The following is a 55,469-nucleotide window of genomic DNA, read 5'->3' as shown; positions in this document are numbered from 1 at the left end:
ACGCCGGCACCCGCACGCCCCCCGCGCTATTGAGCGCGAACTCATACCGCTCCGAACGTATGGAAAACAGCGTGTGCTCGCAAACCGCGCCATCCGCGAGGAACGACGTGCGCTCCAGTTCCAGCAGCGGATGCGTGCGCGAGGTCTGCAGCACGGCAGCCAGGTGCTGGCCCGCCGAGCGGGCGCGGATGACGAGGTCGGCCCGGTCGACCTGCATGCCCAGCAACTGGCCGATCAAGGTGTAGGACGGATTGCGCTCGGCATCTTCCCAGCCAGGCGTGGCATCACACGCGATGTGGGTCTCGGCGAGCGCAATCGGCTCGCCATCGAGACGATGCAGGCGCTGCAAGGCGATGCAGTGGCCGAGCGCGGCGGGAAAGATACCGCGCAGCCGGGCCGGCACGGCGATCCGCTCCAGCGCGACCAGCTGCATCTCTGGCGCGTGTCCCTGCAGCACCAGCGAGTCGTAGAAGCCGCGCAGTGTATCCAGGCCATGGCGCAGGCGCTTGTCGACCACGAAGGTGCCTTTGCCTTGTTTGCGCTCGACCAGGCCAGCGTCAACCAGCCGCGTGATCGCCAGGCGCACCGTGACCCGGCTCACCCCGAAACGCTCGCCCAGCTCGGCCTCGGAAGGCAGCTTTCCGGACGGGTCGAAGCGCCGCTTCTGGATTTCTTCGCGCAACAAATCTGCGATCTGTTCGTACAGTGAAATGGCGTTCTCACGCGCAACACTCATGTAAAACCCTGTTGTATCAAAGGCTTGTGAAAAACAGCATAACAATATGCCAATGCCTTCGTTGGACATCTTGTATTAAAACGTATTATTGCCTTCCAAGGCCGGACTGACCAGTGCGGCGTCTTACGTGCGTATCGGGAAACCGCCAAGGAGCCGCAGTGAACTCTCCCCTCAACCCGCCATCGGCGCATTCGCGAGCCGGTTGGCAAGCATACCTGTACAAGCCGCCGGCCTGGTTCCGGCTGGGGCCATTGCGCAAAGCGCAGCTGGGCTTCGTGGCCGCGTGGATCGCCTTCTTCGTCATCCTGTTCGTGCTCCCGCAGCCGCAGGGCTTGCCGCCCGCGGGCCGTGCCACGCTGGCCGTGGTGGCCTGGGCCAGCCTGGTCTGGATGAGCGAGGCCGTGCCGGTCGGCGTGAGCGGCATGCTGATCCCCGCGCTGCTGGTGCTGGCGCATGCGGTGACGCCGTTCTCCAAGGCGGCCAGCGGCTTTGCCACGCCGGTGGTGTTCCTGTGCCTGGCGGCGTTCATCTTCTCGGCCATCATGCAGGCGGCCGGGCTGGACCGGCGGATCGCCTTGTTCCTGCTCGACAAGCTGAAGACGCGTACCGCCAACGGCGTGATCTGGGTGATGTTCGTGGTCAACTTCGTGCTGGGCTTTCTCGTGCCGGCGGCCAATGCCCGCGCGGCCACCTTGCTGCCGGTCGTCAACGGCATCGTGGGCCTGTTCGGCGACTCGCCGCGTGAGCGCAGCGCGAAGAAGGCCATCGTGATTCAGTCGCTGGTGTATGGCTCGATGATCAGCGGCATGTGCATTCTCACCGCGCACCTGCCCAATATGGTGATCGTCGGCCTGCTGCAGAAGAACCTCGGCCTGCACATTTCCTATCTCGACTGGTTCAAGCTGCAATGGCCGTACCTGGGCATGTTCGTGCTGACCCAGCTGTGGGTGCAGTCCTACTTCAGGTCGCGCGCGGTCCGGCTGCCTGGCGGCCAGGCTGCGATTGCCGCCGAGCGTGCCGCGTTGCCGCCGGCAGGTGTGCAATCCAAGACGATCCTGGCGGTGTTTGCCGTGGTGGCCGTGCTGTGGGCGACCGAGTCGTGGCATGGCCTGCCTTCCGAAATCGTGGCCTTGCTCGGGCTGGCGGCGCTGTTCGTGCCCGGGTGGACGGGACTGGGCTGGAAAGATATCCAGGCCCGCACGATCTGGGGCACGTTCTTCCTGCTGGCTGGCGCGCTGAGCCTGTCCTCCGCGATTGGCGAGACCGGCCTGGCGCCGTGGGTGGCCGACTGGCTGTACCGCTTCGCCGCGGGCCATCCGTGGTGGCTGGCGTTGCTGATCGTCATGCTCGGCACGCACGTGGCGCGCCTGGCCATGCTGTCCAACGTGGCCGCGGTGACGATGATCGCGCCGATCATGCTGGCGCTGGCACCCAAGCTCGGGCTGCATCCCGCCGCGTTCACCTTGCTGGTGTGCGACAGCGACAGCTTTGCCTACATCTTGCCCACGCAGATCACCGCGGCCGTGGTGGCCTATAGCAGCGGCACCTTCACCACGTCGGACTATGCCCGCGTGGGCGTGGTGTCGGTGCTGATCGGTATTGCCTACGGCCTGCTGGTCATGGCGCCCTGGTACGCCTACCTGGGCATCCCGGTGTGGGATGCCAGCGCGCCGTGGCCATTTCATTGACATCGGAGTTCCCCCCCCAATGACCGACAAGACAACACTGGCCGCGCGCTACGCCGCGCTGCGCGAGCGCCTGGGCACGCATCACGCGCCCGCCGGCCTGTACGAGAAGAACAAGGCGCTGCCGTTCGCCGGCCGGGTGAGCTGCTCCGTGAGCCGGCTGGAAGCGGGCGAATGGGCCGAGATCATCCTCGACTACGAGGTCGGTGCCTCCGGCGTGGCGGATGGCGCGTGGCTCAAGGCGACCTTCAAGTTCTACTCCGACTGGGCGCTGTTCCAGACCACCGACCCGGGCGGCGCCAACTACATCAGCGCCGAATACCAGGCCGCGCCGCTTGTGCCCGGCCAGAGCCCAGCGAGCGTGCAATCGCTCAACGTGCGCTTCGAGCAGAAGGGGCATGAGCGTCCGTTCCAGAAGGCGATCATCGTCGACGTTGTCGATGGCTACCTCAATGCCGGCGATCACATCCTGATCCGCCTTGGCGACCGGCGCCGCGGTGGGCCCGGCACGCGCGTACAGACCTTTATCGAAGACAGCTTTCGCTTCCGGCTCTATGTGGACCCGCTCGGCACTTCGCGCTTCGTCGCGGTGCCGGGCGATGCGGTGATCGATATCCATGCCGGGCAGCCGGCGCAGGTCCTGCTGCAGGCGCCGCGCTTTGCCCGGCCGGGCACGCCGTTGCCGCTCAGGGCTTCGCTGATGGACAGGTGGGGCAATATCTGCGCCGCGGCGGGCGGCTCGATCCGCCTTGCCGCGTGGCAAGGCAACGAGCTTATCCTCCAGCGCGACTATCCCATGCCCCAGGCGGGCTGGGCATCGGTGGGCATCGACGACCTGCCCGCCAGCACTGGCACGCTGCGCCTGGAAGCCACCTTGACGGATGCGCCCCGCGTCGCCAAGGGCTCGGCTTGGCTATCGGTCTTCGACGCAGCCGGTGCGCCGCGCGCCTTTTACGCCGACTTGCATGTGCATGCGCACGACACGGTCGGCACCAATAGCCCGGCCTACAACGCGGCCTATGCGCGCGACGTGGGCGGCATCGATGTGTTTGGCTACACGGTCAACGATTTCCAGATTACCGATGCCAACTGGCAGCTTGGGCTGGAAGCCGTGGAAACCTTCAACGAGCCCGGCCGCTTTGTCGCATACCCGGTGCAGGAGTGGTGCGGCAGCTCCACGGCCGGGGGGGATCACAACGTCGTGTTCCTTGGCGACGGCGCGCCGGATTTTCCCTACAACGCCCGCGGCGAACACAATCGCACGCTGGTCTGGAACGAGGACATGAAGGGCACCGCGGCCGAGCTGGGGCGCTGGCCGGTCGAGGAACTATGGGACGCCTATGTCGGCGCGCCCGAGCAGCACCTGATCATGCCGCACGTGGGCGGGCGGCGCTACATCCCGGACTGGCATCATCCCGAGCTGGAACGACTGGTGGAAATCGCTTCCAGCTGGGGGCATTTCGACTGGTTGTACCGCGATGTGATGGCGCGCGGCTACCAGCTGGGCGTGGCAGCCAGCGGCGACGAGCACCGCGGCCGCCCCGGCGGCGGCCCGCCCGGCGTGCAGGTGTTCGGCGTGCGCGGCGGCCTGACCGGCGTGCTGGCCGAGCGGCTGGACCGGCAGGCGATTGGCCGTGCCCTGCGCGCGCGCCACACCTGGGCTAGTACCGGCGAGCATACGGCGCTGCTGGTGCGCTGCGGCGATTTCGTGCAGGGCGATGCGTTCTCGCTGCCGGCCTCGCATCGCGGCCCGGCCCGGCTCGACTATCGCTTCCTCGGCCAGACTGGCTGGGAGTACCTGGCGGCCTATGATCACAATGGCTTGATCTGGGAGCGCAACCTGCATCGGGAGGCCGGCTTCTCCGAGCGCCTGATCCGCGTGCGCTGGGGCGGCGCGCGGATCCGCGACCGCTATCGCTGGGCCGCCTGGCAAGGCCGCATCCGCATTCTCAATGGCACGATCCACCGCTTCGGCGGGCACGGCTTCGAGCATCAGGAAGAAGCCTGCTGGCGCGAAGGCGCGACCGACATCGGTTTTCGCAGCGATACCTATGGCGATGCGGACAGCGTGGAAATCGACGTGAGCAACCTCGCTGCCGCGCGCATCGTGATCGAAGGGCACATCGACAGCTTCATCAAGGTGGGAGATCCGCTGCAGCGCAATCCCTTTGCCCATGCGCCGGATTTTCGCTGGGAGGTCAGCGGCGCCGAACTGCTTGCCAATGACGGCCTGCGGCTGGAGCTGGGTGGCACGGAACTGTTTATCGCGCTGGAGCGGCTCACCGACAAGGCATTGCCGGTGGACGTGAGCGGCGTGGTCGACGTCGAGCCGGTGAACGGACCCCATGGCCACCGCCCGGTGTACTTCCATGGCCGGGAACGAGACGACGGCAAGGTGTGGTCGTCGGCTCAGTTCATCACCTTCGCGTGAGGCATGGCGCGCGGCGAGGGCGTGACCGGCGCGCTGGTGCGCCGGTCATCGGGGTCGCGCGCTAGCGGTCAGGAGCCTTTGCTGATGGCGAATGCGTAGGTGCGCTCATCCTGGCGCGGCACCACCTTGTACCCCTTCTTCGCTGCCCATACGTTGATCTGGAAATACAGCGGGATCACGCCGTCATCCTTGATCCCGATCTCGGTCGCGTCCTGCAGCAGCTTCTCGCGCGCGCGATCGTCGATGGTGGTCAGCGCCGTGGCCAGCTTGGCATCCAGCGCAGGGTTGCTGTAGCGGCCGCGATTGGATGCGCCCCAGCCCTTGGCCGGATCGTAGGTGGCCAGCAGCGACTTCAGCGACGAGCCAGCCTCGCCCGTGTCCGCGCCCCAGCCGGCCAGCATGAAGGAGAACTCCAGCTTGTTGGCGCGCGTGAAGAAGGTGGCGGACGGCATGGCTTCGACCCGGGTCTGGATGCCGACGCGCGCCAGCATGGAGGCAATCGCCTGCGCGACTTGTTCGTCGTTGACGTAGCGGTTGTTGGGCGCGTGCAGCGTGAGCGCGAAGCCGTCGGGATAGCCCGCTTCCGCCAGCAGTTTCCTGGCGCCTGCGGCGTCGAAGGTGTCGGGCTTGAGGCCTGGCACATGGCCGAACAAGGTGGAGTTCACGAGCTGCCCGGTGGGCTCGGCGGCGCCTTCCATCACGCGGTCGACGATGGCCTGGCGCGAGATGGCGTGCGAGATGGCGGCGCGCACGCGCGCGTCCTTGAGCGGGTTCCTGGCGAGCGGCTTGCCGGTCTTGTCGGTGACGAAGGGCGTGACGTCGCGGTTGCTGTCCAGGTGCAGGTACATCATGCGGAAGGTCGGCACCTTGAACACGCTCACGCCGGGATCGGCGGAGAGCTTGCGGATATCCGAGGTGGGCACGTTCTCGATGACCTGCACGTCGCCGGCAAGCAGCGCGGCCACGCGCGGCGCGTCGTTGGTGAGGATGCGCAGCGATACAGTGTCCCACTCCGGCTTGTTGCCCCAGTAGCTGTCGTTGCGCGTCAGCTCGATGCGGTCGCCCTTGCGGAAGCTGACGAACTTGTACGGGCCGGTGCCGACCATGGCGCGGCCGCTGTTGAAGTCGTCGCCGCTGGCGTTCTCCGCGACCTTCTTCGACAGCATGTAGATGGTGGAGAGGTCATTGGGCACCAGCGGGTAAGGGCCGTGGGTGGTGATGCGCACGGTCAGCTTGTCGACCGCGGTGATGTCCTTGAAGCCCTTGGTGTAGATGGTGTACGGCGACGGGCTGTTCTTGACCGTGGCGGGGCGGTTCAGCGAGTAGACCACGTCGGCCGAGGTGAACTCGCTGCCGTCGTGGAACTTCACGCCGGGGCGCAGCTTGATTTCCCAGGTGGTGTCATCGACCGGCTTCCACGAGAGCGCCAGCGCGGGCTTGAAGCGCATCGTCTCGTCCTTGGCGATCAGGGCCTCGAACATGTGCTCGGCCACGTTCGCGTTGGGCGTGACGTTGTGATAGTGCGGGTCCAGCGAGGTGATGTCCCCCGACATGCCGATGGTGAGGCTGGCAGCAACCGCGGTTGGGGAGAGCGCGGCGCAGGCGAGGCTCGTGGCAAGTGCTGCGGCGCCAAGGGCGCGGCGGATGATCGTCATCGATGGGTCCCTGGTAGGCAAGATGCGGTGCAGGCATTGTCAGGAGATGCAGACATCCATGTCAAGGCGGGCAGACCCGCAGCGCCGGATGCACCGGGGCGAGGCGGCCGTGCACAGCGGGCGTGCGGTTTTGCGGGGTGTTTGCCCTGCGGCGTGGCACAAACTTCGGACTGTTCAATTGCAATTGTCAACGGTCAAATGCCAACTGTCAGGCCGCAAACCGGCGCAACTGTGCCTGTGCGACCTGACAGCCCGGCTTTATATTGGAAGCCATTCTCTTTGCGCCACGCGCGCCTCCCCGCCCATGCTCAAGATCCTTGGAAAGGCCTCCTCCATCAACGTCCGCAAGGTGCTCTGGTGCTGCGACGAACTCGGCTTGCCGTTCGTGCGCGAGGACTGGGGCTCGGGCTACCGCCCCACCGATACGGCGGAATTCCTCGCGCTGAATCCGAACGCGATGGTGCCGGTGCTCGACGACGAGGGCTTTGTGCTTTGGGAGTCGAACACCATCATCCGCTACCTGGCGTCGCGCTATGGCGATGGCGCCATCTACCCGGCTGCCGCGCAGCAGCGCGCGCGGGTGGACCAATGGATGGACTGGCAGGCGACGGAGCTGAACAACACGTGGCGCTACGCGTTCATGGCGCTGGTCAGGCAATCGCCTTTGCACCGGGACGAGCGGGAGATCGCGGCTTCCATTGCCAGCTGGTCACGGCATATCGGCATCCTCGAGCGTCAACTCGCGGTGTCGGGCGGCTATGTCGCGGGCGAGCGCTTCACACTCGCCGATATTCCGATCGGCTTGTCGGTAAACCGGTGGTACGCCACGCCGTTGCCGCATCCGGACTATCCGGCGGTGGCGGAATACTTCGAGCGGCTTGGCGAGCGGGAAGGGTTTGCGCGCCACGGGTGCAACGGCATTGCCTGAGTGAAGAAACGGGGCGCAATACAACGGGGCGCAATACGCGCCCCGTTTCTTGCCAGTTGCGCAGAGGCTTAGAACGTCGTGCGCACGCCCAGCTTGACGCTGCGCCCTGCCAGCGGCGCGACGTCGCGCAGGATCGAGGTGGCGCTGCGGGCGTCCTGGTTGGTCAGGTTGTCGCCGCGCAGGTAGACCAGCGTCTGGGTGCCTGCCATCTTGAACTTGTACGTGATGGACACGCCAAGCAAGGTGTATGCATCGGTGGGCGTGTCATTGGATGGCACGCGCGTCTGGCGGGCGGCGTAGGTCACGTCCGCGCGCGCCCCCCACGGGCCGGCGCCGTACACCACCGCGCCACCCAGGCGCAACGGGGACAGGCGCGGCAGCGGCTGGCCGGTGTTGCGGTTCTCGCCGCGCACGTAGTCCGCGCGGGCCTCCAGGTCCACCGTGTCGCTGCTGGTCAGCAGCTTCTGCCACACACGTGTCTTGCCTTCGGCCTCGAAGCCGTACAGCGTGGCGGGCACGCCCATGTATTGCATCACGGGCAATGCGCCGGCGCTGCCGGGCGTGACGGAATCGCCCTCCGCGTCGCGCGCGGTGCCCGTGTTGGTGAGCGCCAGGTAGTTCGCGAAGCGGCTGTAATAGCCCGACAGGCCGGCGCTGTGCGGGCCCGACTTGAAGCGCACGCCCAGGTCCAGCGAGGTTGCGCGTTCCTTGTTGGCGTTGGGGTCGCCTTGCTCCCACGAGCCGGTAGCCACGTGGGGGCCATTGGCGTACAGCTCGTAGAAGGTCGGGGCGCGCTCCGTGTAGGCCAGGTTGCTGGTCAGCGACCAGGCCGGCGCCAGCTTGTAGAGCAGGCCGGCCGAGGCGCTGCCGGCGTTGAAGCTGCGGCTGGCGTCGGAGAAGCGGTCGTTGCCGTTGGCCTGCGCCTTCACGCTGGTGTGGTCCATGCGCCCGCCCAGGTTGAGCTTGAGGTCGCCGCTAGCGGTCAGCGGCATTTCCTCGAAGATGAACAGGGCCGCGTTGTCGGTGTCGGTGCTCGGCACGAAGGCTTCCTCGCCAAGCGCCGAGAAGCGGGTCGAGCCGAACTGGGTGCCGATCACACCCATCATGTTGCCGATGCGCGCGTGCTTGGCCTCGAAGCGTGCGTCCCAGCCGTTGTTCTTGAAGATGGTGCCGGTCTGCCCGGAGTCGACCTCCTTGTGTTCGTAGTCGGTGTAGCTGAACTTGCCCTTGACCGATTCGATGAAGCCACCGGTATTGCCGGCCAGGTTGCGCGCCTCGCCTTCGAGCGCGAAGCGTTGCTGGCGCATCTGCAGCCGCACGGTGTCTTCGGCGGGGGTGCCGTATTCGTTGTGGTACTCGCTGTAGTTGGCGCCGACGAAGCCGTCGGCCCAGGTGTAAGCGCCACCCAGCGAGCCGCCCGACTGCTGCGCGTTGCTGTTGGGCAGGCGGCCGTAGGCCTCGTTTTCGCCTTCCGGCAGCGGCTGGCTGTTGCGCAGGCTGGCGCTGCGCGCGTAGCCGGGGATGCGCAGGTCGCTGGTCTTGCGGGCGAAGGCGTCGGCATGGATGGCGATCTGGCCATTGCCGGCCTCGAGCAGGCCGCTGGCGTTGCGCGCGCTGTCGCCGCCGGCGGTGGCGCTGGCGTCCACCGCGCCGCCGATGCCCTGGATCGGCTCCTTCGGGATGCGGTTGTCGATCACGTTGACCACGCCGCCGATGGCGTTGCCGCCGTACATCAGCGCGGCCGGGCCGCGCACCACTTCAATGCGCTCGGCCACCAGCGGATCAACTGGCACGGCGTGGTCGTTGGACAGGGTGGAGGCGTCGACGGTGGTGCCGCCGTTCTGCAGCACCTTGATGCGGTCGCCGTCCAGGCCTCGGATGATCGGGCGGCTGGCGTTCGGGCCGAAGTAGCTTGAGGACACGCCCGGCAGCTTGTCCAGGGTGTCGCCCAGCGTGCTGCCCTGGCGCACGGCAAGGGCATCGCCGCTGAGGGTGGAGACTGGCGCCACCAGGTCGGTGAGCTCGCTGCCCAGCGGGTTAGCTGTGATGAGCGCAAAATGCGCGGCACGGCGGCGGGCAGCAAGGTTCAGGAGCGCGGCGCGATGCGGCAGGCGGCGGGCGGCGGCTTGGCAGCCGCGGCCCGGGTTTCAGGCGAGAGCGTGAACGGCCGGAGGGGCGCGCGAGCGGAAAGGCTGGGGATGTTGCAGGTCGGGCCGGCGCCAGCCCACGCTGAACGGCACCGGCGACTGCAGGTGCGTGAGCGCCGGCATGACCGGCGTGCCGCAATGGCTGGCGGCCACCGTGGCGCCGTCGAACAAGACGCAGAAGTGCCCCGCCAGCTTGAGCGAGAGCGGCAGGCCGGGATCGGCCCGGGCGCTATCGGTGACATGGATCTCGTTGTCGTCGGCGCCGGTAACAGGCAGGGCAGCCTCGCGGTTGCTGGCGGCGGCCTGCAGCGCCGGGCTGAACAGCCCGCCGTGATGAATGCGGTGCGTCAGCCCGGCATGCTGGGCCAGCAGCAGGCACAGCGCCAGCCAGAGCGCCGGCCATAGGCCGAGGCCGCGCTCGCGCCAGCGCTGCAGGCGCTGCCAGGGCCGAACGGCGTCAGTGGCCATGCCCGCCGTGATTGTGGCCGTGATCGTGGCCGTGGTCATCGCAACCGCAGTCGTCGCCATGCTCGTGGCCGTCATCGTCCAGGCCGTCGTCCCAGCTCGGGAACGGGTCGGCGTACTGCGCCCAGGCATCCGGGCCGGCAGCCATTTCCGCGTCGGTCAGCAGGCAGGCGTCCAGCAGCGCTTCGAGCGCGGGGCGGTCAAGGTCCTGGCCGATCAGCACCAGTTCCTGGCGCCGGTCGCCGAAGGGCGCGGGTTTGCCATCCACGGTCATATCGGCTTCGAGCTCGGCGCGGCCTGCTTCGTCGTCCGGCCATTCGGACGAATCCAGCGCGGCCCACCAGGCGCCAGCACCGCCGTGGCGGCACACGCCGCCTGCCTGGCCCCAGGTGCCGGCTGCGTGCATGCGCGTGGCCAGCCAGAAGAAGCCCTTGGAGCGCAGCACATTGCCATGCTCGCGCAGCCATTCGGTGTGGATCAGGTCGGCGAAGCGCTGCGGATGGAAGGGGCGGCGGCGGCGGTAGACGAAGCTGCCGATGCCGTAGGCTTCGCTCTCCGGTACGTGTTCGCCGCGCAGTTCCGCCAGCCAGCCCGGGGCGGCGGCGGCGGCGTCGAAGTCGAAGCGGCCGGTGTCGAGGATGCTGTCCAGCGGTACCTTGCCGAAGCTGGCCGGCACGATGGCCGCGCGCGGGTTGAGCGAATGCAGGATGCCGGCGAGGCGCTCGCGCTCGGCCTCGCTGACGAGGTCGAGCTTGTTGAGCACGATCACGTCGCAGAATTCGACCTGCTCGATCAGCAGGTCGACCACCGTGCGGTCGTCGTCCTCGTCGCGCGCCTGGCCACGGTCCTGGAGGAAGTCGGCTTCGTTGAAGTCTTGCAGGAAGTGCGCGGCATCGACTACCGTCACCATGGTATCCAGGCGGGCAACGGTGTCCAGTGCCACGCCTTGCTCATCCTCGAAGGTGAAGGTCTCCGCGATGGGCAGCGGCTCGGCGACCCCGGTCGACTCGACTAGCAGGTAATCGAAGCGGCCCTCGCGTGCCAGCTTGCCGATCTCGGTCAGCAGGTCCTCGCGCAGCGTGCAGCAGATGCAGCCATTGGTCAGCTCGATCAGGCGCTCGCCAGCCTGCGCCAGCATGCCGTCGCCAAGCAGGCGGGCGTCGATGTTGACGTCGGCCAGGTCGTTGACGATCACTGCCACCCGCTTGCCTTCGCGGTTGGCCAGAACATGATTGAGCAGGGTTGTCTTGCCGGCACCGAGGAATCCGGACAGCACGGTGACGGGCAGGCGATCGGCCATGGCATCGAGTCGCGCCGGGGTTGGGGCGCGTGTTATTGCAACAAAGTTGCGACTGTATCAGAAAGCAAGGGGGAAAGCAGGCAATTCGGGGAGCGCGATGGCCGCACGAATCCCGCCGTTCCTAATGATAGGCCCGTGCCTGTGACACCACAAAGGCGAATGATGAATGGCAGGCGATGCCTGCAGGTGTCGTGCCGCTCAAACAAAACGGCCCGGAGAACCGGGCCGTCTGGCGCGCGGGGCGACAGCCCCGGGCAGTCGCCGAATCAGTCGCCGAACAGCTTCTGGCGCAGTTCGCGGCGTTGCTGGGCTTCCAGCGACAGCGTGGCGGTGGGCCGGGCCAGCAGGCGCGGCACGCCGATCGGCTCGCCGGTTTCCTCGCACCAGCCGTAGTCGCCGGACTCGATGCGGGCCAGCGATTGCTCGACTTTCTTGAGCAGCTTGCGCTCGCGGTCGCGCGTGCGCAGTTCCAGCGCGTGCTCTTCTTCGATGGTGGCGCGGTCGGCGGGATCCGGCACGATGACCGTTTCGCGCAGGTGCTCGGTGGTCTGGTCGGCGTTTTTCAGGATATCGTCGCGCAGCTGCTCAAGGCGATGTTTGAAGAAGCCGAGCTGCGCTTCGTTCATGTAATCCTTGTCGCCCATCTTCAGGATTTCAGCTTCAGTCAGAAGTTTATTGCTGCTCATGGTTGCTGCTGATTCTCTTGTTGGTGCGACCGGCGGCGTCTTGGTCCGCTCGGGTGCAGTGTCCGGCCGCTTGCGCGGCGCGGAGGTTTCGCTCTGGCTGGCTGCAGACTGGCTGCTGTGCGTGCCTCCCTTGGCCTCGCCCGCACCGGCGTGCGCCGTACTGCCGCGGGGAGCAGGCGCAGCCTCCATGGACTGCGCCTTCAGCGTCTCGGCCGCAGCGCTGCTGCTTTTGCTGCGGCTTTGTTTCGTTTTCGTTGCGGCTACCATGGGACACCTCTCTCTCGCGTCGATCGATGACGGCGCGTGACGGGTGCCCCGAGCGGAGGGCGGTCTCCGCATAAAGCACTGCGACCGCACCTGCCGGCAGCCCGCCTCATGCTGACGACGACCGCCGCCCTGCATTGCGGGCACCATCGCCAAATGACCAAATGGCCAAAAGACAAAAGGCTACGTTCCCCGCACTAAATCCAGCCTATTGTACTTGAACAAAAATTTTGGAGATATGGGAGAAAAGCGGGGAGTTTTCCCTGATATCCCAGCCCCCCTCCGACGAGGGGGGGCGGCAGGGCGGGCGGCGCAGCCTGCCGGCTTCAGGCCAGGCAGGTGGCCAGGCCCTTCAGGATGGCGTCCTTGGGCAGGTCCAGGCCAATGAAGACCATCTTGGTGCCGGGGGTTTCTTCGCCCCATTTTGCACCGATATCGCTGCCCATCAGCTGATGCACGCCCTGGAAGACCACTTTCCGGTCCACCGCGTCCATATAGAGTACGCCTTTGTAGCGCAGCAGGTTTTCCCCATAGACCGACAGGATGCCAGACAGGAATTCCTCCAGCTTGGCGTAATTGAAGGGTTTTTCGCTGCGGAAGACGAAGGAGCCGATGCGGTCGGTGTGGTGGTGGTGATGGTGATGGTCGTGCTTGTGATCATGACCGTGATCGTGGTGGTCATGATGGTCATGGCCGCAGTCATCGGCGCAATGGTCGCCATGCGCGTGCTCGTGCGCATGGTCGTGATCGTGCTCTTCGGCCTCGGCACGCAGGAAATCCGGGTCGATTTCCAGCTTTTCGTTCAGATTGAAGCCCCGAAGGTCAAAGATTGTGTCGATCGGCGCCTCGCCGAAATGCGCCGTGCGCACGGGCGCGCGCGGGTTCATGTGCAGCAGGCGGTGGCGCAGGTCGGCGATCTCGCCTTCCGCCACGAGGTCGGCCTTGGTGACGAAGATGGCGTCGGCAAAGCCAACCTGGCGCTGGGCTTCTTCCTGCTTGTCGAGCTGATGGTGGGCGTGCTTGGCATCCACCAGGGTGATCACGGCGTCCAGCAGGTAGCGCTGGGCGATCTCGTCGTCCATGAAGAAGGTCTGGGCCACCGGGCCCGGATTGGCCACGCCCGTGGTTTCGATCACGACGCGGTCGAAATCGATCTCGCCGGCGTCGCGGCGGGTCATCAGTTGCGACAGCGCTGCCACCAGGTCGCCGCGGATGGTGCAGCAGATGCAGCCGTTGCTCATCTGCACGATCTGCTCGCGGCCATCCTGCACCAGGATCTCGTTGTCGATGTTCTCTTCGCCGAACTCGTTTTCGATCACGGCGATCTTCATGCCGTGCTGCTCGCTCAGGATGCGCTTGAGCAGGGTGGTCTTGCCGCTGCCGAGGAAGCCGGTCAGGATCGTGACCGGGATCAGTTTAGACATTGTTTTCTCCGGGAAGGGATGCCGCTTTGGCCTGTCGTGCGCGGGGTAAGTCGGGTTTGGATAACTTGTTCGTTCGTCTAGCGAGCGGGCGGTGACGCCGCTCAGCCATGCTTGCCAGGGGTGCGTGCGCCGCATTCGGCGCAAACGCCGTTCACGGTCAGCTCCACATGCTCCACGGCAAAGCCGCTCGGCACCTTGGGCGCGGCTTGCGCCGGCGCGCTGACGCCGTCCAGGCAGAAAGTGCGGTCACAGCGGTTGCAATGGAAGTGGCTGTGCTGCCGGTGCACCTGTGCGCGCGCGGCCTCATGCTCGACCAGGCTGAAGCGGAAGACCCGGTCGTGGCCGGCCCGCTTCTGGGCCAGCCCTTGCTCGACCAGCCAGTCGAGCACGCGGTACACGGTCACGCGGTCGATCGCTTCGCCATCGGCCGGCATGCGGTCGATCACGGCCTGGTGGGTCAGCGGCTCATGGCTTTCCATCAGGCATGCCAGGATGCCAAGGCGCGGCTGGGTCACACGCGCGCCCAGCTCGCGCAGGCGTTCGTGGGCGGCGTCCAGGATGGCCGGCGCGGGGGGCATGGCGGGTCCAGGCATGGCCTGGGTGGGGGAGGGGCTGCTGCTCATGGGCCGATTTAACCATAGTGCCCCGGGTGATGCAATTCAGTTGCGTCAACTCGGCGCCCTGGCGGCCGTCAGCAGCGTGCGCCCCATCGCGCCCGCGGTTTGCGTCTATCATCGCCAGCAGGCCCCCGAGACCCGAGGAGACACCGCATGCAGAACGACGCCAGCGCCCTGCTGTTCCCCAATTTCGAGCCCTTTCGCCTGCACATCGGCGACGTGGGGATCGCCGGCGTGCGCGGCGGCTCCGGGCCGCCGCTGTTGCTGCTGCATGGCCATCCCCAGAGCCACCTGATCTGGCACAAGGTGGCACCCGCGCTGGCCGACCACTTCACCGTGATCGCCACCGACCTGCGCGGCTATGGGAGCAGCAGCGCGCCGCCGGGCACGGCCGGCTTCGAGACCTACAGCAAGCGCGCGATGGCGCAGGACCAGGTGGCGGTGATGGCGCAGCTGGGTTTCGACCGCTTCGCACTATGCGCCCATGACCGCGGCGCGCGCGTGGCGCACCGGCTGATCGCGGACCATCCCAGCCGGGTCACGCGCGCCATGCTGCTGGACATCGCTCCCACGCTGGCCATGTACGAGCGCACCAGCATGGCATTTGCCGCCGCCTATTGGCACTGGTTCTTCCTGATCCAGCCGGCGCCGTTCCCGGAAACGCTGATCAACGCGGAGCCGGAGTTCTACCTCAACAAGCTGATGGGCCTGCGCCACGCCGGGCTGAGCCCGTTCGCGCCCGAGGCGATGGCCGCCTACACCGCCGCCATGCGCGATCCGGCCCACGTGCACGCCATGTGCGAGGACTACCGCGCGGCAGCCACCATCGACCTGGACCATGACCGGGCGGACCGCACGGATGGCCGCCGGCTGGATTGCCCGCTGCGCGTGCTGTGGGGCGAGCATGGCGTGGTGGCGCGTTGCTTCGAGCCGTTGGCGCTGTGGCAGGAGGTGGCGAGCGACGTCAGCGGCCGCGCGGTGCCCTGCGGGCATTACATCCCGGAGGAGGCGCCCGGGGTGCTGCAGGAGGAAATGCTCGGCTTCTTCTGTTGATCTTTCGTTGGCCTCCCGTGGTTCTCCTGTTGAGCACCGATTCCCGCAGGCTGCGTCGAGTTCGATACATTTAGCGTACCTTTGCGAAGAAATGTCTTAGCGGGTTATTCCGGATATTTGCCACTTTTCGACATTGATAGCATTGCGCTCCGGTCGCGCGGCCCAAGCCGCGGCGGCCGTATGCGCTGTGCCCGCGTCATGGTCGGCGCTGCCGCCCGGATCGGGCCGGCAGCGCAGGAATGGCAGCACCCGACAGGGCGCGCCACTCCGGCCGGGGCAGTGTCGGGACGGGAATAGAAGGGTATCCAGGAGATAGCATGAAACGAGTTGCACAGTTTGTGGCTGCCGCGCTGACGGTCGGCGTAATGGGAGTGCATGCGGGCGCGCAGGCAGAGGAATTCCCTGGCAGCAAGCCGGTATCGGTGGTGGTGCCTTTTGCCGCGGGCGGCCCTACCGACAAGGTCTCGCGCGAGCTGGTCATGATCATGTCCAAGCACCTGGGTACCACGATGGTGATCGAGAACCTGGGCGGCGCCGGCGGCACCATCGGCGCCAAGAAGGTCGCGCAGGCCAAGGGAGACGGCTACACCATCCTGATCCACCATATCGGCATGTCCACCGCGCCGGCGCTGTACCGCAACCTCGGCTTCGATCCGCTCAAGGACTTCGAAACCGTGGGCGAGATCGCCGACGTGCCGATGGTGATGATTGGCAACAAGAACCTGCCGCCCGCCAACTTCAAGGAATTGCTGCCCTATATCAAAGCCAATGCCAGCAAGCTGTCGCTGGCCAACGCGGGCATCGGCTCGGCCTCGCACCTGTGCGGCCTGCTCTTCCTGAGCGCGATCCAGACCGACCTGACCACGGTGCCCTACAAGGGCACGGCGCCGGCGCTGACCGATATCCTGGGCGGCCAGGTCAACCTGATGTGCGACCAGACCACCAATATCGCTGGCCAGCTCAAGGCGGGGGCGCTCAAGCCGTACGCCGCCATGCAGAGCCGCCGCGTGGAAGCCTTCAAGGACATCCCGACGGCCGCCGAGCAAGGCCTGCCGGGCGTCGAAGTGAAGATCTGGCACGCCATGTACGCGCCCAAGGGCACGCCCAAGCCGGTGGTGGACAAGCTCTCGGCAGCGCTGCAAAAGGCGGTCACGGACCCCAACTTCCGCGCCAAGATGGCGGAGCTGGGCGCCGAAGCCGTGCCCGCGCAGCGCGCCACGCCGGAATCGCTGAAGGTCTTCCTGGCCGGGGAAATCGGCAAGTGGAGCCCGGTGATCAAGAAGCGCGCGCGCCCAACGCCGCCTCGTCTATATTGTTCTGGTTGCCTTCGGTGCGGCAACGGATGCGCACGGAGGGCCGCTTGCGGCGGCCCTTGAATTCACCGCAGCCGTCGCCACCTACCTCCCTGACACATTCTCGCGAAGCCATCATGGAACAGTATCACGGCACTACCATCGTCAGCGTCCGGCGCGGCAACCAGGTTGCAGTTGGCGGTGACGGCCAGGTCACACTTGGCAATATTGTGATGAAGGGCACTGCCCGCAAGGTCCGCCGCATCTACAACGGCAAGGTACTGGTTGGCTTCGCCGGCAGCACCGCCGATGCCTTCTCGCTGCTCGACCGCTTCGAGGCCAAGCTGGAGAAGTACCAGGGCAACCTGACCCGCGCCGCCGTCGACCTCGCCAAGGACTGGCGCTCGGACCGCGCGCTGCGCCGGCTCGAGGCCATGCTGATTACCGCCGACCGCGACACCACGCTGGTGATCACCGGCAACGGCGATGTGCTCGACCCCGAAGGCGGCGTGGCCGCGATTGGCTCGGGCGGCGCCTACGCCCAGTCGGCCGCCAAGGCGCTGGTGGAGAACACCGAGCTTTCGCCCAAGGACATCGTCGAGAAGTCGCTGGGCATTGCCGGCGAGCTCTGCATCTACACCAACACCAATTTCGTCATCGAGACGCTGGAATGAGCGTCGGCCGGCTGCGCAATGACCTGACGCACGGCCGCCTGGGCCCGGATGCCTTACCGCTCCGGTCCGTCGTCTTCCTCTGAACGGATACCATGTCGCATACCATGACCCCGTCGGAAATTGTTTCCGAACTCGACAAGCACATCATCGGCCAGAACAAGGCCAAGAAGGCGGTAGCGGTTGCGCTGCGCAATCGCTGGCGCCGCCAGCAGGTGGAAGAGCCCCTGCGCCAGGAAATCACGCCCAAGAACATTCTGATGATCGGGCCGACCGGCGTCGGCAAGACCGAGATCGCGCGTCGCCTGGCCAAGCTGGCCGATGCGCCGTTCATCAAGATCGAGGCCACCAAGTTCACCGAGGTGGGCTATGTCGGCCGCGACGTGGACACCATCGTGCGCGACCTCGCGGAGATGGCGGTCAAGCAGGCGCGCGAATCCGAAATGAAGAAGGTGCGCGCCAAGGCCGAGGAAGCCGCCGAGGACCGCCTGCTCGACGTGCTGCTGCCGCCGCCGCGCGATATCGGCTTCAATCAGCCCGAGGAAAAGGATTCCAACACGCGCCAGGTGTTTCGCAAGAAGCTGCGCGAAGGCCAGCTCGACGACAAGGAGATCGAGCTTGAGGTTGCCGCCGGCTCGCCGAACATGGACATCATGGGTCCCCCGGGCATGGAAGACATGACCGAGCAGATCCGCACCATGTTTGCCGGCCTGGGCCAGGGCAAGAAGGCGCGCCGCAAGATGAAGGTGCACGAAGCCTTCAAGCTGCTGATCGACGAAGAAGCCGCCAAGCTGCTCAATGACGAAGAGGTCAAGCACAAGGCGGTCGGCAACGTCGAGCAGAACGGCATCGTGTTCCTGGACGAGATCGACAAGATCGCCAGCCGCAGCGACGTGGGCGGCGCCGAAGTGTCGCGCCAGGGCGTGCAGCGCGACCTGCTGCCGCTGGTCGAGGGCACCACGGTGAACACCAAGTACGGCATGATCAAGACCGATCACATCCTGTTCATTGCCTCGGGCGCCTTCCACCTGTCCAAGCCGAGCGACCTGATCCCCGAGCTGCAAGGGCGCTTCCCGATCCGCGTCGAGCTGGAATCACTGTCGGTCTCCGACTTCGAAGCCATCCTGACGCAGACCGACGCCAGCCTGACCAAGCAATACCAGGCGCTGTTGAACACCGAGCAGGTGCAGCTGGTGTTCGCGCCGGATGGCATCCGCCGCCTGGCAGAGATCGCTTTCTCGGTCAACGAGAAGGTCGAGAACATCGGCGCGCGCCGCTTGTACACGGTGATGGAGCGGCTGCTGGAGGACCTGTCCTTCCATGCCACCAAGTCATCGGGCGAGACGGTCACCATCGACGCGGCCTATGTGGATGAGCGCCTGGGCGACCTGGCCGGCAACGAGGACCTGTCGCGCTACGTGCTGTAAGCCTTAGCCCGGTTCAGCGGCATCCAGACGATCCAGACGGCAAAGGGCGCACTTCGGTGCGCCCTTTGCCCTTTTGCCGTCTGGCAATGCGCCCGCTCAGTGCGCGTGCGCATGCCCCGCCGGCATCGGCGCGGTCAGCTCCAGCTCTGCCGCCGGCGTCTTCAGCTCGCGCAGGCTCTGGCCATCCGCGGGGATCTGCGTCCATTCGGTGCGGCCGTCCTCGCATTCCTGCACCACCGGGAAATACAGCTTGCCGGCCTGCTCGGGCAGCTTCATCAGCATCACGAACTCATCGAAGTGCGCGTCGGCCAGCGAGCCGGCAAACCAGCGCAGCGTGCGCACATCCTCGCTCACGGTCTTGCCGTGCGAGGCATAAGGCTTGGCCAGCGGCGCGCGTTTCACTTCCAGTTGCCAGCCTGCCTTGGGCTGCGGATGGGCGCCTTGCACGCCTTCCGGGATGGTCACGGTGATGGCGCGGGTGGCGCTGCCGTTGCAGCCATGGCCCACCATCAGCGCGCCTTTGAAGTAGCTGCCTGCCGCCGCGGCCTTTTGCTCGAACACGATGTGCGCGAACGCGGCGGGCGTCCAGCTTGCGCCAAGCGAGGCCAGCGCGATGGTCACTGCGGGCAGCAGGCGGGATGCGGTCATGTGGATTCTCCTGGGAAGCGCGTCAGTCTAGCGCCGCAGGCATCGTGTGTCCCGGAAATCATGTCGGATTTGTCTTACGCGGCTTTCGGAGTGCCACGCCTGATTTTCGGAGGCGCCCATGCGTACTCTGTACATACGGAGTGGGCAAACGCGGATCGCACTTGGCAAAGGCCAAGAGCGAGATCGCCCTCCCACAATATCCGCCACTGAAAAAGGAGCACGACATGATGAAGAAATGGCTGAGCGCAGCAGTGTGTTCGATGATGTTTGCCGGCCCTGCCGCCTTCACGCTGGCGCATGGCGCACCCGCAGGTTCCAAAGCGGACTACGACGCGGCCGTGAAGACCGCCAGCGCCAACTACAAGGCCGCGCGCGCCCAGTGCGACAGCCTCAAGGACAACGCCAAGGACGTGTGCGTGAAGGAAGCCAAGCGCGACGAGGACGTGGCCAAGGCTAACGCCGAAGCGACCCGCGATGGCACGGCCAAGGCGCGCGCCAAGGCGGACAAGGTCAAGGCCGATGCCGACTACAGCGTGGCCAAGGAAAAATGCGAGGACGTAAAGGGCAATGACAAGGCCGTGTGCGTGAAGGAAGCCAAGGTTGCCCACGAGCGGGCCCTGGGTTCGGCCAAGGTCGAGAAGGCTGCCGCCACCGGCACCAGCACCGACGTAGCCGAAGCGCGCGCCGACGCCAAGAAGGACACCGTGGACGCCGCCTACAAGGCAGACAAGCAAAAGTGCGATGCACTGTCCGGCGATGCCAAGGACAAGTGCGTGGCTGACGTGAAGACCAAGTACGCCAAGTAACTGGCCAGCACGCCAAGTCGGCATGTCACCCATCCACGATAGAGGAAGCGACCATGAATTGGGATCAGATCGCAGGCAAATGGGACCAGGCCAAGGGCAAGGTCAAGGAAAAGTGGGGCCAGCTCACCGACGACGACCTTACCCAGATCCAGGGCAAGCGCGACCAGCTTGCCGGCCGGATCCAGGAGCGCTATGGCTACACCAAGGAGCGTGTCGAAGAGGAGTTGAAGGCGTGGGAGCGTGATTCACGCTGGTAAGAGACGCTACCAAGAGACGTTGGTAAGAGACGCGGATAAGACACGCTGGTAAAGAGAAGCGTAAGACAGGTAAGCATTCGTAAGCACGCTGGTGCGTGTTGCGATGCAATGCCAAAGTGGCGGCCGGCACGATCGAAGGATCGTAGCCGGCCGATTTGCACCCGCATTTTCAACCACCAACCTGGCAGGAGAAACGAAATGAAACGCGAGCTACTGTCCTCGTTCGGCGTACTGTGCGGCCTTGCCGCGGCAACTGTCTTTCTCTGCGTGCGCCCGGAGGCCGCGCCCGTACTTCGCCAGGCGAGCGCGCCGGTGGTGGCGAAGCGCGCCGTGTTGGCCAGCACCGCACCGAGGGCCGCGGTGGAACTGGCCGTGCAAGCCGGCGATCTCGGCTCGCGCGCCGACCGCCATGCCAGCGACGCGCTGCGCATTGCCGAGCAAGCCCCTGGGCGGGAAGAAGATCTGGACTGGGACTACGTGCAGCTGCGCCTCTGAGCTAGCGCGATACCGGCCGCTTGCCCAGTTTGCGCTGCAGCGTGCGCCGGTGCATATTGAGCGCGCGCGCGGTGGCCGAGATATTGCCCTCATGCTCGGACAGGACGCGCTGGATGTGTTCCCACTCCAGCCGGGCCACCGATAGCGGCACCGGCTCCTCCATGGCGGCTTCGGCCGCGTCTTCCGATATGCCGGCCATCAGCGCGGTCAGGATCGAATCCACATTGGCCGGCTTGGCCAGATACTCATCGGCACCATGCTTGACCGCGGCCACCGCGGTGGCAATGCTCGCATAGCCCGTCAGCACCAGGATGCGCGCATCGGGCAACGCCGCGCGCAGCGGCGCGACCAGCTGCAGGCCAGATTCGGCTGGCGCGGTGTTGCCGGCTTCCGGCGGCGCGCTCAGGTGCAGGTCCAGCGTGATGTAGGCAAAGGGCGTTTGCGCGGCTAGCGCGAGCGCCTGCTGCCGGTTGTGGGCGATCTGCACGGCATAGCCGCGGCGCGTCAGCGCACGCGCCAGCGCGCCGGCGAACACGGCATCGTCGTCGACGACCAGGAAGGGAGCGGCATCGCTGGCGCCGGGCTGTGCGCCAGCGGCGGCGGGATCGTGGAGGGCGTCGGTCATCGCGGGCTCGTTGTCAGGGGTGAGGCAAACGGTGAGGCGGCCGGTAAGGCTGCCAGGGAGGGCGCGGGCAGGCGCAGCTCGGCCACGGTGCCGCCCTCATGGTGGTCATGCCAGGCCAGCCGGCCGCCCATCTGCAGGGCCGCGCTTTGCGCCAGGTACACGCCGATGCCCTGGCCGCCATGCATGCTGGTCATCGGTGCTTCGCCCAGGCGCGCGCGCTGGGATTTTGGGATGCCCAGGCCGCGGTCGGTGACGCGGAAGATCAGCGTCGGCAGCGCGCGATCGTCCTCCAGCGCGATGGCCAGGCGCAGCGGTATCTGCTCGTGCCCCGCGGCCAGCTGGCTGCGCGCGGCGTTGTCCAGCAGGATTGTCAGGATCTGCCCCACGCGCGCGGCCTCCACCGGCAGGGCCGCGGCGTCGCCAATGGCATTGGCTTCCAGGCGGGCATGGGGGTGGCGCAATTGCCAGCGCTCCACATAGCCGTCCAGCCACGCATCGATGCGCTGCGCCGCCGCGGTCTCGTGGTCGTCGCGCAGGCGGGCCAGGATCGATTTGCACAGCTCGAGCTGTTGTTCCATGGTTTGCAGGTCCGGCAGGTAGGCGGACACTTGCGTGGTGGCCAGGCGCGGGTCCGCCGCATCGGCGCGCAGCTCGCCGGCGATGACCGCCAGCGTGGCCAGCGGCGTGCCGATCTCGTGGGCGACCGCCGCGGCCTGGTCGTTCAGCGCTTCGATGCGCGCGTCGCGCAGCAACTGTTCGCGCGCCAGGTTGAGCTCCGCGTCGCGCTGGCGCAGCACGCCGGACAGGCGCGCCACGAAGACCGCGATCATGGTGGCGCTGGCGACAAAATTGAGCCACATGCCGGCCAGGTGATAGTTGATGGCGTTGTCCGGGTTGTGCAGGTTCAGCGGCACATACTCGATCAGCATCAGGCTGTAGCAGGCCATCGCGTAGGCGGCGAGCGCGATCACGTTGCGCCACGGCAGGATGGCGGCGGCGATCGCCAGGCCCGGCAGGTAGAACGAGACAAAAGGATTGGTCGCGCCGCCGGTGAAGAACAGGTTGGCCGACAGCGCCGTCAGGTCGACCATCAGCTGGCCCATCAGCTCGGCGTCGCTCGGCATGGCGCCGCGGCCGGTGTGCATGCGCAGACGCAGGCCGGTGAGCAGGTTGAACACCGCTTGCAGCGAAAGGATCGCCAGCAGGGGGCTGTACGGCAGGATCACGCCGGCCACGGCCTCGCACGAGACCAGCAGCACCGCTTGCCCGCCCATCAGCGCCCAGCGCAGCCAGAACAGGCGGCGCAGGCTCATCAGGTTGTGGCGGACCGGGATGATGCTCGTGGCAGAGCCGGGGCGGGAGGGGGCCGTGTCTGGCGGCACGGCTGCGATGGTATCCATGCCGCGAGTTTAACAACGACCGGCGCCCGGCCTGCCGCGTGCGACACCGTGCCGCATTGGTTGGTGCCGGGGCCGCTGCCAGACTGAACGGTTCGCTGCCGGACCGCCAACCGGCCGGTTCCTCGATTTGCGCCGCCTGGCTCACGTCGCCAGGGGTGTCATGGTCTAATGTTCTCTTTGTGCAGTCCTTTGAATCTCAGTGGAGATAGTCCAGATGCAAGCCAGATTCCTCGCCGCGGTGCCCACCGCCCTGCTCGCCGCGCTGTGCTCGACCGCGGCTTTCGCCCAGGTCGATGTCAGCAACGCCTGGGCGCGCGGCACCGTGCCGGCGCAGACCGCCACCGGCGTCTTCATGACCCTGCACGCGCACGAGCCCGCCAAGCTGATCGGCGTCAGTACGCCGGCGGCCGCCACGGCCGAAGTGCATGAGATGAAGATGGATGGCAACGTGATGCGCATGCGCGCGATTGGCGCGCTCGACCTGCCCCGCATGCAGGACGTCGAGCTCAAGCCGGGCGGCTATCACGTGATGCTGATGGGCCTCAAGGCGCCGCTGAAGAAGGGTGACACCGTGCCGCTGACGCTCAAGATCGAGCAGGGCGGCAAGGTGACCGAGCAGAAGGTGGACGCCGAAGTGCGCGACCTCACCGCAACGGCGCCGGCCGCCGGCGCGCACGGTGACCACAAGCACTGAAGCACTGAAGCCGTACAGGCAGCCAGCCGGGCTGCCTAGCTGCGCAGGCTGATCGCGTCGTCCGGCTCGTCGCCTGCGGCCACCGCGATCACGCGGTCGCGCAGCCAGCTATGGCCGGGATCGGCGTCGGTACGGTCGTGCCAGATCAGGCTGAAGCCAAAGCCCGGCAGGGGGAAGGGCGGATCGAACACTGCGAAGCGCGGGTCCTCCTCGAACGCGGCCAGGCTGCGGCGCGCCGTGGTCAGGACCAGGTTGGTGCCGGCAATCAGCGCTGGCGCCACGCTCCAGTGGGGCAGCACGCAGGCAATCTTGCGCCGCCCGCCCACCTTGGCCACGGCGGCGTCGATGGCATCCACGCGCTCGCTGTGGGCCGCCACCAGCACATGCGAGCGGGCCAGGTACGCCACCTGGTCGAGCTTGCCCAGGCCGCGCACCGTGGCCGCATCCACCATGCAGGCATAGGTTTCCTCGAACAGCTCCGTGCAGTGCACGCCTTCCGGGGGCTGCCCGAACACGCCTAGCGCCAGGTCGATCTCGCCGTCCGCGACCTTGGCTGTCATGGCTTCGCGGCTGGCCTGGCTGACCACCAGGTCGATGCCCGGGGCGATCTTGCGCACCGCGCGCAGCAGGCCGGGCAGCAGCGCCATGGCGCCGTAGTCGGACATGGCCAGGCGGAAGCTGCGGCGCGCCGTGGCGGGCTGAAAGCCGGACGGCCCCAGCAGGATGCGCACCTGCGCCAGTGCCTCGGCCAACGGGCCCGCCAGTTCATGGGCGCGCGCGCTCGGCACCAGGCCGCCCTGGCCGCGCACCAGCAAAGGGTCGTCCAGCAACTGGCGCAGGCGGCCCAGCGCGTGGCTCACCGCAGGCTGGCTGAGGTGCAGGCGCAGCGCCGCGCGCGAAATATGTCGTTCGGCCAGCAGGGCTTCCAGCACCACCAGCAGGTTCAGGTCGATACCGCGGAGATCATTCATGCGGCGCATATTAACGCTACGAAACGAGAATTGGTAATTCGCGGCGCAATATTTCACACTGAGGCATCCAACTTTTGGCGAAGGAGATGCCTCAATGCCTGGTCTCAATCACTTTTCGCCGGCGCTTGCCGGCCTCGTTCCTGTCCTGGTGACCATCGTTTCGGGGGCACTGATTCCCTTCCAGGGCGGCGCCAACGCCATGCTCGGGCGCAGCCTGGGCCATCCGCTGTGGGCCACCTTGGTGTCGCTGCTGGTCAGCCTGGCGGTGGTGCTGCCGCTGCTGTGGCTGCTGAAGGTCCCGCTGCCCTCGCTGGCGGCGGGCGGGCCGGCCTGGATCTGGGCCGGCGGCGTGGCGGGCGTGTTCTACATTACCGTGGCGCTGGTGCTGTCCCCGCGCCTGGGCGCCGGCGGCTTTATGGCGGCGGTGGTGGCGGGGCAGATGGTGGGCGCGCTGCTGCTGGACCAGTTCGGCCTCGCGGGCTTCGCGGCGCGCGCCGTGACGCCGGGGCGCCTGGCCGGCGCTGCGCTGGTGGTGCTGGGGGTGGTGGTGATGCAGTTCGCCGCGGCGGGCGCGGGCAGCGCAACGCCAGCGCAGGCGGCGAACTGATCAGCCTTTGGCTTGCGCCTGGCCGCCAGCCTCACGTCGGCGCGCCAGGCAGGCTGGGCAAAGGCAGTGCTGGCCCGGCACGATCTGGCGGGCGGGCAGCAGCGGCTGGGTGGCGCACCAGCAGTGGGGCAGGCCGGCGGCATAGCCGCAGACAAAGCCGGCGCCGCAGGCGCTGCAATGCTCGATGGGGCGCAACTGCCCCGTCAGCACCGTGGCCGGATCGCTCACGGCTTGTCCCTGGGCAGCTCGTCTTCCTGGCCCAGCCGGGACATGGCGGTCCGCATCAGCCGCATCTGGCCCGAAAAATTGGTGCACGCGTCGCAAATGGCCATGTGCCCGCGCATGCGCACACGCTCGAACCAGCTCAGCGGCCGGTCCATGCTTTCCATGGTCAGGTGGTGGATCTCGCGGCAGTTTGGCAGCAGCCGGCGGCGGGATGGCGTATCAGGCATGGCTTCCTTCGGTCGGAGAGGCGGTTTCGGGCCGGGGCAGCTTGCCTGGCTGCCCCGGCCTGCTGACAAGGCCAGGCGAGCGTCGGGCGCTCACGCCTTGTGCCCAAACCAGTTCAGTTCCAGGCACTCGCGCAGGCGCATGCGGGCTCGGTACAGCATGACCCAGGCATTAGTCGTCGTGATCTCGAGTTCCTGACAGATTTCTTCGGTTTCCAGCTCCAGCCATTCCCGCATCATGAAAATCCGGCCGATCTTGGCGGGCAGCTTGTCCACGCACAGCTGGAGGATCTCGAAGAACTCGCGGCGCTCCAGCGTGCGGTCCGGGTTGCCCCAGTCGGTGGGCGGCGTATGGTAGTGGCCGTTCTTGGCGAACAGGGCGTCGAAGGCGTCGATATCCGACTGCGCCTCGCCGTCCTCGTCGCCGCCGCCTAGCGTCAGGCGTACTTCGCGCCGGCCGCTGCGCAGCGCATCGATGATCTTGTGCTTGAGGATGCCGATGAGGTAGGTCTTCAGCGCGGACTGGCCGCTGAAGCGCTCCGGGTGTTCCAGCGCGGCCACCAGGGTGTCGGAGACGGTATCCTCGGCCAGTGCCTGGTCGCGCAGTTGCAGGCGGGCAAAGCGCAGCAAATGGGGGCGCAGGGCGCTAAGATCGTCGGGGTGCAGGCTCATTGTGTTGCCGCTATTCGGTGGCGATGCGACTGTTGGACTACTGTCGGACAACTGTTGCGTGGATAGAACGCCATGGTGCGCCGCAGTACGCATGCACCGGTTTTGACCCCCCGCTGCACCACCGTCTGCACGCGTGCGCCGCGGTTTCTTGTAAAATCGGCGCCTGCCGCGGCCGGAGGTGGCCTATTCGGGGTAAAAAGCCCCATAACCATTGGCTCACCGCCGGTCAGAATTGCCATGATACCTGTTGAATCTCACGGATGTCCCTTGCCATGAACGCCGACACCCCTGGGCCTGCCGCTACCGCGGTGGCCGCAATTGCCCCAGCCCTCAAGGCCGAAATCCTTGCCGAGGCGCTGCCCTATATCCGCAAGTTCCACGGCAAGACCATTGTGGTCAAGTACGGCGGAAACGCGATGACCGAGGAAAAGCTCAAGCACGGCTTCGCGCGCGACGTGATCCTGCTCAAGCTGGTCGGCATGAACCCGGTCGTGGTTCACGGCGGTGGCCCGCAGATCGACGAAGCCCTGAAGAAGGTCGGCAAGGTCGGCACGTTCATCCAGGGCATGCGCGTCACCGATGAAGAGACCATGGAAGTGGTCGAATGGGTGCTTGGCGGCGAAGTGCAGCAGGACATCGTCATGCTGATCAACCAATATGGCGGCCAGGCCGTGGGCCTGACCGGCAAGGACGGCGGCCTGATCCGCGCCAAGCGCCTCAAGATGCCGGACCGCGAAAGCCCCGGCGCCTTCATCGACATCGGCTTCGTGGGCGATATCGAGGCGATCAACCCGGCGGTGGTCAAGGCCCTGCAGGACGACGCCTTCATCCCGGTGATCTCGCCGATCGGCTTTTCCGACGACGGCCAGGCCTACAACATCAACGCCGATGTGGTGGCGGGCAAGATGGCCGAGATCCTCAAGGCCGAGAAGCTGGTCATGATGACCAACATCCCGGGCGTGATGGACAAGGCCGGCAACCTGCTGACCGACCTGTCGGCGCGCGAGATCGAGGAACTGTTCGCGGACGGCACCATCTCCGGCGGCATGCTGCCCAAGATCTCGTCAGCGCTGGACGCGGCCAAGAGCGGCGTGAATTCGGTACACATCATCGACGGCCGCATCGAACACTCGCTGCTGCTTGAAATCCTGACCGAACAAGCGTTCGGTACCATGATCCGTTCGCACTAGAACGCATCTACGGCAGCGCGCGCCGCGCGCTGCCGCTCCACTTCTTTTTCTTCCCCCGTGCCCTCTATTTCCCCGCCCTTGCGCCGCAGCCTGCGCGGTGCGCGCCGACGCCGCCCCGCGGGCGACAATTCCGGCCGCACGGTCTGGCTGTTCGACCTCGACAACACGCTGCACGACGCGTCGCATGCGATCTTTCCCGCCATCAACCAGTTGATGACGGCGTATGTCGCGCGCGTGCTGGGCAGTGACGAGGCCACCGCCAGCGAGGTCCGGGTGAAGTACTGGCAGCGCTATGGCGCGACGCTGCTGGGCATGATCCGCCACCACAACGTGGACCCGGCCGACTTCCTGCGCGCCGCGCATGATTTCCCCGAGCTGGCGGAGATGGTGCGGGTGCAGCGCGGCCTGGTCGGCCACCTGCGCCGCCTGCCCGGGCGCAAGATCCTGGTGACCAACGCGCCGGAGCAATACGCGCGCGCGGTCATGAAGGTGGCTGGCATCCAACCGTGTTTCGAGCGGGTGGTCGCCATCGAGGACATGTGGGTGCACGGCCATCTGCGGCCCAAGCCGGACCGGCGCATGCTGCGCCGGTTGCTGGTACAGCAGCGGGTGGCGCCGCACCGCGCGGTGCTGGTGGAAGACACGTTGTCTCACCTCAAGCGCTACGCGGGCACGGGCATTCGCACGGCCTGGGTGACGGGCTACCTGCGCACGCTGGCGCCATCGCGTCCGCACGACGTGCCAATGCCCGCGGGCGCCGCCGTGGCGGGCGCCAGCGGCGACGCCGTGCTGCGCAGCACGCTGGACGCGGAGGACCGGCAGCACGCCGGCCACGCCGCGCAGGAACACTCGGTGACGCTGGTGGCGGCCGAAACGCAGGATCCACCCGCACTGGCGTCGGGCACGACAGCGCCGCAGGCGCTGCCGGCATCGGCGCCGCGTGTGCGGGCGCGGATCGTAAATCGCCCCGGCTATGTGGACGTAAAAGTACAATCCATGCATCAACTCCAACGACGAATGCGGAGAATCGGGTCATGATGCACAGTAACGGGCACCCATCGGGTGCGGCTCCGGCCGCTGCCGGGCAGGGCGCAGGCGCGGACGGGGCGCCGGCACGCAAACGCCCGCGTCCAGGCGAGCGGCGGGTGCAGATCCTGCAGACGCTGGCCGGGATGCTGGAAGTGCCGCGCGGGGAAAAGGTCACGACCGCGGCGCTGGCTGCCAAGCTCAGCGTATCGGAGGCGGCGCTGTACCGCCATTTCGCCAGCAAGGCGCAGATGTTCGAAGGCCTGATCGGCTTTATCGAGCAGACCGTCTTCGGACTGATCAACCAGATCACCACCCAGGAAGAGCATGGCTTGCGCCAGGCGCACGCCGTGGTGCGCATGCTGCTGTCCTTTGCCGAGAAAAATCCCGGCATGACGCGCGTGCTGACCGGCGAAGCGCTGGTGGGCGAGCATGATCGCCTGCAGGAGCGCATCAACCAGGTAGTGGACCGGATCGAGGCCTCGCTGCGGCAGTGCCTGAAGATCGCCATCAGCCAGGGTGCGTTTCCGCCCGACGCCGATGTGCCGGTGCGCGCCGCGCTGATCGTGGCGACCGTGCAGGGGCAGTGGCATCGCTATGCCAAGAGCGGCTTTCGCAAACTGCCCAGCGAGAACGCGGACGCGCAGCTGCGCGTGTTGCTCGGCTAGGCTGCGCCGGCGGTCATGGACAAGGGCAGGCTTGCGCCTGCCCTTTTTCGTTTTCAGGCCGCCGGCACATGGATGCTGGCCTTGATGTGCTTCAGGTTGGCCACGATGGTAAACGTCATCACGATCAGCAGGGACCAGGAACTCCACTTGCCCACATGCACCGCCGACCACGCGCCGAGCTGGTTGGGGTAGTGCCATACCGCGAAGAACGTGCTGATGTTCTCCGCGATCCAGACGAACAGCCCGATCAGCACGAAGGCCAGCAACAGCGGCATCTCGCGCTCGCGGTCCAGCGGGCGGAAGCGCACGGTGGTGCGCGCGTACAGCCCGGCGATGCCACAAGCCAGGTACCAGCGGTAGTCGCCGATGAAGTGATGGGTGAAGAAGTTCGCGTAGACCAGCGCCGCCATCAGGCCAGCCATCCAGTACGGCGGGTGATGGCGCACATTCACGTCCAGCATGCGCCAGGCCTGGACGATGTAGCTGCCCACCGCCGCGTACATGAAACCCGAGAACAGCGGCACGCCCCGCACCTTGGTGTAGGCGAAGTCAGGATAGCTCCATGACTGGATGCCGCCCGAGACCTTGAACACCTCCAGCGCGAAGCCCACGACGTGGAACAGGCTGATGGCCTTGAGCTCGTCCAGCGTTTCCAGGCGCGCCCACACCATCGCCGCCTGAATGCCGAGCGCGGCTCCCAGCAGGAGATCGTAGCGCGGGATGCCAAGCAAGCCGCCGCGCGGGACAGCGAACACGCAGAGGAAGAACAGCCCCGCGAACAGGCAGGAGCGCGCCTCCTTGACGCCGAACGCCAGGAACTCGCACAGCCCGCGCCGCGCGCCGGTCAGCGCAAGGCCGGGGCGTGGCGCGGTCAGGATGCGGTCGAGCCGGTTATGCGCGGGGCCATGGCCGCAGTGCGGCCCAGGGCGCAAGCCGAGCGAATCGCGCCTGCGTGTAGCGGTGGTTGACATGCTGGCGTCAGTCCGCACAGGCGCGCACCGGCACGCGGCGATCGACAGGCCTGATGCGATCGCACCAGCGGCGCAGCGCAGCACCGAACGCGGCGAACGCCAGCAGCGGCAGTCCGATCCATGCGCACTCCAGCCAGAAGCGCGCAGCGCCAAACAGGCCCGCGCCGGCCAGCGGCAGCGGCCGCCATGGCAAGGTCACGCGCTGCGCCGTCAGCGGGTAGAAGAGCGCCGTGCCGATGCCGCGGTCGGTCAGCAGGTCCAGCAAGGGATGCGACACCGTGCTCAGCGCGATGAACAGGAACGCGATGCCGCGCTGCCAGCCGCAGCGCCGCGCCGCCAGCGCGGCCAGCAGGCCCAACGCCACCGCGAAGCCGATCGAGTGGGTCAGGCCGCGATGGCCCAGCAAGGTGTTGTAGCGCACCCCGGCGTACCAGACGTTGAGCATGTCGACATCGGGCACGATGCTCGCCGCGACGCCAGCCAGCAGCAGGCCGGCCGGCACCCGCCGCCGTCCCAGCACGGCCGCCAGCGCGAGTGGCGGGGCGCAATGAAGGTAGGTTGGCATGGCGTTGCGCCTTCGTTCAGGCTGATGCCGAGGCGGCAGCGTCTTCATCGCCGGCCGGGGCGGCAGGCTTGTCGCGCAGCGGCTGCCATGCGGCGCCCGCGGCGTACCAGTCGATGCGCCGGGTCATGACCATGATGGCGGCCAGGATGACGAACATCAGCAGCGAGCCCAGCATCAGCGCATTGTCTTCCGACAGCAGCAGGCCATAGAGCGCGCCGTACAGCACCGTCAGCAGCGTGGCAAAGGCCAGCCCGCGCCGCCAGCTCTGCAGCACGAACGACAGGTAGAAGCCCAGCAGCCCGATGCAGGCACCGCTGGCCGCCAGGTAGGCCAGCGCGAACGAGATATGCTCGGACAGGCTCAGCAGCAACAGGAAGAACACCGCGAGCGCCAGGCCGACCAGCAGGTACTGGATCGGGTGGATGCGCAGGCGCTTGACGAGCTCGAACATGAAGAAGCCGGCGAAGGTCAGCAGCACGAACATGGCGCCGTACTTCACGGCGCGCTCCGCCTGCAGGTAGATGTTGACCGGATCGATCAGGGTCACTGACACCGTTTCCAACGTGCCGTCGCCCGAGCCAGCGAGCTGGCCGCGAGCCTTGGTGTTGTACGAGGTCACGCTCCAGTTGCTGCGAAAGCCTTGCGCGGTCACGCTGCGGGTGCGGGGCAGGAAGTCACCGTCGAAACTCGGATGTGGCCAGGCGGAATCGAGCGAGATATCGTTCTGGTCGCCCACCGGGGTGAAGGCCAGCGACTGCGCGCCCAGCAGCGGCAAGGTCAGCGAGAACGGCACCACGCGCTGTGCCTGTGCGGACCTGCCATCCAGGCCGGGTTTGGCGGCCTTGGCGGGCGGCAGCTCGATCTCGGCGTGCAGGCCTTGGGACAGGCTCTTGAGCAGTGCGCCTTGCTCCAGCTTCAGCGGCTTGCCGTCCAGCTCGAACGCAGGCGCCGCCATCAGGCCGCGCGTGTCGCTGATGCCGATCGTGATGTACGGCTGGCCCACCTCAAAGCCGACGTGGCCAACCGAGCGCGGCAGCTCGGCCGGATCGGGCAGCGCGATGGTGCCCTGCCAGCGGCTTTGCATCTCGTACACCAGCACCTTGTGAATGCCGCGGTAGCGCTCGCTCGGCGTGACCTCGCCCTTGACACGCAGCGTGGTGGGGAAGACCAGCAGCTGCCCGGCCTCCGCCTGCAGCACGGTGGCATTCGGCCGCTTGGGGTCGCTGCTGTCCGTCACGCGCAGGATCTCCTTGTACGGCAGCACCAGCACCGGGCCGGTCAGGGTTTGCGGGCCAGCGTAGCTCTGCCAGACGCTGCGCACCGCTTCCTCGCGATAGTGCTTGCGGTCCTGCACGGCGTTGCCCACGAGGTGCAGCGGGATCAGGATCAGCAGGATCAGGAACGCCGTGATGGTGGATTTGAAAATCAGGATTCGGTTCATGGCGGCAGGCGCGCGGGAGTGACGATGCCACTAGCTTAGGCTTGCCATGTGAGCCGCCGCGGAAGCCTGCGTGAAGCGATCCGCGCGATTGTGTGGTGAGTGTGAAGCCGCTAGGCCGCGGGCAGTGTCAGCGTCGCGCACGCGCCGCCCTCGGCGCGGTTGGCCAGCGTGATATCACCGCGATGCAGCGTGGCGATCTCGCGTACGAAGCACAGGCCCAGCCCGGTGCTCTTGTCTTGTCCGCCGGGGCGCGGCAGCGAATAGAAACGCTCGAACAGGCGCGGCAGCGCATAGTCGGGAACGCCGGGGCCGTGATCGGTGACGCGCACGGCGATCATGTGGGCGGGCTCACTGCCGTGCGCCACGGACACGTCGACCGTGCTGGCCGCTGGCGCAAAGTCGATGGCATTCTCCAGCAGGTTGCCCAGCGCCTGGTGCAGCAGGAACGGATCGCCCCTCACCACCGCTGCGGGCTGGCCCGGCGGCAGCAAGCGCAGCGTCAGGTCGCGCTGGCGGGCGCGCGGCTCCAGCTCATGCAGCAACTGCTCGATCAGCGGCTCCAGTGCAACCGGCGAGTGGGTCTCCAGGCTCTGGCGTTGCTCCAGCGCCGCGAGCGCCAGCAGCTTGCGGATCATTTGCTCAAGCCGCTGCGCCTGCCGCCGGATATTGGCGACGAAGCGGTCGCGGTCGGTGGCCGGCATGTCCTCCTGCAGCAGCTCGGCGGCGCCGCTGATGGCCGCCAGCGGGCTCTTCATCTCGTGCGTCAGCGTGTGGATATAGTGCTCGACGTACTGTTTGTCCTCCAGCCGCAGGCGCATGCTCTCCACCGAGCGCCCCAGCTCGGCCAGCTCGCTGGCGCCGCGCAGTGGCATCTCGGCGCGCTCGCCCGACGCCACCGCACGCGCGTAGCGCTGCAGGCGGCGCAGGCCGTGCACCAGCCACAGCGTGCAGGCCAGGCCGATTACGAACGCACCGCCCATCAGCAACAGGCCGTTGAGCAGGATCTTGCGCTGGCTGCGCTCGATGAACGGCGCCATGGTCACATTGGGCTTGGCCACGGTCAGCACGCCGATGGTCTTGTTGCCATCGCGGATGGGTGCTGCCACGTGCATCACCGTGCTGGCGTCGTCGTCGGGGTTGGCGCGGGTGCTGCGCGCGCCGTACTCGCCGCGCAGCGTGCGGTAGACGTCGTTCCAGCGCGAGTAATCCGCGCCCACGGCTGCCTCGCCGGAATCGAAGCGCACGATGCCGCGCTCGTCCGTGATGTAGATACGGTAGCCCACCGCATCCTTGTGCATGCCCCACACATTGGCGTCGACCTTGTCCTCGCGCAGCCGCGCCAGGCGGCGCGCGAAGGCGCCGTTGGCAATGCGGCCGTTCTTCATGTCGTCGGCGGCCAGCACCGCCAGCACGTGGGCGGTGTCGACCAGCGTGTCTTCCATGGCCTGCCGCACGCCGGGCTTGACCTCCTGCACGAACACCCGCAGCGTGAGGAAAGCCGCCAGCCCGACGATCAGGAAGAAGCCGAGGAAGATGCGAAGCCCGATATGCATGCGTGGCCGTTGGTGGGTTGTGAATCAGGTGGAAGCGGGGCTCAGCTTTCGAGCGAATACCCCATGCCGCGATGGGTGCGGATCGAATCGCACTCGGGATCGAGCGCGCGCAGCTTGGCGCGCACCGTCTTGATATGCGTGTCGACGGTGCGGTCGATGGTGTCGACCGCGTCGTGCCAGACCAGGTCCATCAGCTGCGCGCGCGAATAGATGCGCCCGGGGTGCTGCAGCAGCAAGGCCAGGAGCCGGTACTCGTAGCGGGTCAGGTCGAGCCACTGGCCACGCCAGGCCAGGCGCGCGCCGTCGGCATCGAGCGTGAAGCCTTCCGGCGGCGCCGGGGCTGGCACCGGCTCCTGCGGTGCTGCGCGCTTGCCGGCACGCCGCAGGATCACGCGCACCCGCGCCGCCAGCTCGCGCGGCGAGAAGGGCTTCACCACATAGTCGTCGGCGCCGATCTCCAGGCCGACGATGCGGTCGATTTCCTCGTTGCGCGCGGTGAGGAAGATCACCGGCACATCGGAGAAGGTGCGCAGCGTGCGGCAGACTTCGAAGCCATTGATATCGGGCAGGCCCACGTCCAGGATCACCAGGTCCGGCGCCTGCGCGCGCAGGCGCGCCAGCGCGGCGCTGCCGAGCGCGCAATGCTCGACCGTCATGCCCTCGGTGGATAGCGCATAGAGGATGGTGTCCGCGATCGCGGATTCGTCTTCGATGACCAGGATGCTGGGTGGTTTCGTCAAGGCTGGATTGGTGTTTGGTTAGCGACTGGCGGCGCGCCGCCGCCGGCGCGTTTGTTTGCTCTATAATAAGCGGGTCGCGCCGATTTGAAGACTGGCTTGCGGGCGCGCGGCGGCATGGTAACCCCTGGACGATTGGTTTTGGGGGTTCCGGCAGCCAATATAAATGCGGCTAAAGAGGTGGGTCGGTTCCCTGCCACGCAAGGCACCGGCACGCGGGACGCGAGACCCGTGCAAAACCCGATTTGGCTGCGCCGTCGTTGATGCTGTGCTTGATGTCAGGTTTGATGTCATCCGCAGGCAACGTCCACGCAAGGCCGGTCGGGTTTTTTTTACGCCTGTTCGCCAACGGGCTTATTCCATGACAGACGTAGCTCCGCCTCCTGCCGCGCTTGCCCTGCCGACCGACTCGGTCGGCATCGTCGCGCCGCAGTGCATGCATTTCACCGAGCCGTTGAAGCTGCGCAACGGCACCGCGCTCGCCGACTACGACCTCATGGTCGAGACCTACGGCACGCTCAACGCCGCCCGCTCCAACGCCGTGCTGGTGTGCCACGCGCTTAACGCCTCGCACCACGTGGCCGGCGTGTACGAGCACGACCTGCGCGATGTCGGCTGGTGGGACAACATGGTCGGCCCGGGCAAGCCGCTCGACACCGACCGCTTCTTCGTCATCGGCGTCAACAACCTCGGCTCCTGCTTCGGTTCGACGGGCCCGATGAGTGCCAACCCCGCCACCGGCCAGCCCTACGGCGCCACCTTCCCGGTGGTCACCGTGGAAGACTGGGTCAATGCCCAGGCGCGCGTGGCGGACCGGTTCGGCATCACCCAGTTCGCGGCGGTGATGGGCGGAAGCCTGGGCGGCATGCAGGCGCTGGCCTGGAGCCTGATGTACCCGGATCGGCTGCGCCACTGCATCGTGGTGGCCTCCACGCCCAAGCTGTCGGCGCAGAACATCGCCTTCAACGAGGTTGCGCGCAGCGCCATCCTGTCGGACCCCGATTTCCACGGCGGCAACTACTACGCGCACGGTGTCAAGCCCAAGCGCGGCCTGCGCGTGGCGCGCATGATCGGGCATATCACCTACCTGTCCGACGAGGACATGGCGGAGAAATTCGGCCGCGAGCTCAAGACCGATGACATCCGTTTCTCCTTCGATGTCGAGTTCCAGGTGGAGAGCTACCTGCGCTACCAGGGCGACAAGTTCGCCGAGTACTTCGATGCCAACACCTACCTGCTGATCACGCGCGCGCTCGACTACTTCGATCCGGCGCTGGCCTTCGGCGGCGATCTCACGCGCGCGGTGTCGCGCACGCAGGCCAGCTTCCTGGTGGCCAGCTTCACCACCGACTGGCGTTTCGCGCCCAATCGCAGCCGCGAGCTGGTCAAGGCCCTGCTCGACAACAAGCGCCCGGTCAGCTATGCGGAGATCGATGCGCCGCACGGGCACGATGCCTTCCTGCTGGACGACCCGCGCTATCACAACCTGATGCGCGCCTACTACGAACGCATCGCCGAGGAGATAGGCGCATGAATGCCGCGGCCAACCCCAATATCCTGGCGCTGCGCCCAGACTTCCGTGCCATCGCGCGCTGGATCGAGCCCAATTCCACCGTGCTCGACCTGGGCTGCGGCGACGGCAGCCTGCTGCGCGTGCTGCAGGACGAGCTCGACGTACAGGCTTACGGCATCGAGATCCAGGACGAAGGCGTGCTGGCATGCGCGCAGAAGGGCGTGCACGTGATCCAGCAGAACCTGGAAGGCGGCCTGGCGCTGTTCGAGGACAAGAGCTTCGATACGGTGATCCTGTCGCAGACGCTGCAGACCATCCACAACACCGCGCAGGTCCTGCGCGAGACGCTGCGGGTGGGGCGCGAATGCATCGTGTCCTTCCCCAACTTCGGCTACTGGCCGCACCGGCTGTCGGTGTTTCGCGGGCGCATGCCTGTGTCGGAGGCGCTGCCGTACCAGTGGTACAACACGCCGAACGTGCGGGTGCTGACCATCAGCGACTTTGAATCGCTGGCGTCCAAGGTCGGCCTGCGCATCCTCGACCGCGTGGTGATGCACGAGGGTGTAACGGTCAACTGGGGCTCGAACTGGCGCGGCAGCCTGGCGGTGTACCGGGTCTGCGCCACCTGAGCCGGCGAGGGCGGGGGCGCTGCGCCTTAGCCGCCCGCCGCGCTAGTCGCCGCTCTCCAGCGCGGCCTGTGCCACCAGGTAGTCGATAAAGGCGCGCACCTTTGGGGCCAGGTGGCGGGTTGGCGTGTAGACCGCGAAAGCCGTGCCCACGTAGGGTTCGAGGATTTCCCAGTCGTCCAGCACCGGCACCAGGCTGCCTGACGCCAGCGCCGTGGCGGCCGAGAAGTCCGGCACCAGCCCGATGCCCCCGCCGGCCTGCGCCATGGCGACAATGGCCGCGCTGTTGTTGAGCGTGACCTTCGGCGGGATGCGCAGCGCCACGGTCTGCCCGTCGCGCTTGCGCCGCAGGCTCCAGCGCTCGCCGAAAGCGCCATAGCCCAGGTAGAGGCAGCGATGCCCGGCCAACGCCGCCGGTTCGGCTGGCGTGCCATGCCGCGCCAGCCAGCCGGGTGCCGCCACCAGCCGGTAACGCACCGCGCGGATTGGCCGCGCCGCCAGCCCCGGCGCCAGTTCGCGCGCAATGCGGATGGCCACGTCCACGCCTTCTTCCACCAGGTCCACCAGGCGGTCCGCCAGCGTGAGCTGCAGGTCCAGCGCGGGAAAGCGGTCCAGCAGGGCCGGCAGCCGCGGCGCCAGCCAGGCCTGCCCGAACACCACCGGCGCGCTGACCCGCAGCAGGCCGTGCGGCGCGCCGCCGTGGTCGCTGGCGAGCGTGCTGACTTCCTGCGCCGCGGCCACCATCCGGGCGCAGGCGGCGTGCACTGCCTGTCCGAGCTCAGTCAGGGTGAAGGCGCGCGTGGTCCGTTGCAGCAGGCTCCCGCCAATGGCCGCTTCCAGCCGCGTCACATGGCGGCTGACGGCGGAGGGGGTCATGCCAAGCTCGCGGGCGGCGGCGGAGAAACTGCCGCATTCCACCACCCGGGCGAATACGGCCATGGCGTTGAGTTGCGCGACCGGCATGGGCTGGCTCTCGCATTTGTGATCAGAGATCAAATAGTAATTGCTTATTGGGTGGATTGTTGACCTGACTGCACGATGGAACAATGACGTCCAAGCGTACGAAGCTCCGTAGGAGACATCCATGAATATCGATCGATCTGGCGCCGCCGTGGCCTCCCCGGCCGCCACCCCGGCCTCGCCGCAGGCCACGGAACCCGCCCGGCGGGGCGGCGCCTGGCGCATGGTGGCCGCCATGGCCCTGTCGGGCACCATCGGCTGGTTCGTGGTGACCAGCGGGCAGTCGCCGCTGGACGTGGTGTTTTTCCGCTGCATCTTCGGCGGCGCCGCGCTGCTGGGCACGCTCGCCCTGCGGCGCGGCTGGCAGCCCATGCGCGCCCGCGACTGGGGCTGGCTGGCGCTGGGCGGCGTTACGCTGATCCTCAACTGGCTGGCCTTGTTCTCCGCCTATTCGTACAGCGGCATCTCGGTGTCCACGGTTGTCTATCACACCCAGCCCTTCTTCCTGCTGCTGCTGGCGGCGCTGTTCCAGCGTGAGGCCATCGCGCCCGGGCGGCTTGCCTGGCTGGTGCTGGCCTTCGGCGGCGTGGTGCTGATTACCGGGCTGGAGCACGGCGGCGCCACCGGCGGCATGCTGGCCGGGGTCGGGCTGGCGATGCTGGCGGCGCTGCTGTACGCCATCACCACCATGGCCACGCGCCGCCTCAGGGGGATTCCGGCAGGGCAGATCGCGGGCCTGCAGATGGCGATGGGGGTGGTCATGCTGTTCCCCCTCGCGCATCCGGCGGTCGAGACGTTCGGCGGGCGGACCTGGGGGGCATTGCTGGCGCTAGGCCTCGTGCATACCGGCGTGATGTACACGCTGCTGTATGGCGCCTTCCAGCGCCTCAACGTGCTGTCGATCGCCACGCTCTCGTTTGTCTATCCGCTGGTGGCCATCGTGATTGACGTGCTGGTGTTCGGGGTGGTGCTCACGCCGCTGCAGCTCGCTGGCATGGCGCTGATCCTGCTGGCGGTGATCGGCAACCAGCTCGGCTGGAATCCGCTGCGGCGGGCGCGGGCGGGAGGCTGACCCGGCGGCGGATTGGAGGGGGCGCCCGGTTGACGCGGTGCCAGCGCCGGTCCGCCGTTTGCAGTATTATCGAACGATCGTACTTTTTTGGTCCACAACATGTCCGCCACGCCAGCCAGCCAGACCGTCCATTCCTTCGACCACGCAATCGCGCTGGAGCCGGCGGGAGGCAACCTTTTCCACGGCCGCACCACGCCGGCCTACTGGAACATGATCGGCCCCTTCGGCGGCATCACGGCGGCCACCTTGCTGCAAGCCGTGCTGCAGCATCCCGAGCGGCTGGGCGATCCGTCAGCGCTGACCGTCAACTTTGCCGGCCCGATCGTCGAAGGGCCGTTCGTGATCGAAGCGCGTCCGGTGCGCACCAACCGCAACACCCAGCACTGGACCATCGAGCTGCGCCAGGGCGATGAAGTGGCGACCACGGCCACCGCCTTCTTCGCCGTGCGCCGCGAGACCTGGAATTGCGGCGAGGCCGCGTTCCCGCAGGTGCCGCCGGCCAGCGATGTCGCCCCGATGGCCGGTTTCGCACCGGTGCGCTGGCTGGACGCGTATGAGTTGCGGCCGGTGCGCGGCGCCAAGCCGAATGTCGAGGCCGGCACCGAGAACCCGGACAGCGTGACCCAGTTCTGGCTGCGCGATGCGCCCGCGCGCACGCCGGACTTCGCCGCGATGGCGGCATGGTGCGACACCTTCTACCCGCGCATCTTCCTCAAGCGCGCCGGTTTCGTGCCGGCCGGCACGGTATCGCTGACCACGTATTTCCATGCCGATGCCCCGACCCTGGCCGCGCTGGGCAACAGCCACGTGCTGGGCAGCGCCCAGGCGCAGGTGTTCCGCCAGGGCTTCTTCGACCAGAGCGCGCAGATCTGGAGCCCGCAGGGAGAACTGCTCGCGACCTCGCACCAGATCGTCTACTACAAGCAGTAAGCGAGTCAGCGTTCGCGCTGCCGGGTGTGGGGGGCTAGGCCGCGGCGCGGGCCCTGGCTTCGTAGCGATGCACGGTGTTGCGCATCGCCCATAGCAGCACCACGCCGGGCACCGCCGCCACCACGGTGCTCAGGTAAAACGCCGGCCAGCCAAAAGCCTCCACCAGGTAGCCCGAGCTGGGGCCAACATAGACGCGCCCGACCGAGGCCAGCGCCGAGAGCAGCGCGTACTGGGTGGCCGAGAACGAGCGGTTGCACAGCGTCATCAGCAGCGCCACGAAGGCCGCCGTGCCCATGCCGCCACAGAGGTTCTCCACTGCGATGGTGGCGCCCATGGTCCACAGGTGCGGCGGCGTCACCGCCAGGATCCAGTAGCCGAGGTTGGACACCCCCTGCAAGATGCCGAACAGCATCAGCGAGCGGTACAGGCCCAGGCGCACCATCAGCGTGCCGCCGAACAGCGCGCCCACAATGGTGGCGGCCAGCCCTAGCGTCTTGTTGACCAGGCCGACTTCACCGGCCGAAAAGCCCACGCCGCGGATCAGGAAGGTGGTGGACAGGCTGCCGGCAAACGCATCGCCCAGCTTGTAGAGCACGATCAGCAGCAGCAGCCACCAGGCGCCCGGGCGCGAGAAGAAGTCGCGCAGCGGGCCCAGGATGGCTTCCTCCATGGAGCGCGGCGTGCGCGCTGGCGATTCCGCCTCGGGCGCCCACAGCAGGCTGACGATGCCGATGCCCATCAACCCCGCCATCAGCAGGTACATCTGCTGCCAGCCCATCACGCGGTCGGCCAGCCACAGTGCCAGCCCGCCCGATACCAGCATCGCCAGCCGGTAGCCCAGCACCTTGACCGCCGCTCCCACGCCACGCTCCGGCGCGCGCAGCACGTCTGTGCTGTAGGCGTCGAACACGATGTCCTGCGAGGCGGACAAGAAGGCCACCAGCGTGGCCAGCGCCGCCAGTGTCCACAGCGCCTCGTGCGGCGGGCAGAAGGCCATGCCCGCGATGCCCAGCACCAGGCCGATCTGGGTCACCAGCAGCCAGCCGAGGCGCCGGCCAAGCAGCGGCGGCGTATAGCGGTCCATCAGCGGGGCCCACAGGAACTTGAAGATGTAGGCCTGGCCCACCAGCGAGAAGAAGCCGATGGTCTTGATATCCAGCCCTTCCACCGTCATCCAGGCCTGCAACGTGCCGGAGGTGAGTGCCAGCGGCAGCCCGGACGCGAAGCCCAGCGTGAGCATGGCGCCGATGCGGCGATTGCGGAAAATGTCGAGATAGGCTTGAAAGGTCATGAATCAGGATGGCAAGCGGGGCGATCGGGGCAATCGGGGCAATCAGGCTGGGCAAGGCGCCGTGTATTATTGCATTACCGTCAGCGCCGCCCCGATGCGCGGGGTGCGCCGGGCCCGGGCCCGGACCCGGACCTGGCTCGCATCCTGGCCGCATCAACTCTTGCTCACCCTGCTTGCCGAAAACCGCATCCAAGGAATCGTCCATGTCCGATCGCCAGCGTTGTCAGTACCGCCACCAGCGGGCCGGGATTGCGTTGCCACGTCGACTGGCCGCGCTGGCGCTGGCGGCCAGCGCCGCGCTGAGCATGAACGCGGTCCAGGCCCAGGGCCAGGCCCAGCCGCAGGACGCTGAAGATGGCATCCGCGTGCAACGCGGCGGCGCGTCCATCCGCCAGATCGTGCCGGTCGAGGTCATCGAGCAGCAGGCCTCGCAGGAGTATGAGCAACTCAAGGAGGAGGCGCAGGCCAAGAAGACCCTGGCCGGCGACAACAACCCGCAACTGGTGCGCCTGCGCGCCATCGCCAAGCGCATCCTGCCGCAGACCCCGCGCTGGAACGAGCGCGCGAAGCAATGGAAGTGGGAAGTCAACCTGATCAACTCCAAGCAGGTCAATGCGTTCTGCATGCCCGGCGGCAAGATCGCTTTCTACTCCGGCCTGCTCGATCAGCTCAAGCTGACCGATGACGAAGTTGCCATGGTGATGGGGCACGAAATCGCCCACGCGCTGCAGGAGCATGCGCGCGAGCGGGCGGCCAAGTCCGAGATCACCAACCTGGGCGCCAACGTGATCTCGCAGTTGTTCGGCTTCGGCAATCTCGGCAATATGGCCCTGGGCACCGGAGCGCAGCTGCTCACGCTGCGGTTCTCGCGCTCGGACGAGACCGAGGCCGACCTGGTCGGCATGGACATCGCCGCGCGTGCTGGCTACGACCCGCGCGCCGCCGTGTCGCTGTGGCAAAAGATGGGGGCGGTCTCGCAATCGTCGGCGCAGTCGGGCTCGGAGTTCCTCTCCACCCATCCGTCGGGCCGCACCCGCATCGCTGAGCTGGAGAAGCACCTGCCCGAGGTGTTGCCGCTTTACGCGCGCGCGATCGATTCCAGCGTCGGCCAGTTGCCGTCCTATCGGGCCAATATGGCCAACCTGAGCGGCGCGCCGGTCGACAGCGGCGACGACGACCGGCAAAAGCCACTAAAAAAGTAAAGACGCCCGAGAGGCGCTCTTTATGGCGGATCCTGTACGATAAAACCATCGAACCGGGGCAATGAGGAGAAGACCATGAAGCGTTGTGTGCGATTCAGCCTGATGGCCGGCGCGTTGCTGGCAGGCGGCGGCGCGCAGGCGGCCGACCAGCTGCTGAGCATGCCGATCGACAAGGCGCTGGCGACACCGGGGGCCAAGGAGCGCGTGGACCCGTCGATCAGGCTGCTGTTCGGTTTCAACAAGCTGCCGGGCGCGCAGGACGGCCAGTCTTTCAAGACGGTCAAGCGCATGCGCCGGCCTATCGACAACAGCCGTTCCACCGGTGGCCCGCCGCCGCCGGGCGACGAGGAACTGTGTGCCACCATCTTCATCCAGGCGGTGCAGGAACTGCAGCAGCGCGCGACCAAGGAAGGCGGCAACGCCGTGGTCGATATCCGCAGCAACTGGAAGGACGACGAGACCGCCAGCGACAGCACCTACGTCTGCGCCAAGGGCAGCGCCTACCTCGGCGTCGCGCTCAAGGGCATCGTGGTCAAGGCCGGGATCTGACCGAAGGGATTTCCCGGGGGCGAAAAAAAGCCGGCGAAACCATCGCCGGCTTTTTTTCATGCGCGCGGCTGGTGCCGCGGCATTAGCGCTTGAGCGGATCAGGCGCTCAGGCCAGTCGCCTCGTCCGCGCCGACATGCACGTTCATGCATTGCACCGCAGCGCCGGCAGCGCCCTTGCCCAGGTTGTCCAGGCGCGCCATCAGCACGATGCGCTCGGCCGAGCCGAACACGAACAGGTCCACGCGGTTGGTGTCGTTGCTGGCCTGCACGTCGAAGAAGCCGCCGTCCAGGTTGGCCTCGTCGCCCACCGGCATCACGCGCACGAACTGCTCGCCTTCGTAGTGCTTGCGGTACAGATCGGCGATCTGTTCCGGCGTGACCTTGCGCGCCAGGCGATCCGGGTACACCGGCACCGTCACGGCCAGGCCCTTGAGGAAGTTGCCGACGATCGGGTTGAAGATCGGCGCCTGCGCCAGGCCGGCCTGCACGCGCATCTCGGGCAGGTGCTTGTGCGCGAGGCCAAGCGAGTAGGGGCGCGGGCTGTCCAGCTTCGGGTTACCGCCGGCTTCGAACTCGGCAATCATCTGCTTGCCGCCGCCGCTATAGCCGGTCAGCGAGAACGCGGAGACCGGGTAGTCGGCCTGCATCACGCCGGCTTCCACCAGCGGGCGCACCGCCATCAGGAAGGCGCTGGCGTGGCAGCCCGGCACCGCGATGCGCTTGCTGGTGCGGATCTTCTCGCGCTGGCCGCGCGTGAGTTCCGGCAAGCCGTAGGCCCAGCTGTCCGTGGTGCGGAACGCCGTGCTGGCGTCGATCACGCAGGTATTGGGGTTGGTCACCAGCGCCACGGCCTCGCGGGAGGCAACGTCGGGCAGGCACAGGAAAGCGACGTCGGCAGCATTCAGAAAGCGTGCTCGTTCGGCCGGGTCCTTGCGCTTGTCATCGGCGATACGCAGCAGCTCCACATCGGAACGGCCGGAGAGATAGTCGAGCAACCGGAGACCGGTGGTGCCTTCCTGACCATCTACGAACACTTTGAAAACCATGGCGGACTCACTCGGAAATACGAAAGGTCCCATGCCGGAATCGGATGGGAAGCAGCATTGTAACTACGTTGGGGGGAACTGGTGCAGGACAAGCGCGATGTGCCCCGACGTGCCCCGACGTATCCGATATGGACAAGGGCGAAACGGGCATCGTTCCCGCGGTCTCGGCGCTGCTGGAAGTGCTGGAAGAGGTGCGCACGGCGTAGCCGGTGCGCCCTCGGCCGTACCGGCTACAGCGGGAAGTCGTAGTCGATCGACAGTGGCGCGTGATCGCTGAACTTCTCGTCCTTGTAGATCGACGTGGCTCGCGCGGTCTCGGCGATCTTCGTCGTGGCCAGATGGTAATCGATGCGCCACCCGACGTTCTTCGCATAGGCCTGGCCGCGGTTGCTCCACCAGGTGTACTGCTCGGGGCGCGGGTCCAGCTTGCGGAACACGTCCACATAGCCGTGCACGTCGAACAGCTCGCCGATCCAGCCGCGCTCCTCCGGCAGGAAGCCTGAGTTCTTCAGGTTACCCTTCCAGTTCTTGATGTCGATTTCCTTGTGGGCGATGTTGACGTCGCCGCACAGCACGATCTCGCGCCCGCTGGCCTTGAGCTGCAGCAGGTGGGGCAGGAAGGCTTCCATGAAGCGGAACTTCGCCTGCTGGCGCTCTTCCCCGCTGGAGCCGGAGGGCACATAGACCGAGATCACGGCAAGGTGCGGATACTGCACCTCGACATAACGGCCTTCGTTATCGAACTCGTCGACGCCGAAACCGGTGATCACCCGCTCCGGCTTGTGGCGCGTGTAAAGGCCGACACCGCTATAGCCTTTTTTCTCCGCATAATGGAAGTAGCCGTGGTAGCCGTGTGGCGCCAGGAACGCTTCCGTCATGTCGGCAGCCTGCGCCTTGAGCTCCTGGACGCAGACCATGTCGGCGTCCTGCTTGCCCATCCATTCGAAAAAGCCTTTCTTGGCCGCGGAGCGGATGCCGTTGAGGTTGGCGCTGATAATCCGTAACATCTCGGGAAATTTTGAAATCAGAGAGAAAAGATGACGCAGCAGACGACGCCGCAGCCCGGCGCTGGCGACCTGAGCCAGACCTTCATCCGCTTCGCGCTCGACGCTGGCGTACTGTCCTTCGGCGAATTCGTGACCAAAGCGGGCCGCAAGTCGCCGTACTTCTTCAATGCAGGCCTGTTCAACCAGGGTGCGATGCTGGGCCAGGTGGCGCAATTCTATGCGAAAACCCTGCTGGCATCCGGATTGGAGTTCGACGTGCTGTTCGGGCCGGCCTACAAAGGCATCACGCTGGCGTCCGCCACCGCGGTGGCGCTGGCCGGGCTTGGACGTGACGTCGGCTTCGCCTACAACCGCAAGGAAGCCAAGGACCACGGCGAGGGCGGCACGCTGGTGGGCGCCAAGCTGCAGGGCAAGGTCGTGATCATCGACGACGTGATCTCGGCCGGCACCTCGGTGCGCGAGTCGATGGCGATGATCCGCGCGGCTGGCGCGGAGCCGGCCGCAGTGCTGATCGCGCTCGACCGCATGGAAAAAAGTGGCACCGCCGACCAGGTCGGGACGCATTCTGCAGTGCAGGATGTGCAGCGCGAATATGGCGTGCCGGTGATCTCCATCGCCAGCCTGAAGGACCTGCTTGCTTACCTGGACGCATCGCAGGATCCCGCGCTGGGCGGCTCGCGCGAGGCAGTGGCTGCCTATCGGCAGCGCTACGGCGTATAGTCTGGAATCTGTTGCCTGCCGCTTGCAACGCTTTGTCGCAATGCAGCAGATAACAGGGAACCGCGCAGGAAAATCGCCGGTCTGACTGATCTCGCTGGCCGGCCCCCGGATACCCGGGGCCGCCAGCGATTCGCCTTGCCGCCCGGCAAGGCGGCGCAGCATCTCTTCAGGAGGTTGGCTGGCGATGGACATCAAGACGATCCGCGAGCAGGCATTCGCCATGCCGCTCACCAATCCGGCCTATCCGATGGGGCCGTACCGCTTCATCCATCGCGAATTCTTCATCATCTCCTACCGTACGGATCCCGAGCTGTTGCGCGCGGTGGTGCCGGAACCCCTCGAGATCGCCGACGCGGTGGTCAACTACGAATTCATCCGCATGCCAGACTCCACCGGGTTTGGCGATTACACCGAATCGGGCCAGGTGATTCCCGTCACCTACCAGGGCAAGCCCGGCAACTACACCCACGCGATGTACCTCGACGACCATCCGCCACTGGCGGGCGGGCGCGAGCTATGGGGCTTTCCGAAGAAGCTGGCCAGCCCCACGCTGGCGGTTCACACCGATACGCTGGTCGGCACGCTCGACTATGGCCCGGTGCGCGTCGCCACCGGCACGATGGGCTACAAGCACCGCGAGCTCGACAAGGACGCGCTGGGCCTGGCGCTGGCGAGCACGCCCAACTACCTGCTCAAGATCATTCCGCACGTGGACGGCTCCGCTCGCATCTGCGAGCTGGTCTGCTACTTCCTGAAAGACGTGCAGATGAAAGGCGCCTGGACCGGGCCGGCGGCGCTGTCGCTGTCGCCCCATGCGCTCGCGCCGGTGGCTGGCCTTCCGGTGCTGGAAGTCCTCGGCGCCAAGCATTACGTTGCCGACCTCACCCTGGGGCTGGGCGAGGTGGTGTTCGACTACCTGGCCTGAGCGGCCACGCATCCAACGATTTTCAACGGTTTCCATCGGTTTCCATCGGTCCCGGCCCATCCGGCCGGCCCGGCTAACCTGAATCATCCAGACAGGAGAAACGTCCATGAAGCTCCAAGGAAAATCCGCCATCGTGACCGGCGCTGCCAGCGGCATCGGCCGCGCCATTGCTGAGCTGCTGGCCAAGGAAGGCGCTGCGGTCGCCATCGCCGACCTGAATCTCGAGGCTGCGCAGAAGGCCGCCGCCGATATCGAAGCTGCCGGCGGGCGCGCCATCGCCGTGGCGATGGACGTGACCAACGAGGACGCGGTCAACAGCGCTACCGAGGAGGTGGCCAAGGCGTTTGGCGGCATCGACATCCTGATCTCCAACGCCGGCATCCAGATCGTCAACCCGATCCAGAACTACGCCTTCTCCGACTGGAAGAAGATGCAGGCCATCCACGTCGATGGCGCCTTTCTCACCACCAAGGCCGCGCTCCAGCATATGTACAAGGACAAGCGCGGCGGCACCGTGATCTACATGGGCTCGGTGCATTCGCACGAGGCCTCGCCACTGAAGTCCGCATACGTTGCCGCCAAGCATGCGCTGCTTGGCCTGGCGCGCGTGCTGGCCAAGGAAGGGGCGGAGTACAACGTGCGCTCGCACGTGATCTGTCCGGGTTTCGTGCGCACGCCGCTGGTCGACAAGCAGATTCCGGAACAAGCCAAGGAGCTTGGCATCAGCGAAGAAGAGGTGATTCGCCGCGTCATGCTCGGCGGCACCGTGGACGGCGTCTTCACCACCGTGGACGACGTGGCGCAGACCGCGCTGTTCCTGTGCGCCTTCCCGTCGGCGGCGCTGACCGGGCAGTCCTTTATCGTCAGCCACGGCTGGTACATGCAGTAAGCGGCAAAAAAGCGGCCGGGTGGCGGTACCGCCGCCCGGCCGGCATGGCCGCATGCAAGGTCGGAAAGCAACGTCATCAAGGAGGGGTCGTGGCAGGTGGACGTCGGCAGAAGCTGGATAAAGTGGCACAGGAAAATACAGCGGCACAGAAAAAGGGCACGCCGAAGCAGGCTGTAAAAAGCGCCGCGGCGGCCGTGGTCGCGAACCCGGCGGCGCCCACGCTCAAACGCGAGGCGCTAAAGCCCGAAGCGCTACGAGAGCCGGAGCCCAACCTCCTGCCTCCCGGCGGCTGCGCGCCGCCGGACCTCGCGCCCGAGGGCGCCGGCCGCAGGCGGCCGGTTCACCATGAATACACGGTCAGGGCGTTGGTACTGCAGGGCGGTGGCGCGCTCGGCTCGTATCAGGCGGGCGTGTACCAGGGGCTGGCCGAGGCGGGCATCCAGCCTAACTGGGTGGCCGGGATTTCAATCGGCGCGCTGAACGCAGCGGTGATCGCGGGCAATGCGCCCGAGCGCAGGGTCGAGCAGTTGCGTGCCTTCTGGGACTACATCTGCCAGCAGCCCTGGCTGCCCAGCCTGCTGCCCTACGAGGTGGCAGCACAGGGCGCCGCGCACTGGCCTGATCCGCTGCGCATCTGGTTCGATGGCATCGAGGCCGCGCGTGCCATCTTCGAGGGCCAGCGGGGCTTCTTCCAGCCGCGTCCGTGGTCCAGCCTGGTGGAGCGCCAGTGCGGGCCCGCCAATGCCAGCTATTACGATACAAGCCCGCTCAAGGCCACGCTGGAGCGCTTTGCCGATTTTGACCGCATCAACTCGCACCATAACGAGATGCGCGTGTCGGTGGGCGCGGTGAATGTGCGGACCGGCAATTTCGCCTATTTCGACAACACCCGGCGCAAACTGCATGCCGAGCATTTCATGGCCTCCGGCGCATTGCCGCCCGGCTTTCCCGCGGTGGAGATCGATGGCGAGTTCTATTGGGATGGCGGCCTGGTGTCCAACACGCCGCTGTCTGAAGTGCTGACGGCCCAGCCCCGGCGCGACGCGCTGATCTTCCAGGTGGACTTGTGGAGCGCGCGGGGCAAGCTGCCGCACAACCTGCTGGACGTGGCCGAGCGGCAGAAAGACATCCAGTACTCCAGCCGCACGCGCACCATCACGGATTACATGAGCGAGCAGCAGAACTACCGGCGCATGCTGAGCGAAGTGATGGCGCTGGTGCCGCAGGGGCAGCGTAACAACGACTGGTACCGCAAGGCGGCGGAGTACGCATGCGATGCGCGCCGCAACGTGATCCAGCTGATCTACCGCGACAAGACGTTTGAAGGCAACGCCAAGGATTATCAGTTTGGCTTGCTGACGATGAACGAGCACTGGACCAGCGGGCTGGACGACATCCGGGAAACGCTGAAACATCCGGAGTGGCTGGCCATGCCGACGCACGAGAAGCCGTTTGTCACGCACGACATCCATCGCGGCAACGGGCATGCCTGACTCAACGCGAAGGGGCTGGCCTGGTCCCTTCGCGTCGCCCTGGTGCCTCAGACCACCTTCAGCTTCGCCAATGCCGGTTTTCCCGGCGGATACGCCGGCTTCAATTTCTCGAACACCGCCATCAGGATCTCCGCCACCATCAGGTTCCGGTGCGACTTCGAATTCGCGGGCACGATATACCACGGCGCTTCCGGCGTGCTGGTCGCGGCAACGGCGGCCTCATAGGCCGTCTCGTAGTTTTTCCAGTACTGCCGCTCTTCCAGATCCTTCGGGTCGAACTTCCAATGCTTCTGCGGATCCGCCAGCCGCGCTTCCAGCCGGGCCTTCTGCTCGTCCTTGGAAATATGCAGGAAGCACTTGACGATGGTGGTGCCGGTTTCCAGCAGCATCGTCTCGAATGCCCGTAGCTGCTTGTAGCGGCGCTCGCATTCGGCTTCGTCGATCCACTCGTGCACGCGCGTGATCAGCACGTCTTCGTAGTGGCTGCGGTTGAAGACCACGATCTCGCCGGCGCGCGGTACCTGGGCATGGATGCGCCACAGGTAGTCGTGCGCGAGTTCTTCGGCGGTGGGGGATTTGAAGCTGACGACGCGGATGCCGAGCGGGTCGAAGCTGCGAAAGACGCCGCGCACGGTGCCATCCTTGCCGCTGGTGTCCATGCCTTGCAGCACGATCAGCAGCTTGCGCTGGTGCTCGGCATAGAAGATGTCCTGCTGCGCGTCGAGCTGGGTGCTCAGTTCGATGAGGCGGGCCTGGTCGGCGGCCTTGTCGCCGCTGGAGAACGGCTTGGCCTCGGGGTTGAAGTCGGCCAGGCTGAAGTTCTTGCCCGAGGTGATGCGGAAATCGGCGAGCGACATTGGCACTCCATAGAGGGCGCGGCCGTGGCTGGCCGCAAGCCCCTATGGTCAGGCAGGCAGCCGGTCCAGGTCAATGCTGCCTTCGAACACCGTGGTCGCAGGGCCGGTCATGCGTACCGGCTCGCCTTCGCCGTCCCAGGCAATCGTCAGGTCGCCGCCATGGGTGTGCACCAGCACCGGCGAGTCCAGCAGGCCGCGGCGAATGCCGGCGACGACCGCCGCGCATGCGCCCGTGCCGCAGGCCAGGGTTTCGCCGGCCCCGCGCTCGAACACGCGCAGGCGGATCGTGTGGCGCTCCACCACCTGCATGAAGCCGGCGTTGACGCGGTTGGGGAAGCTCGCGTGGTGCTCGATGATGGGGCCGTCCTGCAGCACCGGGAACGCCTCGGTGTTGTCCACCACCTGCACCGCGTGGGGGTTGCCCATCGAGACTGCCGAAACCCACCCGGTGCGGCCGTTTACTTCCAGTCCGTACAGCGTATCGCGGCCTTCGGCCTTGGTCGGCAGGCCTTCGGGACGGAACGGCACGCGGGCGGGTTCTAGTTCCGGCGCACCCATGTCGACCGTGACCTGGCCGTCGTCCTGCAGCGTCAAGGTGATCACGCCGTTCATCACCTGCACGCGCACCGAGCGCTTGTCAGTCAGGCCGTGGTCGGTGACGAAGCGCACGAAGCAGCGCGCGCCATTGCCGCAGTGCTCCACCTCGCCGCCGTCGGCGTTGAAGATGCGGTAGCGAAAGTCGACGTCGTCCCGGGTGGGTTTCTCGACCACCAGGATCTGGTCGGCGCCCACGCCGAAATGCCGGCTGGCGAGCGCGCGCCACTGGGCCGGGCTCAGGTTCAGGGTCTGGTGGATGCCGTCAAGCACGACGAAGTCGTTGCCGGCGCCGTGCATCTTGGTGAACTGGAGTTTCATAGTGCGATTGTAGTCGGGCCGTCCGGCGCTTGCTGGCGGCGTGTCGAGGGTGGCGCGGGCTGCATGTTTGCCTGGCGATGCCGCCGCCGCGCCCACGTGGTCAGTAGTTTTCGCGCTCGCCGTCGGGGCGGTGCTTGAAGCGCTTGTGCACCCAGTAATACTCAGTCACGCGGGGGCGGATGCAGTCTTCGAAGAAGGCATTCATGCGCCGGGTGTCTTCGGTCACGCTGTCGCCGGGGTAGTTTTCCCAAGCCGGCAGGATACGCAGCACGTAGCCCCGGTAGTCGGGCAGCATTTCGGTATAGATCGGCACAACCTTGGCCCCCGTCAGCCGCGCCAGGCGTGAAACCGAGGTCAGGGTCAGGGCCTCCACGCCAAAGAACGGGATGTACTCCGAGTCGCGCTCGCCGAAGTCCATGTCGGCGATCAGCTGCAGGGCCTCGCCCTTGCGCAGGCAGCGGATGATGTCGCGCGCGCTGTCGTTGCGGGCGATCATCTTGGCGCCGAAGCGGCCGCGCGCGTGCTTGAGGAACCCGTCGAACAGGTCGTTCTTCTGCTTGGTGTAGAGCGACGCGCCGGAGCGTTTGACGTGCTCGCGCAGGTGGATGGTGAGGCGGATCGCGCCAGCTTCGACGCCGGAGAGATGCAGCGTGACGAGGATGTGGGGCGTGCCGTCCAGCGCCACCAGGTTGGCCTGGTCGTCGATCTGGACCCAGCGGCGCATCTGCGCCTCGCTGCCGGTCCAGAAGATGCCGCGCTCGGCAAAGCTGCGAAAGACGGTGCGGAAGGTCTGCCGCGAGAGCGTTTCGATCTCGGCGTCGGTCCGCTCGGGAAAGCACAGGCGCAGGTTGGTCTGCACCACGCGGCGCCGGCTGCTGGGAATGAGATAGAGCAGGCTGCCCAGGCCTTCGCCGAAGCGTGCCACGAGCGGATAGGGAAGCTTGCCCAGCACGGTCAGGAGGCCGATGCCAAGCCAGGTCAAAATACGGCTCATCGTTGGTCGTTGGAGAGAGAGTCGGGTGCCGGTGCCGGCACGTCCAGGGGGTTGCGCGAGGCATTGGCGGCGGGCGCGCGAGGTGGCTCCGCGGGCGGCAGCTCAGCGCCGCCCGGACGCTTGTAGCGGTTGTAGCCCCACAGGTACTGCGTCGGGCATGCCTTCACCAGCTTCTCGACGGCCGCGTTGATCACCGCGACGGCTTCGGCCTGGTCATCGGGCAGCGGGTCTTTGATGATCTGCATATGGCCGAGGTAGCCGGCGCCACGCGGCAGGCGCTCTGCAAAAATCACCGCGATAGGCGCGCCCGTGAGTTGCTGCAGGCGCTGCACCAGCGTCATGGTGTAGGCCGGCTTGCCGAAGAACGGCGCCCAGGCGCCTTCGCCGCCGGTTGGGACCTGATCGGGCAGGATGCCGATGGCCTCGCCCCGCTTGAGTGCCTTGACCAGCATGCGCACGCCGCGCGGCTGCGCTGGTGCCATGGCCAGGTTAGGGCGCGTGCGCATCTTGACGATCCAGTCGCGCAGCCAGGCCTGGTGCGGCGGCTTGTACAAGGCCGTGACCGGATGCCGCAGGGCAAATGCCTGTGGAAGCACTTCGAAGCAGCCAAGGTGCGGCACCAGGATGATCAGCCCGCGGCCCTGTGCCATCAGCTTGTCGAGTTCCGGCCAGAGCCGGTCGGCAAAGCCGTACATGCGCGCCTCGGGATTGCGCCGGCTCCAGAAATAGGGCATTTCCAGGATCATGCGGCCCGTCGAGCGGGCCGCCTGCGCCACCATCGCGTCGCTGGCGTCGGGGTAGGCATGGCGAAGGTTTTCCCTTAGCCGCGTGCCATAACGTCCTGGCAGGCGTGCCGCCAGCAATCCGAGCGCACCGCCAATGGCGTGCAGCCAAGAGAGCGGCAAGCGGGAAATCAGCCAGAACAGGAAGGTCATCGAATTGCGATAGCGGCCCGGCGGGCCGGGTAGGTCATTAATGTTTTGCCGGGCGCTGCCGTTAGTGGGCAATCAAAATGAATCTGGTGTTGTTACGGGCCCACCGTACGGCTTGCATTGCCTGCGGGCTCGCGCCAGGCCGGAGCCGCGTCGCCGATTGGGTGGCGCGGCCTGGCCGCGACAGCAATCCGGTATTTGGCAGGTGTGCCAGATAACCGGGGTGCTGCAGCGTAGCTTGCAGGCGCGTATAATAGCGCGTATCGCCGAGTTAACTGACAACTTGCGGGGCGATACCGTTCTACCGGAACGGCATGAAAATACCGCTAAAGCGTCGCCGCCCGGGCTTAGAGGTTGGCGCGCAATAGCCAAACCTGGAGAAAAGTTCGTGGCAAACGACTTCTTGTTCACTTCGGAATCCGTCTCCGAAGGCCATCCCGATAAGGTCGCCGACCAAATTTCCGACGCTGTCCTCGATGCCATCCTGGCCCAGGACAAGTACGCGCGCGTGGCCGCTGAAACGCTGTGCAACACCGGCCTGGTTGTCCTGGCCGGGGAAATCACCACGACTGCCAACGTCGACTACATCCAAGTTGCGCGCGACACCATCAAGCGCATCGGCTACGACAACACCGAATACGGCATCGACTACAAGGGCTGTGCAGTGCTGGTCGCTTACGACAAGCAATCGCCCGACATCGCCCAGGGCGTGGACCGCGCCTCCGACGACTACCTGAACCAGGGCGCCGGCGACCAAGGCCTGATGTTTGGCTACGCCTGCGATGAAACGCCGGAGCTGATGCCTTTCCCGATCTACTATTCGCACCGCCTGGTCGAGCGCCAGTCGCAACTGCGCCGCGATGGCCGCCTGCCCTGGCTGCGTCCGGACGCCAAGTCGCAGGTGACCGTGCGTTACGTTGACGGCCGCCCGCACAGCGTGGATACCGTGGTGCTGTCGACCCAGCATTCGCCGGATATCACCCAGGCGCAGATCCGCGAAGCCGTGATCGAGGAAATCATCAAGCCGGTGCTGCCGGCCGAGATGCTCAAGGACACCAAGTACCTGGTGAACCCGACCGGCCGCTTCGTCATCGGCGGCCCGCAAGGCGATTGCGGCCTGACCGGCCGCAAGATCATCGTCGATACCTATGGCGGCGCTTCGCCCCACGGTGGCGGTGCATTCTCTGGCAAGGATCCGTCCAAGGTCGACCGCTCGGCAGCCTATGCTGCCCGCTACGTCGCCAAGAACGTGGTTGCCGCCGGCCTGGCGCGCCAGTGCCAGGTGCAGGTCAGCTACGCCATCGGCGTGGCACGCCCGATCAATGTGACGGTGTACACCGAAGGCACGGGCAAGATCTCCGACGAGGCGATCGCCGCGCTGGTGCAAGACCACTTCGACCTGCGCCCGAAGGGCATCGTGCAGATGCTTGACCTGCTGCGCCCGATCTACGAGAAGACCGCTGCCTACGGCCACTTTGGCCGCGAAGAGCCGGAATTCTCGTGGGAAGCAACCGACAAGGTCGCGCTGCTGCGCGCGGCTGCCGGCCTGTAAGGCTGCCGCGAACCTCGCATCGGAGAAGCACCGCCCAACACCGCCTTCGGGCGGTGTTTTTTTTCGCGCTCGCGGTGGCATTCCTGGCTTGCCACGGCCTTGTCCTGGATCAAGCGGGGCAAGGCAGGGCGTGGCGCGCCATGGCCGCGAGGGTAGAATCGCGGGATGGCAAGGCGGCCCGGCGAGTGGCGCTTTGTTCGCCTGCCGCGGTGCGCGCATGCGCGCCCAAGACCGCCGGAGCCCGCATACCGAGGATGCCCAATGTCACTTGATTCGACCCTTACCCCTTCCACGCCCACCCCCGCCACTGCGCCCGGGGCGGCCGCGCCCGCGTTCAACCTGATCCGGCCCCAGCCCTATACCGAGTGGGCTCCGCAGCTCGATGCCGGCACCAAGGCAGGGTTGCGCCGCGAACTGGAGCAGGGCGCCGTGCTGTTCTTCCCCCAGCTGCGCTTCCAGTTCGAGCCTGGCGAGGCGCGTTTCCTGGACAGCCGCTGGTCGGACGGCAAGTCAAAGAACATCAACCTGCGCGCCAACGACCAGGCCGTGCGCGGTGCGACGGGCGGCGAGCAGGACCTGAAAGACCTGTACGTGCTGATTCGCCGCTATGCCGAGTACAGCGAGAAGCTGGTGCTCAGCCTGTTCCCTGAATATGGCCCGCATATGGTGCGCGCCGGCACCTCCCTGCGCCCGAGCGAGATCGCCGGGCGGCCGGTGAGCTGGCGCAAGGACGACACGCGGCTGCATGTGGATTCCTTCCCGTCCAACCCGATGCTGGGCCAGCGGCTGCTGCGCGTGTTCCACAACATTGACCCGCAGGCGCCGCGCGTGTGGCGGGTGGGCGAGCCGTTTGGCGATTTCGCCAAGCGTTTCGTGCCGAAGACCAAGGGCATGTGGCCGGGGCAGGCGCGGGTGATGGAGATGCTGCACATCACCAAGCGCCGGCGCTCGGAGTACGACCATCGGATGCTGCAGCTGCACGATCTCGCGAAAGCCGACCTGGAGTATCAGGCCAATGTGCCGCAGCAGGAATTTCAGTTCCCGCCCGGGTCGACCTGGATCGTATTCAGCGACCAGGTGCTGCATGCGGCTATGCGGGGCCGCGCCATGATGGAGCAGACTTACTACCTGTCGCCAAAAGCGATCTCGGACCATACGCATTCGCCCGAGGCCGTGCTGGCGAGGATGCTGGGGCGGCCAATGGTGGTGGGCTGATTGGTGGGCTGAGGTTTGGTTTGAGCTACGGGGCGGGTGGTAGTTACGCCGTCGCGCTGTACCAGACCAAGGGCTCCGCTTCCAGTGGCTCCTAGCTGATATGACTCCCCCGTGTCAATCGAGATTGGTTTGATTCAGTTTCACAGTTGCATGTTGTTCCCCAATTTCCTGGAGGGCGACGTAGCAGTAAGTCTCGACGGTGGATCACGCTGATATCCGCGGGTT

General features: G+C 66.6%; 55 protein-coding genes (1 of these 55 running past the window's edge). 27 read left to right on the top strand and 28 right to left on the bottom strand.

Going from position 1 to position 55,469, the window contains the following annotated elements:
• Nucleotides 1-736, bottom strand: partial view of a GntR family transcriptional regulator gene (locus AB4061_RS35905; protein WP_441640884.1) — the 5' portion only. The gene continues 2 nt to the left of window position 1, outside the view; 736 of the gene's 738 nt are visible here — the first part of the coding sequence; the start codon lies at nt 734-736; the stop codon is cut by the window's left edge — 1 of its three bases falls inside, at nt 1.
• 158 nt (nt 737-894) lie between these two features.
• Between AB4061_RS35905 and AB4061_RS35900 the strand changes: the two genes are divergently transcribed.
• Entirely contained in the window at nt 895-2,424 is a 1,530-nt protein-coding gene (locus AB4061_RS35900) for an SLC13 family permease (RefSeq protein ID WP_441640883.1), read from the top strand.
• A gap of 19 nt (nt 2,425-2,443) precedes the next feature.
• On the top strand, nt 2,444-4,852 hold the full coding sequence (locus AB4061_RS35895; protein WP_441640882.1) for a hypothetical protein: 2,409 nt from the start codon (nt 2,444-2,446) through the stop codon (nt 4,850-4,852).
• A 68-nt stretch (nt 4,853-4,920) separates the two neighbouring features.
• Here AB4061_RS35895 and AB4061_RS35890 read toward each other — a convergent pair whose 3' ends face one another.
• Nucleotides 4,921-6,507, bottom strand: a complete 1,587-nt coding sequence (locus tag AB4061_RS35890) for an ABC transporter substrate-binding protein (RefSeq protein WP_441640881.1) — start codon at nt 6,505-6,507, stop codon at nt 4,921-4,923.
• 304 nt (nt 6,508-6,811) lie between these two features.
• Between AB4061_RS35890 and AB4061_RS35885 the strand changes: the two genes are divergently transcribed.
• Nucleotides 6,812-7,435, top strand: coding sequence for a glutathione S-transferase family protein (locus tag AB4061_RS35885; RefSeq protein ID WP_441640880.1), 624 nt, complete (start codon nt 6,812-6,814; stop codon nt 7,433-7,435).
• 68 nt (nt 7,436-7,503) lie between these two features.
• On the opposite strand, the gene AB4061_RS35880 is transcribed toward AB4061_RS35885, so the two are convergent.
• The 6 genes from AB4061_RS35880 to AB4061_RS35855 form a co-directional block, all read right to left on the bottom strand.
• The gene (locus AB4061_RS35880) at nt 7,504-9,525 is read right to left on the bottom strand and encodes a TonB-dependent receptor (RefSeq protein WP_441640896.1); all 2,022 of its coding nucleotides are present in this window, start codon (nt 9,523-9,525) and stop codon (nt 7,504-7,506) included.
• 57 nt (nt 9,526-9,582) lie between these two features.
• Nucleotides 9,583-10,050 carry a hypothetical protein gene (locus AB4061_RS35875; protein WP_441640879.1) on the bottom strand — a complete coding sequence of 156 codons (468 nt, stop codon included), beginning with the start codon at nt 10,048-10,050 and terminating at the stop codon, nt 9,583-9,585.
• The gene (gene zigA / locus AB4061_RS35870) at nt 10,040-11,347 is read right to left on the bottom strand and encodes a zinc metallochaperone GTPase ZigA (RefSeq protein ID WP_441640878.1); all 1,308 of its coding nucleotides are present in this window, start codon (nt 11,345-11,347) and stop codon (nt 10,040-10,042) included. Before zigA ends, AB4061_RS35875 begins: the two co-directional genes overlap by 11 nt.
• Nucleotides 11,348-11,613: 266 nt before the next feature.
• On the bottom strand, nt 11,614-12,300 hold the full coding sequence (gene dksA, locus AB4061_RS35865) for an RNA polymerase-binding protein DksA (RefSeq protein ID WP_441640895.1): 687 nt from the start codon (nt 12,298-12,300) through the stop codon (nt 11,614-11,616).
• Nucleotides 12,301-12,623: 323 nt separating this feature from the next.
• The gene (locus AB4061_RS35860; protein WP_441640877.1) at nt 12,624-13,721 is read right to left on the bottom strand and encodes a CobW family GTP-binding protein; all 1,098 of its coding nucleotides are present in this window, start codon (nt 13,719-13,721) and stop codon (nt 12,624-12,626) included.
• 101 nt (nt 13,722-13,822) lie between these two features.
• Nucleotides 13,823-14,344, bottom strand: coding sequence for a Fur family transcriptional regulator (locus AB4061_RS35855; protein ID WP_441640876.1), 522 nt, complete (start codon nt 14,342-14,344; stop codon nt 13,823-13,825).
• Nucleotides 14,345-14,491: 147 nt separating this feature from the next.
• Between AB4061_RS35855 and AB4061_RS35850 the strand changes: the two genes are divergently transcribed.
• The 4 genes from AB4061_RS35850 (at nt 14,492) to hslU (ending at nt 18,781) form a co-directional block, all read left to right on the top strand.
• Nucleotides 14,492-15,391, top strand: a complete 900-nt coding sequence (locus tag AB4061_RS35850) for an alpha/beta fold hydrolase (RefSeq protein WP_441640875.1) — start codon at nt 14,492-14,494, stop codon at nt 15,389-15,391.
• 317 nt (nt 15,392-15,708) lie between these two features.
• Complete coding sequence (locus AB4061_RS35845; protein ID WP_441640874.1) at nt 15,709-16,767, top strand: tripartite tricarboxylate transporter substrate-binding protein; 1,059 nt, start codon at nt 15,709-15,711, stop codon at nt 16,765-16,767.
• Nucleotides 16,768-16,820: 53 nt separating this feature from the next.
• Nucleotides 16,821-17,357 carry an ATP-dependent protease subunit HslV gene (hslV, locus tag AB4061_RS35840; RefSeq protein WP_006162714.1) on the top strand — a complete coding sequence of 179 codons (537 nt, stop codon included), beginning with the start codon at nt 16,821-16,823 and terminating at the stop codon, nt 17,355-17,357.
• Nucleotides 17,358-17,449: 92 nt separating this feature from the next.
• Nucleotides 17,450-18,781 (top strand): ATP-dependent protease ATPase subunit HslU, encoded by a 1,332-nt coding sequence (gene hslU / locus AB4061_RS35835; RefSeq protein WP_441640873.1) that lies wholly within the window; start codon nt 17,450-17,452, stop codon nt 18,779-18,781.
• Between the two features lie 96 nt (nt 18,782-18,877).
• Here hslU and AB4061_RS35830 read toward each other — a convergent pair whose 3' ends face one another.
• The gene (locus AB4061_RS35830) at nt 18,878-19,429 is read right to left on the bottom strand and encodes a YcnI family copper-binding membrane protein (RefSeq protein ID WP_441640872.1); all 552 of its coding nucleotides are present in this window, start codon (nt 19,427-19,429) and stop codon (nt 18,878-18,880) included.
• A 224-nt stretch (nt 19,430-19,653) separates the two neighbouring features.
• Between AB4061_RS35830 and AB4061_RS35825 the strand changes: the two genes are divergently transcribed.
• From AB4061_RS35825 to AB4061_RS35815, 3 genes are all read left to right on the top strand, one after another.
• Complete coding sequence (locus AB4061_RS35825) at nt 19,654-20,235, top strand: hypothetical protein (RefSeq protein ID WP_441640871.1); 582 nt, start codon at nt 19,654-19,656, stop codon at nt 20,233-20,235.
• Between the two features lie 53 nt (nt 20,236-20,288).
• Nucleotides 20,289-20,492 (top strand): CsbD family protein, encoded by a 204-nt coding sequence (locus AB4061_RS35820; protein WP_183032171.1) that lies wholly within the window; start codon nt 20,289-20,291, stop codon nt 20,490-20,492.
• Between the two features lie 198 nt (nt 20,493-20,690).
• Nucleotides 20,691-20,987, top strand: a complete 297-nt coding sequence (locus AB4061_RS35815) for a hypothetical protein (protein WP_441640870.1) — start codon at nt 20,691-20,693, stop codon at nt 20,985-20,987.
• A gap of 1 nt (nt 20,988) precedes the next feature.
• Here the strand turns inward: AB4061_RS35815 and AB4061_RS35810 are convergent, their stop codons facing one another.
• Together AB4061_RS35810 and AB4061_RS35805 are read right to left on the bottom strand one after the other, a co-directional pair.
• Nucleotides 20,989-21,612: a response regulator transcription factor gene (locus AB4061_RS35810; protein ID WP_441640869.1), complete on the bottom strand. Its 624-nt coding sequence runs from the start codon at nt 21,610-21,612 to the stop codon at nt 20,989-20,991.
• On the bottom strand, nt 21,609-23,012 hold the full coding sequence (locus AB4061_RS35805) for an ATP-binding protein (protein WP_441640868.1): 1,404 nt from the start codon (nt 23,010-23,012) through the stop codon (nt 21,609-21,611). Before AB4061_RS35805 ends, AB4061_RS35810 begins: the two co-directional genes overlap by 4 nt.
• A gap of 214 nt (nt 23,013-23,226) precedes the next feature.
• On the opposite strand from AB4061_RS35805, the gene AB4061_RS35800 reads away from it, so the two are divergent.
• Nucleotides 23,227-23,706 carry a copper chaperone PCu(A)C gene (locus AB4061_RS35800; protein WP_441640867.1) on the top strand — a complete coding sequence of 160 codons (480 nt, stop codon included), beginning with the start codon at nt 23,227-23,229 and terminating at the stop codon, nt 23,704-23,706.
• A 35-nt stretch (nt 23,707-23,741) separates the two neighbouring features.
• Here the strand turns inward: AB4061_RS35800 and AB4061_RS35795 are convergent, their stop codons facing one another.
• Nucleotides 23,742-24,677 carry a LysR family transcriptional regulator gene (locus AB4061_RS35795; RefSeq protein ID WP_174426049.1) on the bottom strand — a complete coding sequence of 312 codons (936 nt, stop codon included), beginning with the start codon at nt 24,675-24,677 and terminating at the stop codon, nt 23,742-23,744.
• A gap of 94 nt (nt 24,678-24,771) precedes the next feature.
• Between AB4061_RS35795 and AB4061_RS35790 the strand changes: the two genes are divergently transcribed.
• Nucleotides 24,772-25,284: a DMT family transporter gene (locus AB4061_RS35790; protein ID WP_441640866.1), complete on the top strand. Its 513-nt coding sequence runs from the start codon at nt 24,772-24,774 to the stop codon at nt 25,282-25,284.
• Here AB4061_RS35790 and AB4061_RS35785 read toward each other — a convergent pair whose 3' ends face one another.
• The 3 genes from AB4061_RS35785 to AB4061_RS35775 all read right to left on the bottom strand — a co-directional run bounded on the left by AB4061_RS35785 (nt 25,285) and on the right by AB4061_RS35775 (nt 26,405).
• A complete protein-coding gene (locus tag AB4061_RS35785) occupies nt 25,285-25,512 on the bottom strand; it encodes a cysteine-rich CWC family protein (protein ID WP_441640865.1) in 228 nt (75 codons plus the stop codon).
• Entirely contained in the window at nt 25,509-25,736 is a 228-nt protein-coding gene (locus AB4061_RS35780) for a zf-HC2 domain-containing protein (protein ID WP_441640864.1), read from the bottom strand. Before AB4061_RS35780 ends, AB4061_RS35785 begins: the two co-directional genes overlap by 4 nt.
• Before the next feature lie 90 nt (nt 25,737-25,826).
• Nucleotides 25,827-26,405 carry a sigma-70 family RNA polymerase sigma factor gene (locus AB4061_RS35775; protein ID WP_441640863.1) on the bottom strand — a complete coding sequence of 193 codons (579 nt, stop codon included), beginning with the start codon at nt 26,403-26,405 and terminating at the stop codon, nt 25,827-25,829.
• A gap of 260 nt (nt 26,406-26,665) precedes the next feature.
• Between AB4061_RS35775 and argB the strand changes: the two genes are divergently transcribed.
• Genes argB through slmA form a run of 3 tightly spaced genes read left to right on the top strand, consistent with a single transcriptional unit; the run spans nt 26,666 to nt 29,289 of the window.
• Nucleotides 26,666-27,595 carry an acetylglutamate kinase gene (argB, locus tag AB4061_RS35770; RefSeq protein WP_006162725.1) on the top strand — a complete coding sequence of 310 codons (930 nt, stop codon included), beginning with the start codon at nt 26,666-26,668 and terminating at the stop codon, nt 27,593-27,595.
• A 57-nt stretch (nt 27,596-27,652) separates the two neighbouring features.
• Nucleotides 27,653-28,633, top strand: coding sequence for an HAD-IA family hydrolase (locus AB4061_RS35765; RefSeq protein ID WP_441640862.1), 981 nt, complete (start codon nt 27,653-27,655; stop codon nt 28,631-28,633).
• A complete protein-coding gene (gene slmA / locus AB4061_RS35760) occupies nt 28,630-29,289 on the top strand; it encodes a nucleoid occlusion factor SlmA (RefSeq protein WP_043343042.1) in 660 nt (219 codons plus the stop codon). Before AB4061_RS35765 ends, slmA begins: the two co-directional genes overlap by 4 nt.
• A gap of 53 nt (nt 29,290-29,342) precedes the next feature.
• Here slmA and AB4061_RS35755 read toward each other — a convergent pair whose 3' ends face one another.
• The 5 genes from AB4061_RS35755 to creB form a co-directional block, all read right to left on the bottom strand.
• Nucleotides 29,343-30,164 (bottom strand): DUF817 domain-containing protein, encoded by an 822-nt coding sequence (locus AB4061_RS35755; protein ID WP_441640894.1) that lies wholly within the window; start codon nt 30,162-30,164, stop codon nt 29,343-29,345.
• A 103-nt stretch (nt 30,165-30,267) separates the two neighbouring features.
• On the bottom strand, nt 30,268-30,825 hold the full coding sequence (locus tag AB4061_RS35750) for a metal-dependent hydrolase (protein ID WP_441640861.1): 558 nt from the start codon (nt 30,823-30,825) through the stop codon (nt 30,268-30,270).
• A 16-nt stretch (nt 30,826-30,841) separates the two neighbouring features.
• On the bottom strand, nt 30,842-32,266 hold the full coding sequence (gene creD, locus AB4061_RS35745) for a cell envelope integrity protein CreD (protein ID WP_441640860.1): 1,425 nt from the start codon (nt 32,264-32,266) through the stop codon (nt 30,842-30,844).
• 110 nt (nt 32,267-32,376) lie between these two features.
• The gene (gene creC, locus AB4061_RS35740) at nt 32,377-33,819 is read right to left on the bottom strand and encodes a two-component system sensor histidine kinase CreC (RefSeq protein ID WP_441640859.1); all 1,443 of its coding nucleotides are present in this window, start codon (nt 33,817-33,819) and stop codon (nt 32,377-32,379) included.
• Nucleotides 33,820-33,860: 41 nt separating this feature from the next.
• Nucleotides 33,861-34,559 carry a two-component system response regulator CreB gene (gene creB, locus AB4061_RS35735; protein ID WP_441640858.1) on the bottom strand — a complete coding sequence of 233 codons (699 nt, stop codon included), beginning with the start codon at nt 34,557-34,559 and terminating at the stop codon, nt 33,861-33,863.
• Between the two features lie 358 nt (nt 34,560-34,917).
• Between creB and metX the strand changes: the two genes are divergently transcribed.
• Nucleotides 34,918-36,090 (top strand): homoserine O-succinyltransferase MetX, encoded by a 1,173-nt coding sequence (metX, locus tag AB4061_RS35730; RefSeq protein ID WP_441640857.1) that lies wholly within the window; start codon nt 34,918-34,920, stop codon nt 36,088-36,090.
• A complete protein-coding gene (metW, locus tag AB4061_RS35725; RefSeq protein ID WP_416050247.1) occupies nt 36,087-36,698 on the top strand; it encodes a methionine biosynthesis protein MetW in 612 nt (203 codons plus the stop codon). Before metX ends, metW begins: the two co-directional genes overlap by 4 nt.
• 42 nt (nt 36,699-36,740) lie before the next feature.
• On the opposite strand, the gene AB4061_RS35720 is transcribed toward metW, so the two are convergent.
• Nucleotides 36,741-37,658, bottom strand: coding sequence for a LysR family transcriptional regulator (locus tag AB4061_RS35720; protein WP_441640856.1), 918 nt, complete (start codon nt 37,656-37,658; stop codon nt 36,741-36,743).
• A 121-nt stretch (nt 37,659-37,779) separates the two neighbouring features.
• Between AB4061_RS35720 and AB4061_RS35715 the strand changes: the two genes are divergently transcribed.
• Together AB4061_RS35715 and AB4061_RS35710 are read left to right on the top strand one after the other, a co-directional pair.
• Complete coding sequence (locus AB4061_RS35715) at nt 37,780-38,727, top strand: DMT family transporter (protein ID WP_441640855.1); 948 nt, start codon at nt 37,780-37,782, stop codon at nt 38,725-38,727.
• A 99-nt stretch (nt 38,728-38,826) separates the two neighbouring features.
• Nucleotides 38,827-39,657, top strand: a complete 831-nt coding sequence (locus AB4061_RS35710) for an acyl-CoA thioesterase (protein WP_441640854.1) — start codon at nt 38,827-38,829, stop codon at nt 39,655-39,657.
• Nucleotides 39,658-39,691: 34 nt separating this feature from the next.
• Here the strand turns inward: AB4061_RS35710 and AB4061_RS35705 are convergent, their stop codons facing one another.
• The gene (locus AB4061_RS35705) at nt 39,692-40,948 is read right to left on the bottom strand and encodes a muropeptide transporter (RefSeq protein ID WP_441640853.1); all 1,257 of its coding nucleotides are present in this window, start codon (nt 40,946-40,948) and stop codon (nt 39,692-39,694) included.
• Nucleotides 40,949-41,151: 203 nt separating this feature from the next.
• Between AB4061_RS35705 and AB4061_RS35700 the strand changes: the two genes are divergently transcribed.
• On the top strand, nt 41,152-42,150 hold the full coding sequence (locus tag AB4061_RS35700; protein WP_441640852.1) for a M48 family metallopeptidase: 999 nt from the start codon (nt 41,152-41,154) through the stop codon (nt 42,148-42,150).
• A gap of 75 nt (nt 42,151-42,225) precedes the next feature.
• Entirely contained in the window at nt 42,226-42,699 is a 474-nt protein-coding gene (locus AB4061_RS35695; RefSeq protein ID WP_441640851.1) for an excinuclease ATPase, read from the top strand.
• Nucleotides 42,700-42,797: 98 nt separating this feature from the next.
• Here AB4061_RS35695 and argC read toward each other — a convergent pair whose 3' ends face one another.
• Together argC and AB4061_RS35685 are read right to left on the bottom strand one after the other, a co-directional pair.
• Complete coding sequence (argC, locus tag AB4061_RS35690) at nt 42,798-43,745, bottom strand: N-acetyl-gamma-glutamyl-phosphate reductase (protein ID WP_174426063.1); 948 nt, start codon at nt 43,743-43,745, stop codon at nt 42,798-42,800.
• A 230-nt stretch (nt 43,746-43,975) separates the two neighbouring features.
• Nucleotides 43,976-44,752, bottom strand: coding sequence for an exodeoxyribonuclease III (locus tag AB4061_RS35685; protein WP_441640850.1), 777 nt, complete (start codon nt 44,750-44,752; stop codon nt 43,976-43,978).
• A gap of 30 nt (nt 44,753-44,782) precedes the next feature.
• Between AB4061_RS35685 and pyrE the strand changes: the two genes are divergently transcribed.
• From pyrE to AB4061_RS35665, 4 genes are all read left to right on the top strand, one after another.
• Entirely contained in the window at nt 44,783-45,472 is a 690-nt protein-coding gene (gene pyrE / locus AB4061_RS35680; RefSeq protein WP_006162743.1) for an orotate phosphoribosyltransferase, read from the top strand.
• A gap of 184 nt (nt 45,473-45,656) precedes the next feature.
• Nucleotides 45,657-46,397, top strand: a complete 741-nt coding sequence (locus AB4061_RS35675; protein WP_441640849.1) for an acetoacetate decarboxylase — start codon at nt 45,657-45,659, stop codon at nt 46,395-46,397.
• Nucleotides 46,398-46,503: 106 nt separating this feature from the next.
• Complete coding sequence (locus tag AB4061_RS35670) at nt 46,504-47,286, top strand: 3-hydroxybutyrate dehydrogenase (protein WP_441640848.1); 783 nt, start codon at nt 46,504-46,506, stop codon at nt 47,284-47,286.
• 275 nt (nt 47,287-47,561) lie between these two features.
• Nucleotides 47,562-48,779: a DUF3734 domain-containing protein gene (locus tag AB4061_RS35665; RefSeq protein WP_441640893.1), complete on the top strand. Its 1,218-nt coding sequence runs from the start codon at nt 47,562-47,564 to the stop codon at nt 48,777-48,779.
• 47 nt (nt 48,780-48,826) lie between these two features.
• Here AB4061_RS35665 and AB4061_RS35660 read toward each other — a convergent pair whose 3' ends face one another.
• The 4 genes from AB4061_RS35660 to AB4061_RS35645 all read right to left on the bottom strand — a co-directional run bounded on the left by AB4061_RS35660 (nt 48,827) and on the right by AB4061_RS35645 (nt 52,480).
• Nucleotides 48,827-49,636 (bottom strand): polyphosphate kinase 2 family protein, encoded by an 810-nt coding sequence (locus AB4061_RS35660; protein ID WP_441640847.1) that lies wholly within the window; start codon nt 49,634-49,636, stop codon nt 48,827-48,829.
• 48 nt (nt 49,637-49,684) lie between these two features.
• Nucleotides 49,685-50,551 carry a diaminopimelate epimerase gene (dapF, locus tag AB4061_RS35655; RefSeq protein WP_441640846.1) on the bottom strand — a complete coding sequence of 289 codons (867 nt, stop codon included), beginning with the start codon at nt 50,549-50,551 and terminating at the stop codon, nt 49,685-49,687.
• Nucleotides 50,552-50,651: 100 nt separating this feature from the next.
• Nucleotides 50,652-51,545, bottom strand: a complete 894-nt coding sequence (locus AB4061_RS35650; protein ID WP_441640845.1) for a lipid A biosynthesis lauroyl acyltransferase — start codon at nt 51,543-51,545, stop codon at nt 50,652-50,654.
• Nucleotides 51,542-52,480 (bottom strand): lysophospholipid acyltransferase family protein, encoded by a 939-nt coding sequence (locus tag AB4061_RS35645; RefSeq protein WP_441640844.1) that lies wholly within the window; start codon nt 52,478-52,480, stop codon nt 51,542-51,544. The genes AB4061_RS35650 and AB4061_RS35645 overlap by 4 nt, the downstream gene beginning before the upstream one ends.
• Before the next feature lie 385 nt (nt 52,481-52,865).
• On the opposite strand from AB4061_RS35645, the gene metK reads away from it, so the two are divergent.
• Nucleotides 52,866-54,029, top strand: coding sequence for a methionine adenosyltransferase (gene metK, locus AB4061_RS35640; protein ID WP_174426073.1), 1,164 nt, complete (start codon nt 52,866-52,868; stop codon nt 54,027-54,029).
• Nucleotides 54,030-54,290: 261 nt separating this feature from the next.
• Nucleotides 54,291-55,244, top strand: coding sequence for a Kdo hydroxylase family protein (locus tag AB4061_RS35635; RefSeq protein WP_441640843.1), 954 nt, complete (start codon nt 54,291-54,293; stop codon nt 55,242-55,244).
• Nucleotides 55,245-55,469: the final 225 nt, after the last annotated feature.

Origin of the sequence: Cupriavidus sp. YAF13 (genome assembly GCF_052113425.1) — a bacterium.
GTDB lineage: Bacteria > Pseudomonadota > Gammaproteobacteria > Burkholderiales > Burkholderiaceae > Cupriavidus.
This window is presented reverse-complemented; position numbering and strand designations above follow the sequence as displayed.

Bases quoted from the DNA above. Each gene is read 5' to 3' on its own strand.
- AB4061_RS35805 (WP_441640868.1), bottom strand. From the start codon at position 23,012: ATGGATACCATCGCAGCCGTGCCGCCAGACACGGCCCCCTCCCGCCCC.
- zigA (WP_441640878.1), bottom strand. From the start codon at position 11,347: ATGGCCGATCGCCTGCCCGTCACCGTGCTGTCCGGATTCCTCGGTGCC.
- AB4061_RS35795 (WP_174426049.1), bottom strand. From the start codon at position 24,677: ATGAATGATCTCCGCGGTATCGACCTGAACCTGCTGGTGGTGCTGGAA.
- AB4061_RS35895 (WP_441640882.1), top strand. From the start codon at position 2,444: ATGACCGACAAGACAACACTGGCCGCGCGCTACGCCGCGCTGCGCGAG.
- AB4061_RS35700 (WP_441640852.1), top strand. From the start codon at position 41,152: ATGTCCGATCGCCAGCGTTGTCAGTACCGCCACCAGCGGGCCGGGATT.
- AB4061_RS35705 (WP_441640853.1), bottom strand. From the start codon at position 40,948: ATGACCTTTCAAGCCTATCTCGACATTTTCCGCAATCGCCGCATCGGC.
- AB4061_RS35825 (WP_441640871.1), top strand. From the start codon at position 19,654: ATGATGAAGAAATGGCTGAGCGCAGCAGTGTGTTCGATGATGTTTGCC.
- AB4061_RS35670 (WP_441640848.1), top strand. From the start codon at position 46,504: ATGAAGCTCCAAGGAAAATCCGCCATCGTGACCGGCGCTGCCAGCGGC.
- AB4061_RS35710 (WP_441640854.1), top strand. From the start codon at position 38,827: ATGTCCGCCACGCCAGCCAGCCAGACCGTCCATTCCTTCGACCACGCA.
- AB4061_RS35695 (WP_441640851.1), top strand. From the start codon at position 42,226: ATGAAGCGTTGTGTGCGATTCAGCCTGATGGCCGGCGCGTTGCTGGCA.
- AB4061_RS35790 (WP_441640866.1), top strand. From the start codon at position 24,772: ATGCCTGGTCTCAATCACTTTTCGCCGGCGCTTGCCGGCCTCGTTCCT.
- AB4061_RS35645 (WP_441640844.1), bottom strand. From the start codon at position 52,480: ATGACCTTCCTGTTCTGGCTGATTTCCCGCTTGCCGCTCTCTTGGCTG.
- AB4061_RS35820 (WP_183032171.1), top strand. From the start codon at position 20,289: ATGAATTGGGATCAGATCGCAGGCAAATGGGACCAGGCCAAGGGCAAG.
- AB4061_RS35850 (WP_441640875.1), top strand. From the start codon at position 14,492: ATGCAGAACGACGCCAGCGCCCTGCTGTTCCCCAATTTCGAGCCCTTT.
- AB4061_RS35845 (WP_441640874.1), top strand. From the start codon at position 15,709: ATGAAACGAGTTGCACAGTTTGTGGCTGCCGCGCTGACGGTCGGCGTA.
- metW (WP_416050247.1), top strand. From the start codon at position 36,087: ATGAATGCCGCGGCCAACCCCAATATCCTGGCGCTGCGCCCAGACTTC.
- AB4061_RS35675 (WP_441640849.1), top strand. From the start codon at position 45,657: ATGGACATCAAGACGATCCGCGAGCAGGCATTCGCCATGCCGCTCACC.
- AB4061_RS35635 (WP_441640843.1), top strand. From the start codon at position 54,291: ATGTCACTTGATTCGACCCTTACCCCTTCCACGCCCACCCCCGCCACT.
- AB4061_RS35875 (WP_441640879.1), bottom strand. From the start codon at position 10,050: ATGGCCACTGACGCCGTTCGGCCCTGGCAGCGCCTGCAGCGCTGGCGC.
- AB4061_RS35775 (WP_441640863.1), bottom strand. From the start codon at position 26,405: ATGAGCCTGCACCCCGACGATCTTAGCGCCCTGCGCCCCCATTTGCTG.
- AB4061_RS35815 (WP_441640870.1), top strand. From the start codon at position 20,691: ATGAAACGCGAGCTACTGTCCTCGTTCGGCGTACTGTGCGGCCTTGCC.
- hslV (WP_006162714.1), top strand. From the start codon at position 16,821: ATGGAACAGTATCACGGCACTACCATCGTCAGCGTCCGGCGCGGCAAC.
- pyrE (WP_006162743.1), top strand. From the start codon at position 44,783: ATGACGCAGCAGACGACGCCGCAGCCCGGCGCTGGCGACCTGAGCCAG.
- creC (WP_441640859.1), bottom strand. From the start codon at position 33,819: ATGCATATCGGGCTTCGCATCTTCCTCGGCTTCTTCCTGATCGTCGGG.
- metX (WP_441640857.1), top strand. From the start codon at position 34,918: ATGACAGACGTAGCTCCGCCTCCTGCCGCGCTTGCCCTGCCGACCGAC.
- AB4061_RS35830 (WP_441640872.1), bottom strand. From the start codon at position 19,429: ATGACCGCATCCCGCCTGCTGCCCGCAGTGACCATCGCGCTGGCCTCG.
- AB4061_RS35750 (WP_441640861.1), bottom strand. From the start codon at position 30,825: ATGCCAACCTACCTTCATTGCGCCCCGCCACTCGCGCTGGCGGCCGTG.
- AB4061_RS35810 (WP_441640869.1), bottom strand. From the start codon at position 21,612: ATGACCGACGCCCTCCACGATCCCGCCGCCGCTGGCGCACAGCCCGGC.
- hslU (WP_441640873.1), top strand. From the start codon at position 17,450: ATGTCGCATACCATGACCCCGTCGGAAATTGTTTCCGAACTCGACAAG.
- AB4061_RS35860 (WP_441640877.1), bottom strand. From the start codon at position 13,721: ATGTCTAAACTGATCCCGGTCACGATCCTGACCGGCTTCCTCGGCAGC.
- AB4061_RS35650 (WP_441640845.1), bottom strand. From the start codon at position 51,545: ATGAGCCGTATTTTGACCTGGCTTGGCATCGGCCTCCTGACCGTGCTG.
- AB4061_RS35685 (WP_441640850.1), bottom strand. From the start codon at position 44,752: ATGTTACGGATTATCAGCGCCAACCTCAACGGCATCCGCTCCGCGGCC.
- AB4061_RS35660 (WP_441640847.1), bottom strand. From the start codon at position 49,636: ATGTCGCTCGCCGATTTCCGCATCACCTCGGGCAAGAACTTCAGCCTG.
- argC (WP_174426063.1), bottom strand. From the start codon at position 43,745: ATGGTTTTCAAAGTGTTCGTAGATGGTCAGGAAGGCACCACCGGTCTC.
- AB4061_RS35855 (WP_441640876.1), bottom strand. From the start codon at position 14,344: ATGAGCAGCAGCCCCTCCCCCACCCAGGCCATGCCTGGACCCGCCATG.
- dapF (WP_441640846.1), bottom strand. From the start codon at position 50,551: ATGAAACTCCAGTTCACCAAGATGCACGGCGCCGGCAACGACTTCGTC.
- AB4061_RS35780 (WP_441640864.1), bottom strand. From the start codon at position 25,736: ATGCCTGATACGCCATCCCGCCGCCGGCTGCTGCCAAACTGCCGCGAG.
- AB4061_RS35720 (WP_441640856.1), bottom strand. From the start codon at position 37,658: ATGCCGGTCGCGCAACTCAACGCCATGGCCGTATTCGCCCGGGTGGTG.
- AB4061_RS35885 (WP_441640880.1), top strand. From the start codon at position 6,812: ATGCTCAAGATCCTTGGAAAGGCCTCCTCCATCAACGTCCGCAAGGTG.
- dksA (WP_441640895.1), bottom strand. From the start codon at position 12,300: ATGGTAGCCGCAACGAAAACGAAACAAAGCCGCAGCAAAAGCAGCAGC.
- creD (WP_441640860.1), bottom strand. From the start codon at position 32,266: ATGAACCGAATCCTGATTTTCAAATCCACCATCACGGCGTTCCTGATC.
- AB4061_RS35890 (WP_441640881.1), bottom strand. From the start codon at position 6,507: ATGACGATCATCCGCCGCGCCCTTGGCGCCGCAGCACTTGCCACGAGC.
- slmA (WP_043343042.1), top strand. From the start codon at position 28,630: ATGATGCACAGTAACGGGCACCCATCGGGTGCGGCTCCGGCCGCTGCC.
- AB4061_RS35800 (WP_441640867.1), top strand. From the start codon at position 23,227: ATGCAAGCCAGATTCCTCGCCGCGGTGCCCACCGCCCTGCTCGCCGCG.
- argB (WP_006162725.1), top strand. From the start codon at position 26,666: ATGTCCCTTGCCATGAACGCCGACACCCCTGGGCCTGCCGCTACCGCG.
- AB4061_RS35715 (WP_441640855.1), top strand. From the start codon at position 37,780: ATGAATATCGATCGATCTGGCGCCGCCGTGGCCTCCCCGGCCGCCACC.